Origin of the sequence: Psychrobacter sp. PAMC 21119 (assembly GCF_000247495.1) — a bacterium.
Lineage (GTDB): Bacteria > Pseudomonadota > Gammaproteobacteria > Pseudomonadales > Moraxellaceae > Psychrobacter > Psychrobacter glaciei.
The window spans coordinates 57,672-112,924 of record NZ_AHVZ01000039.1 but is presented as its reverse complement, the minus strand read 5'-3'; the positions used below and the strand labels follow the sequence as shown (position 1 = coordinate 112,924).

Here is a 55,253-nt window from a genome sequence, read left to right as displayed (position 1 = left end):
TACCCCTTATCGTATCGATCATATTCAGCCGATTTATTATGTCATTGATGATTTGGATACGTTATTCGATATCGTTAACAGCGACATCATGGGAATGGTCAAACAAGCCATGTCACTGGGATTGTTTGAGCCCGCTTATGCGGCAAAAAATGCTTAGGGCGTGTCTTCAATTCACTCGATAGTCATCTGAATGGGCTAAAAATGGCTAAATCTTGCCAAACATCGTCAAATAGCTGGTTAATATCCCGATATTATCTGCACTATTTTTCTTGTTTGACGGCAATTTATCTCATTTTTATCACCATTTTTGAAATGAAGACACGCCCTAGCCTAGCCACAATGACTGTGCCGCCTGTTATTGTCTTTATCTATAAATGTTGGTTAGAGTGAGTAGAGCAGCCTATGAATAATATCGATGTGAATGTTTCAAAGTGGTCAATCGCTAGCCGCTTATTTCACTGGATCAGTGCGGTTTTATTGCTGGTAACGTGGCTCATGATGCTGTTCTACCAAAATCTTAATGACAATCTCTATATTGGGCTACATAAGGCCTTTGGTATAAGCTTGTTATGTTGGATGATAGGGCGAGTTATCAATCGTGTGTTTACCAAAGTGCCACCAGCGTTACCGATGCCTAAGTGGCAGCTGTTGATGTCAAAGTTGTCGCACTTTGCGCTATATGCTTTGCTAATCGCGATGCCATTAGCTGGCCTACTGATGTCGGTCTATGGGGGTCGACGGGTAGATATATTTGGTTTATTTCAGATTCCTGTCTTTGTCACCCCAGACAGAGGTTTAGCGCGTTATTATAATGATTTACACGCTGATATTATCTGGCCCATGATTATTGCCTTTACGGTATTGCATATCGGTGCAGCTTTGTATCATCAGTTTGTCAAAAAAGACAATTTGATCGCACGTATAAAGTAACGACGAATCCAGGAAGTATACGTCCACAAAAAAGCCCTCAGTATTTTACTGAGGGCTTTTTTAGACTAGGGCTTAACTAGAGCGCTTGTTCCATATGCTTTTGAACAGATTACTTTTTATGCTCAGGCAAGTTGATATTCATCTCTAGCACATCTAAGCTGTCTTCAGAACGATGATTGATATTTACATCGTCAATTTGCACGCCATTGACGTACTTATTCACCACTTCTAGTATTTCACGTTTCATTTTTTCGATACGATCCGCTGTTAGGCGGTTGTTTAAGCGATTTTCACTCGCAACGATAACCTTGAGACGCTCAGTGGCTAAATTGGCACTGCCGACATTGCTGCTGTCATCAGTACCAAATAAATTGCTCCAAAATCCTTTTTTCTTACTCATCATTAACCCCCAAACCAGCGCTGTAATAAACTCTTTTTCTTTACGTCAATATGACGTAACGGCCGCTCTTCGCCTAAGAAACGGGCGACAATGTCATCATAACATTGACCAGCGATAGAATCGGTATAATGGATAACTGGCTCACCGTGGTTAGATGCCTCAAGCACTGAATGGCTTTCAGGGATAACGCCGAGTAACGGTACTTTTAAGATATCGTTAGAGATGGTATCGATGTCCATCATCTCATTCGCTGCCGCACGTTCGGCATTGTAGCGAGTGATAACTAAATGCTCACGGATAGAGCCTTGGTTCTCTTCGATCTTTTTGGTGCGGCTTTGTAAGATACCGATAATACGATCCGAGTCACGTACTGAAGAGATCTCAGGGTTGGTCACGATAATTGCTTCATCAGCATGATACATCGCTAACTGAGCACCGCGCTCGATACCAGCAGGAGAATCGCAAATGATATAGTCAAACTGCTTAGACAGTTCAGCCATTACTTCGGACACCCCTTCGTCTGTCAGCGCATCTTTGTCACGCGTCTGACTGGCAGGTAGGATATATAAGTTTTCAAGCTGTTTGTCTTTGACCAGTGCTTGTGACAAGCGCGCGTTACCGCTGATGACGTCTACAAAGTCATAAACAATTCGATTTTCACAGCCCATGATCAAGTCTAGGTTACGTAGACCCACATCAAAATCGATAACAACCGTCTTATAGCCACGCAACGCCAAACCAGCGGCAAAAGAGGCACTAGTGGTGGTTTTGCCCACACCGCCTTTACCTGAAGTGATTACAACAATCTTCGCCACAATGGCACACTCCTATGAATCAATGGGATATCTATTAAATAAAATAGCGCATTCTCTTATGCTTATTATTCACATGTAATATATGCGCTGCGAGCGTAAGCCTAGCATAAATAAACAAAAATTTATAGCAAGTCTGCACTAAAGCGAAAAACAACGATTATCTGCGTTAAGTGCTTCTGCCTATAGGTATTAGCACTGATAGATAGGTTACATAGTGGCAGAGTAAATTATTTGTCTTGAGACAGTTTTGTTAATCAAACTTACTGAAATATTAAGTAAGATATTTAACCGTTATTTTCTTAGCACTACAGCGAATGTCTTTGATGTTTATGTATAAAATTCGACAAATTAGCCGTCTAACTAGGCCTCATCCATCACGGTAAATACCAAACCTTGACCTTCTATAAAGCGTACTTGTACTGGTTTGTCGATTACGTGTTCCGGTAAATTGTCTCGTAGGCAGTAAGTGCCTGCGACTGACACCAATGACGGGTTAAAGACCTGACAAAAAATACGAGCATCTTTGTCGCCTGTTGCTCCTGCGACCAAACGACCTTGGGCGCGGCCATAGACATGCAAGCTGTTGTCGGTAATCGCTTCAGCACCACTGTTGACACTGTTGGTCAAAATCAAATCCCCACCGACGTGGTTAAGGCTCTGTCCTGAACGTAGCATTTGATCATAGATGAGGCTGGTGATATGTTCAGCGCTTACCAAGGTTTCTGCTGGAATATTGGCGATGGTCGTTTCGGTCGCTGTTTCAAGTGCGGGTTCAGACGCTGCAGCTACGTCATTCGTGCTGGTCGACTCTGTACTTTTGGCTTCTGATGCTTTACTGACCTGAGCAGTGGGTTTTTTACTGGGTAGAATACGCTCGATACGTTTGCCGTCGGCAGGAAATATCGCCAATCGCTGTTCACGTGCTTGTGTATCCAACACACCTGTCACGACACCGATAGGTTGCAATCCCCATGACCATAACAGCTCTACCAATGCAGACAGATCTTGTTCGACCTCGCTATCAATGAGGATAGGGATATTGCTGGATTTGTTGCTAAGCGTTTCAGCAAGCTGAGCCTCGATAGCGCTCAAGTCATCCGTACTGAACTGTAAGCGCGAAAAGGTGAGCATCTTGCCGTAAAAGGCGAGAGCAGGCGTAGCACTCGGGGTTGGGCTGCTGTTGTCGTTATTTAAAATCGTCATAAGATTGATCCTCAAAAAATATCGTATGGCTGCATGCGTACTATATTTATTATTATTTAGTGGTTATTTACTTAGGTGCTGGTTATTTATCAGCCATTTTTAGCAAAAATGTTATAAGTTAAGCATATCTTGGTGCTTCCATTGCTGCACTTTTATTTGTGCTTCAAATGCTGTCAAACTGTCTTCAATAATGCTAGAAATCAAAGTATCCAGCGCGGTGTTGTTGGTATCGATTTGTGCCACACCGCTGGCAATAGCGACCATCAATGCGTCGAGACGTTCTGCATCGAGTAGCCGCTCGTTTAAAGCAATGACCACATTTTCGCCAATATTGTGTCCCACATGCTGCAATTGCGACTCAATCAAGCCACCAGCGATGGGTATCATGCGCAAGTAGCGACGTAACTCTGGCGTATTGGCCAAACCTTCTTTGATCGCTTCGCCCATCGCACCAGCTATCATGTTATTGCCTCCTGGTGAGGCCGTCAGCGCTTGCAGTTTTGGCGCCAGCTCTGTGCGTAGTAGCGAAAGTAATGCTGTTTCAATCTCATGACGGTTGCGAGCAATCGTTGATTCGATCAATGATTTGTGCGTTTTGGTGTCGGTAAGCTGCACACGAAAATTATCGATTGCAGTCAAAATGACACGATCTGACAACTCTTCTAGTAGCAGATCAATATAGAATTTGATGCGGTCAATCCACGACTGCGGTAGTACTTGATAGCCAAGCTGATATAGTCGGCGGCCGATAACCACTACTCGAAATAACCGTAGCGCGCGTAGCTGCGGAAAACAGCCCAATACCTCATACCAGTGGACAAACGGAAAAAAGAACCAGCGATAATACACCTTTTCTTTAATGGCAATTGCCCAGCGTAATAATAGCTCGACGACTAAGAATATGGTGAAAAATCCACCCGCCGTACGCAACGGATCATGCAAAGTGCCTTGATACCAGTTAAGCGCATCACTCAGTGTCAGCCACCCTGCAACATTGCTACTAAAGTTACTCATCAAGATGGCATCTATGCTAATCAATAAGAGATCAATACTAATAGCAACAATCATCAAAATGTCATAAGTCAGCTTAAAGCGACTTGGTTTGGGACGATTTGACTGTGGTGACTGCTCGCTTGAGGGTTGCGTGCTCGGAGATTGACTGCTTGCTAAGTTTGATGACTCATTTGGCATTGCTGCGGTTAGTGGCGAGCTTTTAGTAGGAGAGGCGGGCACAGTCATACCTTTTAGTAAGAAATGGCATAAGAAATAATGTCGTCAGTAGACAGGGTCAGTGATGATATTACAACTGAATAAGCGAGCGTTTTAATGACTATTCACATTATCAATGAATGCCATCAAAAAACAACCCATCAACCATTATAATTTGGTATTTTATATCAATTGAGTAAAACCTGATATTAGGGCGTGTCCTCAATCTGAACAGTAAACTGTAAACGGGCTAAAAATGGCTAAATATTTGCCAAACTGCGTCAAGTAGTACAGATAATATCTCGATATTATCTGTACTACTTTCCTTGTTTAGCTGCCATTTATCTCATTTTTATCGCCATTTTCAAAACGAGGACACGTCCTAGCCAGCTTTTAGTATTTATATTGCAGCATAAAAAGTATAGCAACATTGTGATTTGCAGATTTACTGAGGAAAATAGTTTATCGTTCAGTCTATTTGCTCTGCGGGTTATCTGCAAAGTCAGCAAGCATGGTAGTAATAAGGCCATCTTTTTGACACCATATCTGTTCAACCCAATCGAACATTTTAGCTTTTATTGCCTCATCCTCTTCATAGCCACCATTTTTGATACCAGCAAACAGTTCGTCAGGTATCTTAATATACTGAACGTCAACGCCCAAGCGTCTGATATTGCCTTTCCATAGATCACCATAGGTTGGTACGCCATCCGGATAAACAATGGTCATATCCAAAATACCATCGATGTCATCCCCTAAGGCATTGATAGCCAGCGCCAAGCCACCCGCACGCGGTTTCAGTAAATGCGTATAAGGTGCATTTTGTTTGTCATGTTTTTCTTGGGTAAAGCGCGTGCCTTCTAAATAGTTTAATAAGGTGAACGGTTTGTCTTTTAATAACGCGCAGGCACGCTTGGCCTCTTCAATGTCTTTGCCCTTTAATGCAGGGTTTTTGGCAACCTTTTCTTTAGGATGGCGGCGCATCATTGGGAAGTCTAAAAAATAAAAGGCTTGACCAACGATTGGGATATAAATCAGCTCAAACTTGGTAAAAAATCGGGTGAGGGGCAGGCGCTGTTCACCAATGTATTGCACGATACTGGTATCGACCCATGACTGATGATTGCTAACCAGTAGGTATTTACCGGCCATATGGACGTCATCGGGTAAGTTGATACGCCAATCTTTACGTGGCAACATATTATCGATCAAGGCGTTGTTACTACTAATCCAGTGGGCAGCAATTTTTATCACGGTTTTATCCGCAATGGGTGCTCCAGTAATCATCTTGGTCGCGCCCATTAGCCATAGCGGGATACTATAACCAAAGCTATTGGCCGCGATGACACTGGCTGCTGTAGTCAGCGAAACCGCCTTGCCCAATTTTGGGGCGCGTTGATGTATTCTTTGAATAGTAGAGGTCAGGCGCATGTTTAATCCCTGTCTATCGATATTGTTGATATATAAATACTCCATTTCTGAAGTCGTTATTTCCAAAATTTTTGGCGTTTTATAGGGTTGAAATCGCGCTATATGTTTAGTGGTGTTATTAGCGCTGCTTCACGGTCGACTTTATTGCATGATTTTAACAGAAATTATTCATAGTGTACGACTGTAAACGTGACTTGCCATGTCTGGCCTAGCAGACATGGATAATACAAAGGAGAAGGGTGCGAACCCTCCTGCACTTCTCATACATAGTTGTGACAAAATATTACACATAAATAGATGGTAATTGCCATAATAATGATGAACGCAAGATAAGCACCTAAATAAGATTCGTAAATAATCTTTATAAAAAGCACAGCTTAGCAAAGCACAATTTTAATTTAATTCTTAAGAGGAAATATTATGCGTAACACATTAATGATTGCCGCAGTCGCATCTGGTTTAGCACTTAGTGGTTGTGCTACTGATCCAAACACTGGACAACAACGTTTGAACAAAACTGCTATCGGTACATTGGCAGGTGCTTTAGGTGGTGCAACCATCTCTAAAGCAACTGGTGGCGACAAAACTGGCCGCGATGCAGCTATTGGTGCCGCATTGGGCGCTGGTGTTGGTTATTACATGGAGCGTCAAGCTAAGCAGCTTGAGCAACAAATGGCTGGTACAGGCGTAACGGTTGAGCAAAACCCAACGACTGGTAACATTGACTTAGTTATGCCAGGCAGCATCACCTTCTCATTTGATGATGCTACCTTGAGCTCATCGTTCAAGCCAACACTTGATAAACTTGCTTCAACGATGAACCAGTACAACAAAACATCAGTTAACATTGCTGGTCATACCGATAGTAAAGGCTCAGCATCATATAACATGGGTCTATCACGTGATCGTGCTTACTCAGTGGCTAACTACCTAACTGCTCGTGGTGTTGCTTCTAACCGTGTCAACGTTGTTGCTTATGGCGAATCACGTCCAGTAGCTGACAACAACACTGATTATGGTCGTCAGCAAAACCGCCGTGTTGAGCTAACGATTAACTCGCCACAAAGCGTAAACTAATAAATGGTTTGATCACCATTAATTTTAGTCGCTTACAGTAAGAATAGTGCAAAAAAGGTCAGCAATACGCTGGCCTTTTTTTGGGCTTAGAATTTAATAAGCCAGCTTCTGATCAACGGTAAGACCCAATCCTTAAATTATATTTGATAATAGTTATCAATAACATTATAATTCGCAAATATTTGAATATTTCAGCAATAGTGATGACAGTGTTTAGCAGCTATGACCCTATACATCAGTCATTTACTGTACTTGCCTTTTTTTATAATGTATCTCATCGAGGATGTGTATGAATATGACCACAGTGACGAGCCGTAAAATTTTACCGACTACTTTAGCCGCTGCGCTTGCAGGGATACTGATGGTATCGGGTTGTACTAAGCAAGCCAATGACGCCACTGATGCACAAACAGAGGTACAAAATACAGACGCTGCCAATAATAAAACCACATCAGGCGCAGAGCAAGCCAATATCGACCGCTTGGCACTTAGCTATGTAAATATGGCTCATGCTGCCTATAAAGATTCATTAGATACCGCAAAGACCTTGCAGACAGCAGTGAATGCTTATGTAGATGCGCCAACTGAAGCGAACCTTGAGGCGGCAAAAGCTGCCTATAAAGCGGCGCGTCAGCCTTACTCACAGACTGAAGTGTTCCGTTTTGATGAAGCATTTGTGAGCGCTGATGACCAGCGTGAGATTGGTAGCGTCGATGGCTGGGAAGGACAGGTCAATGCATGGCCGCTCGATGAAGCGCTCATTGATTACGTCAGCGACGATTACGAAGGTGAATATAACAGTCAAGACAATATCATCAATAGTGATAGCATTGCCGTCGGTAGCATTAAGCAAGATACCAGCACGATTACACCGCAACTATTAGCAGACATGAATGAAATCGGTGGTAGTGAAGCCAACGTGACGACCGGCTATCATGCGATTGAGTTTATGCTATGGGGACAAGATACCAATGGCGTCGGTGAAGGTGCAGGCAACCGTCCGATCAGCGATTACAATACCACCGATGGCAAATGTACTAGTGGTGAAAGCGCCAATACCGATGCAAGCATTTGTGAGCGTCGTGGCGAATTCTTAAAGGCCGCTGCGCAGTTATTGGTTGATGATTTGACCGCGATGGAAGCCCAGTGGCAGCCTGACAGTGAGCATACCTTACGCAGCGATATGATAGCGCGTAAAGATAACAATGGCCTGCGCCAGATTATGTATCAGATGGGCAGCTTGGCATTTGGCGAGCTGGCCTCTCAGCGTATGCAGGTCGCTTTCGTCACAGGATCTACCGAAGACGAACACGAATGCTTTAGTGACTTGACCCATCTTAGCTACGCCAATAATGCTCGCGGTATTCAGAATGTCTTTAATGGCAGCTACAAAACCCTCGCGGATAAAACCGTTGGTGGCTATGGCGTGAAGAACTACCTGATTGATACGGGTCATCAGGATGTTGCTGATAAGCTGGCTGCTGACTTTAGTAAAGTAGAAAGTGATTTTAATATCATCGTTGAAAAAGGCGAAAAAGAAGGTATTAAGATTGATCAAATGATCGCGACCGTTGGCCAAGCAAGTAAACAAGGTATCTCTGCTGAAGAGCAAAATGCTCGTCGTGGTTGGATCGAGACTGCTATTACCAGCTTGCAGGAATTGACGACTGGTATCGAAAGCGCGGCAAAAGCGGCTGGTATTGATAATCTAGATGCTGATGCGGGTTCATAGTTTTAAGCTAGGCTGTTTATACGTTTACTAGGGCGTGTCTTCATTTCAAAAATGGTGATAAAAATGAGATAAATTGCCGTCAAACAAGAAAAATAGTGCAGATAATATCGGGATATTAACCAGCTATTTGACGATGTTTGGCAAGATTTAGCCATTTTTAGCCCATTCAGATGATTATCGAGTGAATTGAAGACACGCCCTAGCGTCAGTTGTATTCATTTATAATGCCTGATAAGTCGCTATAAGTGAATGAGAATTATTTTCATAAGAAAGTAATTTATGTATAATACACACGTTGTCAATCTCGGTTGGCAATGTGTTTTTTTATGCCCTATTAAAATAGCGCTACCAGCCAGCCTTTTTACAGTTGTACCCTGTTGACTGTAACGACATATTGTTATGGTGCGCGATTTTGATGGTTCTATACTAGCGCTAAGGCAATGCTTATGAACGCCATTTCTGCCACGAAAGACAAACTATCTATGTCTCTTCATACCTCTTTATTGTCTAAAAATACATCATTAAAGCTTGCGCTTAGTGCTCTCTGCATACTGTCACTTACAGCTTGTCAGCCCACTGACAGCTCATCCGCTAATAAGAATGACGTCAATGCTGACAAGCAGGATCAGGATAAAGCCTTGTCTGCTGAACGCAGTCAAAATATCGAAGCGCTGGCTGGGGTGCCCATGCAGCAGCTTGCCTCCTTTGACCCGCAAGAGATTAAACAAGGCGGTGATAGCGGTATTAGTATTACCAGTGCTGAGAGTTACTCAAAACCTTCATCAAATCTCACTGCCTTACGCAAAGGTTCTTTTTTCATTGGTAATGCGTTCTTTCAACAACCGTGGGTGATTGCCCCTGCTAGCACGGACAGCCGTGACGGTCTTGGCGCGTTATTCAATGTCGCCGCCTGCCAATCATGCCATGTCAAAGATGGTCGTGGTCACGCGCCGATGAGCAGCAAGGACGATGCTGATAGTTTATTAATACGTCTGTCTATGCCAGCGACAACGGATGAGCAGCGTCAGCAATTGCAGGATTCCCTGATCGAAAAAGTAGTGCATCCTATGTATGGCGGTCAGCTACAAGATCGCGGTATTCAGGGTGTACCAGCCGAAGCGCGAATTGCGGTACAGTGGACCGATATGCCAGTTACCTTTGCCGATGGTTATGTTGAAACCCTACGTGCGCCTAGCTTTAAGTTGACCAAACCCGGCTATGGGGCGTTTGATAATGAAATGATGGTATCACCGCGAGTGGCTTTACCAATGATTGGGCTTGGGCTCTTAGAACAAATACCTGACGATGATATTAAAAAACAAGCGGTCAATAACAATAGTACTAGCGACATCAGTGGCAAGTTTAACTGGGTGATGGACCCGCAAACTGGCAAGCATGCGCTTGGTCGTTTTGGTTGGAAAGCTGGTCAAACCAAGCTGATTACACAAAACCAAAGTGCCTTTAATGAGGATATGGGGCTGACCTCAAACATTCGTCCTCATGAGTCCTGCATGCCGAGCCAAACCGCTTGTATTAACGCGACTACTGGCGCTGATGAGCAAGGTAATGGTAAGCCGCTCGTCGAAGTGAATGATGAAATAGCCAAGTTTGTAGAATTTTATACGCGGAATTTAGCCGTGCCCCATCGTCGCAATGCCAACGATAAGCTGGTACTGGCTGGTAAAAAACATTTTTATGATATGGGTTGTCAAAGTTGCCATACGCCAAGATATCAGTTGCCAAAAACCGATGACGATCATCTTGAGCAGCATGGACAAGTCATTTATCCTTATACGGATTTGCTGCTGCATGATATGGGTGATGCGCTTGCCGATCGCACGATAGCGGGCAAACTACCAGCAAAAGATGCGCAAGTTGAGTTTTTGGCCAACTCATACGAGTGGCGTACTCCTGCATTGTGGGGAATTGGTCTGGCTCAAACCGTCGATCCACAAGCGACCTTTTTACATGATGGTCGCGCGCGCACGCTGATGGAAGCAGTGCTATGGCATGGCGGTGAAGCAGAAAGGCAACGCCAAAAAGTGTTGAAATTAGATAAGCAAGGACGCGCTGAATTAAACGCCTTCTTAAAATCATTATAAAAATGATATAAATTATTACTTATCCCATTACCGAGAAACTTATGAAAATAAATCCTGCATTAGCAATGGCGTTATCGGCACTGAGTGCTGGATTACTCATCAGTTGTGTCAAGCCTGCCGATGAGAATAAAACAGCAGAGGTGGATAGCCAAGCCGTCGCGCAAGATAGTGCCACTTCAAACAGTACGGCCGCCGATAGCGCGAATGACGAACAGATAGTCGCCATAGATATCAGCGCGGAGACCGAAAAGACCTATCTGACGCATGTGGCTGAAGACATTGTCATTCCAGCTTATGCGGATGCGGCGAAGCAAAGTGGTTTGTTACATGATTTGGCGCAGAAGCATTGTCAGCAAGCGCCTGTCAGCGGTGATGAGTTACAAGCGTTACGTGCTCAGTGGCTGGTACTGGCACAAGCATGGGCGAGTGCTGAGATGATCAACTTCGGTCCTGCGACTGCTAGTATGAGCAACTTGTACATCAATTATTACCCTGACGAGCGCGGTCTGGTGCACAGTGGTGTTGCAGAGCTAATCGCGGCCAATCCAAAACTAACCCCAGAGCAGCTCGCTAACGAGAGCGCTATTGTGCAAGGTGTACCAGGTCTGGAAGAGGCGCTATTTGCCAATGACAGCTTGAATGCTGCTCAATGTGCTTATGTGGTCAGCGCCAGCGCGGCACTAAGCACGCGATTAAAAGACATCGAAAGTAACTGGCAGCAGAACGCCACGACTTTACTGGCGATTGATAAAACGGCTGATAGCGATCAAGGTTTGAACCAGTGGTTTAACGCTTTATTGTCATTGATTGAGACGATGAAGACCAATGCTATTGATGAACCATTAGGTCTCACAGGCAAAGCCAAGGGACATCTGCCTGCTGCTACTGCTGGACAAAGCCGCGCTATTATCAATGCTAAGTTGGCTACCTTGAATAAAACGCTGACTGACCCGGTATTGACGGCCATTCTTGGTAGCAATGATGAGAATGCTATTGCGGCCAGTCTATCAAGCGAGCTGGCTGATACGACCACGCTATTGGCGCAGATGCCAGAGGATTTAGCGACTGCCGATAAAGCCAAGCAGCAAGAATTGTTTGATCATTTTACGACCATTACCCGTCTGCTGAAACGCCAATTGATTCCGACCCTCGGCATCCGTGTTGGCTTTAACAGCAACGATGGCGATTAAGTCATGCAAATCTCTGAAGCCAATACCGCTGCCATAGCCAAATCTCATAGCGCGTCATCTAAAGCAGCGCCTAAACCGGCAAACAAGCGCTCAAATCATGAGCAGCTGGTGACTTCGGCCTTGACTACGCTTGGTAGCGTATTGGGAACGGTGGCACTGATTGGTATACATCATCACTATCGCAAGCAGCATCAGCCTGAAGCAAAGTTGCAAGATTATGTGTCGGGTGTGCGTGCTCAGCTGCATACATTGCAAGCATCGCCCAAGCCACAGCTAACCCGTTTTCGCTACGCCTATCAGCAAGCATCTGCTGCGTGGCAACGGGCTTATCATGATGATATCGATGATAAAAATTATGATAGTAAAAATACCGTCACTGACCTGACGGCAATACATAGCACCATTATGTTGGCGCGTCCAGTATGCTGGGTCAGTGGCGTGGCATCCATGCCAAAAAACCTATCATTGATAAATAACGATGACAGTAATGATGACAATAATGATGAAACTGGTTTTGGGGTGGTCGGCATTGATGCAGACCGACAAATCGTTTGGCAAACGACCATGCCTGAGCGTGTCCATGATATCGTTGTCCAGCCAATCGTTAATATTCAAAACAATCAAAACAATCAAAACAGATTAAATGCTCATAACTGTCAACGCGATGTCGTGGTGTTGGGTCGCCGCCCCAGTGAAAGTTTTTGGGTATTAGACACAGCGACAGGACAGGTAAAGTTTGCTATAAAAGCGACTACTAATCGCCATTTTTATGGGCATGCTTGTTACAGTTTAGATGGCTCAAAGCTATACGTCACTGAGAATGATACGATAAGCTTGGCGGGTAAAATTGGTATCTACGATGCTCATGATAACTATAATAAAATAGCCGAATTTGACTCGCACGGTATTGGGCCACATGAGTTGATCATGCATCCAGATGGCGAGACACTGGTCATCGCTAACGGCGGTATCAAAACCGAACAAGCCTCTCGTGAAGAGCTGAATCTCGATACCATGCGTCCATCGTTGACTTATTTGAGTCGTCATGATGGGACGCTGCTTGAGCAAATTATCCCTGAACACAATCAGATGAGTGTGCGTCATTTGGCCATACATGACGATGGCACGGTGATGATTGGTATTCAATTCCAAGGTGAAAAACATACCAATGTGCCGTTAGTGCTGACCCATCATCGCGGTGATTCTGACTTTAAACCATTGGTTATGCCCAATAATCACTGGCAATGCTTCCATCAATACATTGCCAGTGTCGCGGTTGATAGTGAGCGCAATCTGTTATGTGTGACCACACCAATTGGCGGTTGTGCAGCGATTTATGATTTAAACACACGCATGCTGATTGATGCTGTGCGTTTGCCGGATTGTGCAGGCGCTTCGCTAATAGCTGGTCAGGTCACTGGTCAAACTAAAAATAATCATGGAGCGTCAGGCTTTATCGTCAGCGATGGGCACGGGAAGCTGACAAGATTGAGGGTGAATACCCTACCAGTAGAAACATCGGATGTAGCAGAATCAAATTCAAAGCATACTGCCGACATTATGGTGCAGGACAGTCAAATACATAATATGTCTTTTGACAATCATTTGCAGGCAGTTTTAGCATAAGCGGTGTAAGGGAGAAACCATAATGCCGCAACAGAGTACGTCTCTAGTGTTAGATACGGCCAAACACCAGCTGGCACAAGCGGGTATTGCGCTGCACGTGAGTAAAAAGCGCGTCAAAAATATCAATTTTCGCTTAAAGCCTTATGCGCTCATGGTCTCTGTACCGATGTCTATCAGCGCCAGCCAAATCGCTCAGTCTGTCGACAAGCGCGTATCATGGGCGCTAGACAACCATCCGCAAGTGTTAGCGCGTTATCATCACAAGCAAACCCCGAAACCCAAAGCGTCAACCTCGGATAGTTCCGTCCTCTTATGGGGCATCGAACAATCATTGAGGCTAAATCACGATGAAAAAATCGCTTATTATCGGCAACAACTTACTGAAGTAAATCCAGCACTATTTGCCAAGTGGCAACCGATAGTCGGTGCTACTGCTAATGAAGTTCGACTGAAAAAAATGCATACGCGCTGGGGCAGTTGCAATACTCGTGCGCGTCGAATTTGGTTATCCGTATATCTTCCTGCTTATCCGATTGAATGCACCGAATACGTCATTGTCCATGAGCTGTGTCATTTGCATCATGCCAATCACAGCAAGGCATTTTGGCAAACGGTAGCGGCAGCGATGCCAGATTATCAGCAGTGGCACGATATGCTAGCGGGCAAGTCGGGTCAGCTGGATTAAGCGCCTCACACAAATCCTATAAAGGCATTCGTTAACCCTAATATACCTGCTATGATAAGCGCTCACGTCGCAGTATACAGCGTATCATTCAAATAATAGAATGATAGGTATATTGTAGATGCATGGTATATACAGGGATGTCATATGGACAACGTCAATCAAGCCGAATTTTGGCAGCAGCGTTATGAGACTGGTAGCATACAGTGGGATATGGGACAGGTGTCACCACCGCTAAAAGCTTACATCGATCAACTGCCTGCGTCTGCTAAAGATCAGGCTATTCTAGTGCCAGGGGCAGGAAATGCCTATGAGGTTGGCTATCTACACGAGCAGGGTTTTACCAATGTCACATTGGTTGATTTTGCGCCTGCACCGATTGATGCATTTGCAGAGCGCTATCCTGATTTCCCAGCGGCGCACCTGATTTGTGCAGATTTTTTTAATTTATCACCTGAGCAGCATCAATTTGATTGGGTGCTTGAGCAGACGTTTTTTTGTGCGATAAATCCGTCACGTCGTGATGAATATGTCGAGCAGATGGCAGCCTTATTAAAGCCGCAAGGCAAACTGGTTGGCCTGCTTTTCAATGTGGATTTTGGCCGTGATGAACCACCTTTTGGTGGCACAAAAGATGAATATCAGCAGCGTTTTGAGCAGTATTTTGATATAGAGATGATGGAAGCCAGCTATAACTCGCATTCTGCACGTCAAGGCAGTGAGTTATTCATCAAGCTGCAAGCGAAGTAAGCTCACGCTTGATATTATCTCGCGCTTGCCATTCTAATCGTTCAAAGTAATAATCGGTCAGATACAGTTTTGGATGCGCCAACAATCCTTTTAACACCGCTGTCCGTCCGATACAGTAATCGGTAACTGGCACATGTGCATACTCTTTACGTACCGCAGATGCGTACGGTTCATATTCAGACCATGCAGCACCCAAAACGCTCAAATCCATATCTAACAGATAAGCCGCATCGCTGCGTTTATTATCATCGGTTAACTCATCAAGTTGATGGGTAGCTGTCATCATGATAAGTGCATAGATATATTGGCATTGTTCCGCGCTCAAATATTTCTGTAACGCTTCCACCGCATAGTCTGCACTTTTAAGCTCATTATCTGCCCATGTTGGCTCGTATATCACATCGTGATAATACAGCGCTAAAGCGATGATATGCGGCTCATAAAGGTTGTGCTTAGCTTGCTCAAACTGCGCAAACAACTGCTTAAGGTGGTGCAGGGTGTGATAAGCGCGATGGGCTTCGTTATAACGGGTAGTGACAGCTTGCCAAAGCGCCTCTACCTCTACTCGATCAATACTATTAGCGATGGCAGACAAGTGCATGGCGAAATGCTGACCAAGGTCGGACGTTACGTGCGAAACATCGTTCATATATATTCTACAATGCCTAGTTTATGATTGTTCTAACGGTCAAATCAGTCCTTATGAGCTGCATCTTCAAAGGCTTGTTTAAACACCTTGCCCAATAGATTTACATCGTCGACACGGGCATAATTCAAGCGGGTGACAAAGGCGATATGGCGATGTGGGCCTGTTTCTGCCAATGGCACCGCGACCGCATTTTGGTTTTGCAGATGCAATTGATCCAGCGCCATCTCAGGTACTAAAGTTGTGCCCATATTAGCGAGTGCCATCTGAATGAGCGTGTTTAAGCTAGCGTCAGAAAAGCTCGATTTCATTTGCGCCCGATCAAAATGACAAACCGATAGCGTCTGATCGGTCAGGCAATGTCCTTCACCCAGCAGCATGAGATTGGCAGTAGCGAGATCCTCAGAATCAATGGTGTCAAGCTTGGCATGGACATCGCCTTTTGGGAATACTGCGAAGAAGTCTTCACTCCAAAACTCAAAACTGTGCAATCCGTCTACGGCATAGGGTAGTGCAATGATGGCCGTGTCAATATGACCGTAACGCACTTGCTCAAGCAAGCGTTCGGTTTGTTGCTCGACGATGGTCATGCGAAATTCTGGATAATTGGCTCGCAGTGCAGGCAGTACCTTTGGTAGTAGATAAGGAGCAATCGTTGGAATGATACCTACGGTCATCGGGTAGGCAAGCGGCGTTTGATGACTGTGCGCACGGGTGGTCAAGTCGCTCACTTCAGAAAACACACGCTGCGCCCGCGTCAGGATATCTTGCCCAATAGGGGTGATAAGCACTTGTTTGTTATTACGCTCAAAAATCTGTGTGTCTAGTTGCTTTTCTAATTCTGCGATACCTAAGCTCAGCGCAGACTGCGAAATATTACAATCTTCTGCTGCCCGTTTGAAATGGCGGTGTTTAGCGACTGCTAAAGCAAATTCAAGTTGACGTAAGGTAATCATAAGACCTCTTTTTTGGTTGTTTTTCACGCAAATGACGATACTTATGCATCTTAGTCATTATCGAGATTTACCGATAGCACACTGATGACATGAAGTAGATAGAATAGTTTAACAAGTTTAATAAAACAAAACATCAGATTAAAAACTTTTAACTGGATTAACCATAGAATTCGCGTATAGTTTGTCAGGTAGCCCAGATAGTTCAAGGCTTAACAGAAACAATCAAATAAATAAGCACCATTAAATTAATCACACTTAATCAAAAAAGGAGCCAATCATGGCGTCTATTATCAATCAAGAAATCCCAGAATTTTCAGCAGATGCATATGTAAACGGTGAGTTCAAAACCATCACTTCAGAAGATGTAAAAGGTAACTGGGCAATTTTTCTATTTTACCCAGCTGACTTTACTTTTGTTTGCCCAACTGAGCTTGAAGACATGGCAAACCATTACGAAGAGCTACAAGGTTTGGGCGTAGAAGTATACTCAGTATCGACTGACACTCATTTCACGCATAAAGCATGGCATGATTCTTCAGACGCAATTGGTAAAGTAAACTATCCAATGATCGGCGATCCTACTGGTAAAATCACTCGTGGTTTTAACGTGATGATCGAAGAAGCAGGTCTAGCTGAGCGCGGTACATTCTTAATCGATCCAGACGGTTTGATTCAGGTTGCTGAGATTCATGCTGGCGGTATTGGCCGTAGCGCAAAAGACATGCTGCGTAAAGTAAAAGCGGCACAATATGTCCGTGAAAACGATGGTGAAGTTTGTCCAGCAGCTTGGGAACAAGGCGGCGATACATTGAAGCCAAGTCTTGACCTAGTCGGTAAAATTTAGGTTAGTAAAACCTAAGTAGTTATCCAACTATTTAGCGATAGGTAGCGCTGTTTTTATTATTTTCTAATTTGAACCAGTGCTATAAATAAAGACCCCATCAGCCTACGTTGATGGGGTCTTTTTATATCTTAAGCTAAAGTTTTATTAGTGTTATTTATCGGTTATAAATGAGCGATTACGCTTGAGATTGCATTTTATTCTTATCTATAGTTTTGTAAATCTCATCTTTGAGCTGTAGCTTGCGCCGCTTCATTTGTTCAATTTCTTCATCGCGGCTGGCGTGTTTGACCACGTCATTCTCAAGCTTATTGATTTGTCTGTCCAGCGTAGTATGTTCATCAAAGATACTCGCAAAGTGCGCATCTTTTTGCTTGAGCTCATCGATGATGTCGCTGTGATCTTGCCATTTATCAGTCATGGTCATGTTGTCATCCTTGTTATTTAGCGTGTGCTTAGCATAAGCAGTGACGCGTTGTGGTTAAGACAGATTATGATTGTGAGACTTGTTGATTATAAAATTAAGATTTATAAAACTAAATGTAAGAAATTCTTAGCAGTAATTTTGGGGTGTATCCTCGATTTGAACGAAAGTGCTCAGATAGGATAAAAATTAGGACACGCCCCTAATAAATGAAGCGTTAAGCGTGAGATTGCGTTTTGTTTTTATCAATTATCTTATAAATTTCATCTTTAAGGTGTAGTTTTCGACGCTTCATCTGTTCTATTTCATCATCACAGCTGCTATGTTTTATCAAATCCTTTTCGAGATAATTGATCTTCTCATCCAGCTGAGTATGCTCAGCAAAAATACTCGCAAAATGGCTGTCTTTTTGCTTAAGTTCAGCGATAATTTCTTTGTTATCTAGCCTTGTATCAGTCTTTCTCATCTGTTCATCCTTGTTATGAGGCGCAAGCTAACGGTCAGCATCAGCGCATTGTCGTTAAGATTTATGATTGTGAGACTTGATTATTACTCAACCAAACCGCTATTACGCTCAATAGTGATAAGGCTTAATACAAGCAGAAATAGCCTTTGATAAGCACGCATAAAAGCCAGTCTTCCGCTAGGAAACAGGAATTATTCCTATTGCTCTTATTCGATTGTAGCGAAAAAATCATCTTGATACTATGATAATAATCCTCTTATAAGTTTAAATTTAATTATAAATTCCAATTAATGATTGGTTTTATAAAACATAAGGTTTGGGTTTCTCAGCTTGCTCAAATCTATGAAACCTATGATAATAGGGACATCAAAAGGCAAAAGCCTTATCCAAATAACACTTTAAACGATATTACTTACTACAGATTTTCCATCTTTAAACGTGCAACCGCTTAGTTGCCGTTACATATTAAATAATAATGAGGAACAAACATGATAGATCAAAGTTTATTAGATGCCATCAAGAGCTATAGCGAAAACATGACTCGTCCAATTACCTTTGTCTTAGGCAATGGTACGCATGAAAAGCGGGCAGAGTTGATTGACTTTTTGACCAAAATCGCTGGTACGACTGACAAAATCAATTTTGATGCAGAAGCGATTGATGAGAGCTTGCCTAGTGCGATTAGTTTTAAAGTCGTCAGCCATGCTGATGACGCGTTGACTGACACTGGTATCGTCTTTAGCGGTATTCCTGGTGGTCATGAGTTTACGTCATTAATTTTGGCAATCTTGCAAGCGGGTGGTCATACGCTAAAACTAGACGAAGGTATTCAAAAGTTAGTCAAACGTTTTAATAAGCCCTTACAGTTCCAGACCTATGTGTCATTGTCTTGCCACAGTTGCCCAGAAGTCGTGCAAGCGTTGAACCAATTTGCGCTATTAAACGATGACATCAGCAATGAAATGATTGATGGTGCATTATTCCAAGAGCAAGTAGAAGCGAATAACATCCAAGGAGTTCCAGCGGTATTTTTAAACGGTAAGCCGTTTGCTAATGGACTAATTGATACGGCTAAGTTGATCGGAAAATTGCAAGAGCAGTTCCCTGACTTATTGTCAGAAGTGGAAGACGACGCTGAGCAATTAGAACAACAGGATGTCACTATCATTGGTGCTGGTCCTGCTGGGGTCGCTGCTGCCATTTATACCGCGCGTAAAGGTCTAAAAGTGACCATGGTCGCTGATCGTATCGGCGGACAGGTCAAAGATACGCAAGATATCGAAAACTTGATTTCTGTACCATTGACGACAGGTACACATCTATCAGCAGACTTCGTCAAACATTTAGGCGAATACAACATCACGCTAAAAGAGCACGTCAGCGTTAAAAAAATCGGCGAGACTGTCGATGAAAACTATAGTATTCATCTAAATACGGGTGAGACTTTTGAGACGCGCAGTATTATCTTGGCGACGGGTGCTCAATGGCGCAAGCTTGGTGTACCAGGTGAAGAAGAAAATATTGGTAAAGGTGTGGCTTTCTGTGCCCACTGTGACGGCCCGTTCTTTAAAGGTAAAGAAATCTCTGTCATCGGTGGCGGTAACTCTGGTGTCGAAGCGGCGTTAGACCTTGCCGGTATCGTGAAGCATGTAACCGTGCTTGAGTTCGCTGATGAGCTAAAAGCGGATCAGGTATTGATCAACAAAGCCAAAGAGAGATCAAACATCGAGTTCATCACTGGGGCGGCGACCAAAGAGATTAAGGCCACTGATGGTAAAGTCAGCTCCATCGTCTTTGAAGATCGCAAAACAGGTGAAACTCATGAGCGTGATTTGTCCGGTGTCTTTGTACAGATTGGCTTAGTACCTAATACTGGATTTATCAAAGGCTTCGTTGATTTAAACCGCTTTGGTGAAATTGAGATTGATGAGCGCTGCCGTACGGATCGCAAAGGTATCTTTGCTTGTGGTGACGTCACGACTGTGCCATTTAAGCAGATTAACATCGCGATGGGTGAGGGTTCAAAAGCCGCATTGTCAGCGTTTGAATACTTGGTTATGCAGTAAGTTTGAAGTTAGTTTGAATTTGAAAAGCCACCTCTTTTGAGGTGGTTTTTTTGTGCTATCGTATAAATACGTTTATATAGAACAAATCCTAATATTTAGAAAATGATCATTTAAGTAAAACAATAAAGCGATTTTTCTCAGAAAATATCAGCATTTACGTTACAAATTTGACATTTGTATTACAAAATCGTGTTGTTGATGCAATAATGAGCTCAATACAACCTATCATATTATCATGAACTATAAGGAAAATAGGCATGGAATATATTGAAGCTTTTTTTGCCTTAGTCGGGGATCTAACGTGGGGCTGGGCACTTATCCCTATGTTAGTTATTTTTGGTTTATTATTTACCATCGTGGGTAGATTTGCCCAGTTTAGATATTTTAAACGTATGTTCCGTGTATTTAAAACGGATGAGGTAGGAGACGACGGAATTTCTGCCCGTCAGGCGTTGCTCGTTTCTATCGGTGGACGTGTTGGCGGCGGTAACATTGCTGGCGTTGCTGTTGCAATCTCTTTAGGGGGTCCGGGAGCGGTATTCTGGATGTGGGTTGTGGCCCTTATCGGTATGATGACCAGTATTGTTGAGTGTAGTTTGGCTCAGCTTTACAAGCGTAGAGATACTGATGGTAACTTTCGCGGCGGCCCTGCAACCTATATCCTGCATGGTTTAGGTAAAGATTATCGTTGGCTCGCCGTCATTTATGCGATCTCGCTACTACTGTCTTTTTCTATCGGGTTTGTGGCGTTCCAAGGCAATACGGTAGCAGGTTCTGCGCTTGAAAGTTTCGGCATTGATCGTTGGATATCAGGTGCGGTACTGGTGGTTGCGGGCGGGTTTATCGTCTTTGGCGGTATCCAGCGCATTGCAAAGGTCGCCGACGTTGTCATTCCTGTGATGGCATTAATCTACATTGGTATGGCGCTGATTGTCATCGTGCTCAATATCACCGAATTGCCTGCATTGATGGCGATGATTGTTAAAAATGCGTTTGGTATTGAATCTGTCGTGGGCGGTGGTATTGGTGTGGCGATTGAGCAAGGCATGAAGCGCGGCTTATTCTCGAATGAGGCTGGTCTGGGTTCTGCACCTAATATCGCTGCTACTGCTTATGCCACGCATCCAGTCAGCCAAGGTATCTCACAGTCACTGTCAGTGTTTATTGATACGATCGTCGTGTGTAGTGCTACGGCATTCATGATTTTGCTGAGCGGTGTTTATCAACCAGGTGCTGAAGTCGATGGTATTGTACTGGCACAGCAAGCACTCACCGCTCAGCTTGGGGATTGGGCGCAGTATATCCTGACCATATCGATATTGTTATTTGCCTTAAGCTCTATCATGTATAACTATTATATGGGTGAAAATGCCATTAACTTTTTGGTCAAAAAGAATATCAAAATGGCGACTCTGATTTTGCGAATTGTTGTGATTGCGGTATTATTCTTGGGCGCAGTGGCTCCTGCAGCAACCGCAGTGTTCTTCTTTGCGGACCCGTTGATGGGCGTGCTAGCACTAGCAAACTTATTGGCCTTGATTATGTTATTTCCACGAGCCAAGCGTCTACTTGACGACTTTGCTGGTCAATTAAAAGCAGGGGTTAAAGAGCCGTTATTCGATGCACAAGAGTATGAAAAGTTGGACCTCGATCTGAGCGCATGGGGTAAAAAAGCGGTAAAAGAAGCGTTAGACCAAAAACAGTAGTATGCATACGCTTGATTCTTTATAAGAAAACCACTCTAGCTAAGCTAAAGTGGTTTTTTTATGCAAGATACTATTTATTTGCCAACACGCCAACTACCGAGAGTATCTCACCTGCTTCATCTTCTTTGATTACGCGTGTCTCTTTTAAAGCTGAATCGATCCAAGCTTGTATATGAGGATTGTTCAACATCGTCTCACAGTACTGTTTAGTCGTCGGCTTTAATTCTATGCTGGAGGCATCAGCATAGGTTTGCAAGCGTAGCACTACTGGCGCAAAAAAAGCATCGGCAGCCGTGAATTGCCCAAAAAGGTAGCTGTCTTTTGAGCGATTTTTTAAACAATCCGCAAAAATCTCTTCTATACGAGCAATATCAGTTAAGCAGGCATTGCTTGGTTGTATCTTAGCAGTCGCTCTGATATTCATCGGCATCTCATTACGAATACCCGTTAGACCAGAATGCATCTCAGCGACGATGCTTTGGCAGTAGGCGCTATTTATTCTGTTGCTAGTAATGCGGTTAGTCTCAGACTTACTCAGTCCTGTCCAAACATCTATGTCGGTAAAATAATCATTGATATGCATGGCAATCGCTAAGGTATCCCAAACCGTAACCTTGTCATCATTTTCACCATAAACCAAAACGGGCACTTTGCCTGTTGGCGCATGCTCATCGAGAATGGCTGTTGCTGAGGGATGAAACAATTCGATAAGCTGCTCATTGAAGTCAACACCGAAAGCTTTGAGTAATAGCCAAGCTCGCAATGACCACGATGAATAGTTTTTATTGCCGATGATGAGAAGTGGTTTTTGCATCATAAAGTCCTATTAAGGTATATTGGTAGAATTTCATTATGTCTTCAATATTAAAAATTAACCAGTCTATAGTTTAGTAATATGCAAAAAAATGCCCATCCAAATTTTGGACGGGCATTTTTTTAAGTAGTGGCACGTTTGTTTAGGTCAATATCAATCGTCTAACAAGTCCATGCGCTTAGCGGCTTCATAAATACCCGTTGAGCGGTTACCCGTACGGCAAAATATTAACACTGGCTGCTCGGCTTGATTAAAGAAGTCAGCAAATTCCTCGACGTGGTTTTGATTGAGCTCACTACCAGCAAATGAGACTTCTTTATAAGCAAGTCCTGCTTCTTTAGCAGCTGCTTCGATATCAGCGCTGGTAGGTTGTCCAGGCTCTTCGCCATCAGGACGATTATTGATAATGGTTTTGAAGCCGTTTTCGGCAAGCATAGGGACTTGATCAGGGGTAATTTGTCCCGTAATACTGATTTCGTGGCTCATAAGAGCTCCTTTTATTGTTTATATGAAAGAGTGAGATATTTGTTATGGAAATACAGCATCTAAGCCTAGGCTTATTGCAGTCATTTCTAAAGAGAAGGTGTGTAAGCGTTATAGCCGTTTTATAGCAGCCCTTGCATCAACGCGCTTTGATAAAGGAGTTTGGCGCGAGCACCAGTACCACAAAACATCAATATGGGTTTGGGCATTGAGTGATAAAAGACGGCAAACTGTTCTACGGTCAGCATACTTAGGCGCTCATCATCAAAGGGTAGGTGATGATACGTCAGATTTGCCTGCTTCGTTGCAGTCGCCAAGTCACAGCTATTAGGCTGTGTCTCGATCTCAGCATCTGGGCGTATATTGAGCACTGAGCGATAGCCCAGCTCAGCAATCTTGACACATTGGCTTGGGTATATTTGCTTATAAATCGTTAAATCATCGGTCATAAAAAGGGTCATTTACGTTTATTAAAAAATGTTAAAAACACTAAAGCGTCGATTTGACGTCTAAATGTTGTCTTATTTCAGTTCGGCTTGATTTAGCTTGTTTAGATTGAGTGCAGCCATACAACAAGCTAGCATACTATACTCTCTATCATAACGATATTTTGTTGCAGACATCAATAGTGATTGTATGGTTGACGAAAATATTAGGGCGTATTTATATTTGCTTTAGGTCATTAACGGCATCCATAGTACTGAGGTACACCTGTCCTGATAGCTCAGCAACCAGCGGAGTGTGCTCGATGACATCCATGACTGGGCCTTTAATAAAGCTAAAGTGTAAATGCTTGTTTTGCAGAGCCAGCTCTTGATTTAAGGTGCTGAGCATTTCCTGCGCGGTCAGATCAATGTGATTGACCGCGGCCATAATGAGAATCAGCTCATGCGCTTCGGGATATTGTTGTAAGGCATTTAAGATGCGCCGATGTACCGATTCGCTATTACCAAAAAACAGACTCTCATCGATACGTAACATCAATAAATTATGAAAAGTGACGACATCGTGACGATTGATATTGCGAAAGTGTCCTGTCCCAGCCAATTGTCCGACGATAGCGACGTGTGGTTGACTCGATTGCCAGATGAGACTGGCAAATGACACCATGAGACCGATGACCAGTCCGGTATTTAGCCCAAATATTAGTACCCCTACAAACGCTGCGATAAAGCTTGCGCCGTCTAAGCGATCCCGTTGCCAAGCGGACTTTAAGGTCGCAATATCGATCAAGCCAATGATGGATGCCATGATGGTTGCGCCAAGTAAGGCGTAAGGCAACGGCGCAAGTGCACTATTAAAGGCGATTAGTGCGGCAATCATCACCAGCACCGTCATCAGGCTGGCGAGTGGAGTTTTGGCACCTGAGTCGACGTTGATTGCCGTCCGTGAAAACCCGCCTGCCACGGCAAAGCTCTGAAACAATCCACCAGAAAGATTGGCGAGTCCAAGCCCTGTCAGCTCACGATTGGCATCAAACTTCTCACCGCGCAGTCGCGCATAGGTGCTGGCGACGGAACTGCTGGAGACAAAGATGATAAGCGCCATCAATCCTGCGGTTGGTAACAGTTTGAGCGCTTCTTGGATGTCTGGTATATGGGGCAGTGTGAAACGTGGTAACCCTTGCGGAATATTACCGATAGTCGCCACGCCACGCGCGTCCCAATGCAGTGCCATACTGAGTAAAATGGCAATGCCGAGCAAAATAAGGGGAAACAAGCGTTCTGCCCATTTGGCAGATGAGGATGACAGCCACGTTCGCCACACCCATTTGCTACTGTAGCGATTTGCGACCAAGAGCGCAAAAGCGATCACGCCAATCAACAAGGTCAACGGATGTAGCTGGCGCGCATGTAACTGCATGGTCGATAAATAACCGATTAGGCTGCTGCCCGCGATCGGGATATCCGTTAAGTATTTGAGCTGACTGACAAAAATGAGAACCGCCGCACCGCTCACAAATCCTGCCGATACGCCGCGACTGATAAACTGCATGATCCAGCCAAGCTTGAGCCGTCCTGCGATCCAAAGCAGTGACCCCACCATCAGTGCCAACAGACTTGCCATTAGGGCATACTGCTCAGTTCCTTGCTCAGCGTAAGGCAACAAACTACTGGCAGTCATAATAGCGGTGATGGCCACCGGTCCGACCGCTTGTACATTGCTAGAACCAAGCCAAGCATAGACGATGACAGGCACAATCGCAGCGTACAGACCATAGACGGGCGGCAAGCCTGCAAGTACAGCGTAGCCTAGGCTTTGCGGTATCACCAGTACGCCCACCACCAGCCCAGCGATGACGTCAGTTGGCAAGGCAGCCAGCTGATACTGGCGCAGCCAAGTGGGAATGAGGCGAGCAGCGATAGAGGTCATATCAATACGTCATCACAATAAATAAAGTTAAAAACAGCTAAAAACTCAATAACCAGTTAGGCATCTGTTTTGGCACAAAAGCGTTGATAAAGTAGCTCTAAGACTGCTAAGGCATCGTCACTGGCGATGCTATAGTAAATTTGCTTACCGTCGCGCCGTGTCGCGACCAGCTCATCCTTGCGCAATATGCCTAACTGCTGCGATAAGCTTGGCTGTCCAACACCGACCAAGCCCTCAAGCTCACCAACGCAATACTCACCTTGAGTCAATTGACAGAGAAGGAGTAAGCGATCAGGATGCGAGAGTGACTTTAGTAATTGGCTGGCTTGTAGCGATGCTTGTTGCATCTGTTTGGCCAGATCTAGCGGTACAGAGTCTGCGTTATTGACTGACATAGGGTCGGCCTTACTGTCAGTAGAGGTAGCCAATGCTGAGGTAGAAGTTGTCAGAGTGAGCTCCTTATATAAAACCAGGATAAAGGTCGCGTGGTTTTTATAAAAGTGATGAGTGATTACCGTTAATTATCAATGATATCGCAGCTTACATCAAGTTATATTTATTTACATTATATAATTTGATAAATTGTATAGTGATTGCTATATTGGTATTAACGTTAAGAAAGCATGTTAAAAAGGCATGCTAAAAATTTGACCGCTGATGTTGTCGGCGGCGTTGATATTAACTGCAATAATTTATAAACATTCAATATGCATCAGGGCGTGTCTTCATTTCAAAAATGGTGATAAAAATGAGATAAATTGCCGTCAAACAAGAAAAAGAGTGCAGATAATATCGGGATATTAACCAGCTATTTGACGATGTTTGGCAAGATTTAGCCATTTTTAGCCCATTCAGATGACTATCGAGTGAATTGAAGACACGCCCTAGTTTTTGAATTAAATATTGTGTATGACGATCCATTATACTTAAAGAATGGTTCGAAGGTTAAAACAATCCTATAAAAGCAAAGAGGCAGCTATGCAAGTTCATTCTTTTTTAGATAGCGATACAGAAACTTATACTCACGTTATCGCTGATACCGAACAGAAACTGTGCGCCATTGTCGATCCCGTACTGAACTTTGATGCCAAGTCAGGCAGAACGAGTACCAGTAGTGTGGATGAAGTGATTGAGTTCGTACGTGAGCAAGGCTGGGCGCTTAAATATATTATCGAGACGCATGCACATGCAGACCATCTATCTGCTGCTATTCATGTAAAAGAAAGTCTTGGTGGACAATTAGTAATTGGTCAGCATATTACCGAAGTACAAAAAATCTTTAAGCAAATCTTTAACTTTGACACCAGTTTTCGTACCGATGCCAGTCAGTTTGATATTTTGACCGACGAGGGTGAAACACTAGCGCTTGGCGGTATCACCATTACAGCCATGTATGTGCCCGGTCACACACGTGCTGATATGGCTTATCTGGCGACTGACGATGAAAAGACAGTGGTATTCGTTGGAGATACCTTGTTCGCGCCTGATGTCGGTACAGCACGCTGCGACTTTCCCGGCGGCGATGCCAAAACGCTCTATCAGTCTATTCAAAAGCTGTTGGCGCTTCCTGAAGATACAGTCATGTATCTGTGCCATGATTATCCAGGTGAAGGCCGTAAGCACTGTCCAACGGCGACTGTGGCTGCACAAAAACTAGAAAACATCCATGTTAAAGACAGTATAAATGAAGCCGAGTTTGTGCAGATGCGTGAGCGCCGCGATGCGACTTTGGGTATGCCACGGCTTATCATTCCTGCCGTGCAAATTAATATTGATGCAGGACATTTCCCCGAGCCAGAAGACAATGGTACTCGTTATTTGAAAGTGCCGATTAATGTCCTTGGTGAATAAACTATAGTGAGTGAAAAGTAATATTGATATAAGCAATACCGTCGCGTTTTTAGAATATTTTGACTATAAAATATTTTGACTATAAATAGTGCAATAAGTGATAACTGCCATCTTATGCCTTACTATGCAAGTATCGTATGATTTATATCTATAAACATGATTATCAGATAGATTATTTACTGTATAGAAGATTGGTATAGTCAGGTCAATATAAAAAAGAGACAGCGTGACTGGTATAAATTTTTCGTAGCCTCTGTCTGCGTAGGCACAGCAAGCAAGAAAAGTTTGTGCCAGTCACGCATCATAATGTCATGTACCCATTTTATTTAGTATCAACTATATCAATATCTGCAAGCGCTAAATATGGCAATAACTGGAGAGACTAATGAACCCTTATGAGCGCTATGCATTGCCCAAGCTGATAGATGTTGCTTGTAGTACAGGTAACGTGATGAAAGCACGTTCTAAAATTGTTCCTCAGGCGTTAGGCGAGGTATTAGAAATTGGGATTGGCAGTGGTCTTAATTTGCAATTTTATGATGCCAAAAAGGTTTCTTCTGTTATTGGTATCGACCCAGCGGCTCAGATGCAGACATTAGCACGCAAGCGCGCCGCTGACATTAGTATTCCAGTTGAAGTGATAGCCGTTGATGTCCAAGGCATTCATGCGGATACGGACCAATTTGATACGATTGTGATGACCTTTACCCTATGTAGTATTGATGAGCCAATAGCTGCACTTCGAGAAATGGCGCGCGTGTTAAAACCTAGCGGTCGCTTGTTGTTTTGTGAGCATGGCTTAGCGCCAGATTTTTCTGTTGAGCGATGGCAGCATCGACTGACGCCTTTTTGGAAACCGATGGCGGGTGGTTGTCATCTAGATCGTGACATTCCAGCGCTGATTAGAGAAGGTGGTTTTGTCATTGACGAGCTGAGCGAAGAGTATTTGCCCGGCCCAAGACCGATGAGCTATGTATATAGTGGCGTGGCACAGCAAGTGGCGTAGAGAATCAATATAATTGACTGTGCTAAAATTACTCGTAAAACCAATTCAAATAGCTTTTAGTTAAAAATACCTAAGTCGAATTTTCGAGACCATAAAATAATTAAAATAGGAATCATATGATGAGTGAGCAAAGTTTTCATCTGGTCTGCCCACACTGCCAAGCAACCAACCGTGTACCTGCTGCACGGCTAAGCGCTGCACCGAAATGCGGTAAATGTAGTCAGCCATTATTGACAGCAAGTCCGTGTGAGCTGAACGCGCAAACAGCCAATAAAGTTATTCAAAAAAACGAGGTACTGACCATCGTTGATTTTTGGGCGAGCTGGTGTCAGCCTTGTATTATGATGGCACCAGAGTTCAAAGTCGCTGCTGGTCAGCTGCCGCAAGTGGTCTTTGCCAAAGTGCAAACGGATAAATATGAGCAGGCGGCCGCTCCCTATAATATTCGCAGTTTACCAACGATGGTGGCCTTCAAAAATGGCAAAGAGGTCGCGCGTCAGTCAGGTGCGCTACCTAGCAATCAAATCGTCCAATGGGTGCAAAGCTTACGCTGATCGCTCAATTGATTATGTTTGTTAGGTAGGATAAAAGTCGTTAAAAAAGCCAATATGCAGATCGCGTATTGGCTTTTTCATTGTGTGGTCGCGCTATCTTAATCATTTAGACAGCTTTTGCTTAATGTTACTCACCATAAATCTTAACACCATTGGCAAAGCTACAACGTTGAATACGCGCCGATTGGACAATCGCATCACGCTCGCCATAAAGCCGTGATAACTTGGCATCGCGGGCTTTGGTATTGTTACTTTTGCCAACACCAAAGCTGATATTCGGTGAGATGCCCCAGCGGCCTGCAGAAACCCCAACACCCACACCCGAAGCGGACAAGGTTGATTGCTCATTACGAGTGGCGTCAACATAGCGATTGACACGGACGTACTCTTGGCTCAGTGCTTGGCAGTCATAGCTCTGATAAGTGCTTGGCGGCACATATTGCGGCGTGATATTGCCAGTAGAAGCGCAGCCTGAGAGACCCAACATGCCGGCTGATGCCAATAGTGTCGCTATAGTAAAAGTTTTCATAATGGCTCCATAGGGCTAAGTAAGGGTATGTGGCGTTGTCGCGATTTTAAATAAAATTATCGTGATTGCTTTGCTTATAGTCATCTGCTTGCAAACCTCTATTCTTAATAACGAGCATGCAAGGCATTGTATTTATTTAAGATAGCAAAAATACTGGAATTAAGATATTAAAAATACACGCCCTAGTAGCCATTCATGCCGCAATCTTTCTATCTAAGCTCAGTCAGATACAGAGTGGCGATTAAAACAAATTATCAGGTTTGCTAAAGGCCAGTAACACAATACCAATATAAGCCACGGCAGCGATAAGAATGCCAGTTTTGGTTTGACCGGGTGTCGCGTGAGTTTGAAAGGCTTTTATACTGGCACTAATAGCTGCCACGAGTAAGATTATTTTGGCGAATACCCATTGTACAGGCGCATTGGCATTCATCAGTTGCATCAGTATTATAGCCCCTGAGAGGATGAGCAGCGCATAGAGTATATGGGTGGCTATTTTGACCACGCGCGGCGCTCGTATATTGGCACTTAATGCGAGATAGCTTTGGTATAAAAATAGCACAATCACCAATACTGCCATAAGCATATGTAAATGTTTCATTGGATGTCATTTCCTTTAACGGGGCAATTTGCAAGTCTGTAAAAAGTCACGCGATGTACGGTTTTTAAATGGCTACCACACCGTGAGCAAAGTATTTTTATGATTGTCATTTAACTAAAACTTCGTTAGCTAAAGTACATCTAAGCTTTATTTTGTCCGGCACATAACGGGCTATCAGGGCTTTGACCTTGCCATTCGATTGGCGTAAAAGCATGAATCGCTAAGGCATGTACCTGACCACCCTGAGAGGTCAATAAAGCATTAACCAAGCCATATACCAGCTGATGACGCGCTACTAAGCGCTTGCCTTCAAAAGCGTCACTCACGATAGTCAGTTTAAAATGGCTTTCTTTACCATCGAAGTAACCAGAATGATTCATCGATTCATTAATCAATTCGATATGTTGTGGTTGTAATGCCTGTAGCTCATGTTGGAGCGCATCAGCAGTGGGTGAGTGGGTACTCATAAGAATCCTTTGTTTTGTGGTGCTTAGCAAGCTTTGAAGCAATATTTGAGACCGTGTTGTGACCATTATAACAGACGCTGACAACTGTACAGAAAGCTATTGGATAGACCATAGCACATGCGACAGTTTTAAGATAATACAGCCAGCTTCTGTGCCAAAAATACAAAAAAGCAGAGCGCAACCCATGGGTTATACTCTGCTTTTAGTAAGCGATAAAATGCTACTTAAGAGTGAATGGCCAGCAATACACGATTAGCGACGTGATTTTTGGTACAGCGGCATCACTTTAGGCATCAATGCTTGCAGTTGGCTAATGCGATTGCTACTGGTTGGGTGAGTACTTAAGAACTGTGGTGGCTCACCTTGGCTGGCGCGCTGCATTTTTTGCCATAAGCTGATAGCCGCTTGAGGATTGTAGCCTGCGCGTGCCATTAGCTCGAGACCGATTTGGTCGGCTTCAGCTTCTTGGGTGCGACTGTGTGGACGACTCAAACCTAAATCTCCAGCAACGTTCGCTAGATCAGCCTGACCTTGTGATAGACCAAAGATACTTGCTGCAACACCGATACCGGTCTGAGTGGCATACTCGCGTGAGAGACGCTCACGTGAGTGCTCACGCAGGGCATGAGACATCTCGTGCCCCATAATCGCGGCAATCTCATCATCCGTGAGGTTTAAGCGATCAATAATGCCCGAGTAAAACATAATTTTGCCACCCGGCATAACAAAGGCGTTCAGCTCGTTGGATCTAATGGTATGTACTTCCCATTTCCACTTAGCTGCATCAGGGCGATATACGCCTACTTGGCCGATAAGGCGGTTAGAGATATTTTTTAAACGATTGAGCTGAGCTTTATTGGTGTCGAGCACACCGCGTTTGCTTGCTTCTTGCAAGTTTTTATTATAGCTTTGCGCTGATAGCTGCTGTACTTGCTCGCTAGAAACCAAGAGTAGCTGTTGACGATCGACGCCGACCGCGCCACTGTTGGTGGTGCTGGTGCAGCCAGTTAAAGTAAGTGCCGACAATGACGCGGCCACCACGGTGGTGGTAAGCAATTTTCTCATGATAAACATCCTCGCTGTAAATGATAAAAAGTAAAGTTAAACAAAGTTAGTAGTAGTGGAGTAGGCCGGTAACAGCAGAGCGGATAGAAGGGCAGTTTATTATTGAAGTTTTACTACCGTCTACCAATCTACTTAATCACTAAAATTTTACCTGAATGGTAACAAGCCATAAGTATAATAATGTTAACAGCCTAAAACCAAGGCAGAAAAAGTAACAATACAGCGTATGATTGTAAGTGGAATCAATATTAACGAGAATAGCGTAACTTTTATTCCTCTATCGTCATAAAGCAGTACGACGTTGCACTACGAATAATGGTTAGTTAATGGTCATATTCAGAATTGATGAAATAGTCAGGAATAATAGAAGAGATTTCCCTATTATTTTATAAAATAGTTTTAAACGCTGCAATGACTGTATTGATTGCAATATCAATCATTTATGATAAATATGCTCTCGAATAAAAATTAAAAGTGGCAATGTTGGTGAAAAATATGAAAAAACCTGTTGACACACGCAGGATATTTGCTAGAATAGCCAGCCTATCGAGACGTAGTAGTTAACAAGTTGTTAGCGATATTACGAATTGATTTAAGCGGGAATAGCTCAGTGGTAGAGCATAACCTTGCCAAGGTTGGGGTCGAGAGTTCGAATCTCTTTTCCCGCTCCAAATATGGCTCGTTTAGAGCACTAAAGCCTCACTTCATTGTGGGGCTTTTTTTATGGGTGAAATTTGAGAGTGCCGTCATTGAGTACACCAAACCATAAGCATATCAAACTATCTTAAAAATAAGAGGCTGGGCAATCCATCATCGACTGGAAAGACGGTCATAAGCGTTTTACGGTCATAAGCGTTTTGGTGAGGTTGATTCTAAACTAAAATGCTTATTTGCCCGAGTTACCCGAGAACGGCCTAACAGCTTTAAAAATTTTATTGTGTAATAAAACTTTCATAATGTATTTAATTATTAAGTTTTTATTACAAAATAAGTGTGAGTTTAGCCCATTTTTTCTTATAATAAATCACATTGAAAAATTAAAATTTTTGAAGGGATTCATGAGCCATGTTTATTGAACCTCTATGCTCATTATATTAAACACGTACTAATAATTTGGAGCACTATCCTATGTCAAATACGTCGAATACGTCAGATCTACAAGCATTGCAGCAATTGGCTGAAAAACGTCGTTCTATTTATGCATTGAATGATCAGTTACCAGTTGCAAAGGAAGAGGTGGTTAAATTGGTTGAGCATGCTATTTTGCATACGCCATCATCATTTAACTCACAATCGACGCGCATCGTCGTGTTGTTTGGTGACGATCATCAAAAGCTCTGGGATATGACCGAAGAAGCATTACGTGGTATCGTTGGTGACGAAGAGAAGTTTACGCCAACCAAGCAAAAAATCGATGGCTTCAAAGCAGGCGCAGGTACGATTCTATTTTTTGAAGATCAAAAAGTAGTGAGAGCCTTACAAGAAGGAGCGCCATTATATGCTGACAAATTCCCTGTTTGGGCAGAGCACACCAATGCTATGCATCAGTATGTAATCTGGACAGGGCTTGCTAGCATTAATGTTGGCGCTAACTTACAGCATTACAATCCAGTGATTGACCATAAAGTTGCGAGCACTTGGAGTATTGATGCTGATTGGGATCTGACTGCACAAATGGTATTCGGTGGTATCGAGCAGCCAGCAGGTGATAAAGAGTTTATGCCTGTTGAAGAGCGCATGAAAGTATTTGGTTAAACCATTGCGTTTATCTATCATAGTCAGAGCACTTTTAAACCGCTACGGTGTTACCCATCCTAGATGTACTCAGTGTACGATCTGAGGTCGGTCGCCTTGTAGCGATTCTAAAATTCCTTGACTATATTTAGCGAGATAAACATAAAAAAGCGCCGTCCAGCAATGTTGTTGGACGGCGCTTTTTTATTTCAAAGTATAAGTCAGTCGTTGTATAAATAATTGAATGCGCTAAATGATGACACGCCCTAGTTACGTCGCATAAGACTGTTGGCGACCCAAGCTGGACCAATTAATAAAAACTGTAAGTCTTTAAGAAATGACGGTTTTTTGCCTTCGACTTTATGACCAATAAACTGGGCAATCCAAGCTACAACAAAAACAGCTGCCCAAACCTTGAAACTTAAAGGTAATAAGGTCATCACTGATAGACAAATGAGAATAAAAATCCCCATTGCCAAAAATAATGGCGTCGAGAGTTTCATATAGAATAAGAGTACTAAGGCACTAAGTACCAAAGTAAACCAGACCGACAGTGACATACCCATTCCTAATAAACTAACAAAAATAGTGGGGACGCACAGCCAATGGATTTTTTTGTTGATTAGGTTTTGATGACTGACCGAATACTCACTGAGCCATTGCTCAAGAGTACGCTTAGACATCTTTTGTTGACGATTGCGAGACATACTAACCTCCGTGTTAGTAAATGAATGACTGGTAGTAGCTCAATGCGTGAGTCTACTGACGACTACCAGTTGTAGCACTAATTTGTGCAATCTACCATATTATCTGGTAAACCGCACAGTCAAAATCGATTATGCCAACGATGCCAAATGGGTTCATTTTGAGCCAATATGTTTTATGCGGATAGTTGCTCGCTGCGATACCATTCATATAGGCCAACGAAAGAATTTACTTGGTAAACCATGGTCTGAATAGCAAAAATATAATTGCCCGACATGAGATTTACGATCAGCCAGACAAAGTTGACGATAATCCATAACCACCAGCTAAAAGAATAACGCAGAATCATCGCGGCTTGCGCAGTAATAGACAGTACAAAAGCAATAACGTTAATCCAAAAGAAGGAGATGAAACCTAAAAATAGACTGCTATCGTCTTCTATGACCGCGTAGCCGTAGTTGGCCAATAAGTCGTTGACGGTAGGGAAGAGTACCAAGCCGATAACAATAAATACGGCGGTAATTAACCAAACCGCTTTGCTAGCAGACTTCGGTATCATATCGCCATCAGGGTCAGTGTGCTTTGACCAATAAAAAATACCGTAGACATGGGTAAAAAAATTAAATAATGGTGCCAGCATCAAGCCGACTGCGCCGGAAGTGGCTTGTACCACGACTTCGCCAGCGGTAGCACCCATCCCAAAGCCATTGCCCATGACGTTTTTTCGGAATGACAGCGACACCACGCATATCAGACCGATAAATGAGACAGCCAAATAAAACCAATCAAGCGTGGTGTGGTCTGTGGTGAGCCAAAAACCTGCTGATAACGCAATAACGCCACAAATGAACCAAGTTATGATCCATTGCAGCGCCCATTTTCCAGTAATATTGTCTAATAGCTGAATACGCATAACTGTTTTTTCCTAAAATGAATATGGCTATCAAGAAGGTGCTGATAAAAGACACTGACAGCCGCAATATTATTATAAATTCATGAATTTTGGGTATGTTTTTTATTCTAAGAGTTTTTACCATAAACATACTGATCGATAAGCAGTAACGCTTGCTGGTAGCGTGCATCGTAATCAGGCTGATCAACCATATACGGCTTAATATCATGACGGGCAAAAATGTCGACGAGGCGCTGCTCAAAGCGTCCACGCGCCTCAGGCGTACCTAATGAGCGCATACCGTCATCCACCCATGGAGTATTATTGTCCAGCATAATCGTATGGTCTACGCGAAACTCATCAATACAAGCAGCGACAAAAGGATGCGTGCGACCCTCATATTCTTCACAGAATGCTTGAGTGGTCACAAAGTCAGTATCAATAATGGTGACAGGCGCGGTCGCTCTAGCTGCTGCTTCTCGTATCGCCTGAGCGTGATGAAGCGCAATGGGTGCATAATCACTGTATTGTAGCCCGATCTCGCTCCCACCCAAATCCGTACCGACATATAGCCGCCCCATTTCTAATGCAAAGCTAGCGCCATAGTAGTTGGCAAGCTTGTGCACCAGTGTCGTCTTGCCTGAGCTTTCACCACCAACGATGGCAACGGTCTTGGTATAGTCCCCACGTGCTTGTGGATGCAGCGCTGACCAGTGCGCTACGGGATCACGGGCGATGGCATAAGAATCAAACTCAGGCTGTAGCGGGGTAGTGACGACTGGCATCGATAACTGCTCATAAACATCACTCTGAGCCAATGGATGGTTTTCTGCGACAAACAATACTGCCTCTGCGGGCAAGTTGAGCGCTTCCGTCAAACGTTGTAATTTGGCATTACTGGCGGCAATATCGATTGTCACATCAACGAAGCCATCATGTAGAGGCAGCTCAATCTCATGAGTGGTATGAATACGAACAAAAGGCAAGTCTGCACAAGCCATCTGCAACCAACGCGCTTTGTCTTGTAAGGTGATACTAAAATCGGCATGCGGTGATGGGTGTGCCATGATGACGATATGCAAGGTCTTTGCTTGTCCTGCCGCTGCCAATATGCTGCGCATCTGCCCCAAATGGAGCGGCTCAAAATGCCCAATCATTAAACCCGTCTCGTACATAGCTATCCTTATCTGTATCCGCATTATGTTGAACCGACTATATAAAGGTTTGTCCAGACTTACAGGTAGGTTATTGTAAACAGCCGTTCTATGCTCAGAAAAATACCGTAAATCTACCAAATTTACTCTGTATAACTTAATATTTCCCTCGCTTTTATGGGCATGTTAACCATTTGTCATAATTTATTGGAATATCAAAAGGTTAGAGTCACTGTAGTAAAGCCGTAAGGTTGTAGAAATAAACTGCGCTCTGAAACATTTTGAAATATATATTTAAAATCAGGGGTTTACGAGGCCTTATGACAGGTTAGGGCAAGTTTAGGTAGCATAAACTCACAAAGTACGTCTACATACTCAACAGATTAACTTCTAAACATTGCTATAATTATTCATAAGTTGAGAACGCTAAGCATTTTTAAGAATAAGCATCTTCAATGGTAAATATTTTTAGTAGTAGGTGTTCTTAATAGTAAGTGTTTATATAAAATCAAAAGTAAGCAAAAGAAAAACTATATTAAAGAGGTATTTGATTTGGCTAAATTAGCAAAATTACATCGCTCACAGAATAATCGCATGATAGCAGGTGTGATGGGCGGCATCGCAGAGTATGTCGGCTGGTCACCTACTTGGGTAAGAGTGTTATTTGTAATTATTTCATCATTAAGTGCAGCAGTACCAGGCATATTAATCTATATCATTTTATGGATAATCATGCCCAAAGCAACAAATGAATCGTATCAGTAAACCAGTTCTAAGATCTAAAGCTATACTTTGCAAGTGAAAGTTTAACTAAAAAATAAAAAGCCTGATCAATCAGGATACCAAAGACATACTTTTCCTCCTGCCCAAATGTTCACGCATTTGGGTATTTTTTTGTCATTTATGCTTCCCTTTATGGTTTCGTCAATGAAGCTTCTAGTGCTCAATGAGCAAATATGCACCATTTTTAGGGTGTCTCTTTGATTGCTTGATAAATTTAGTTGATGTAAATATGGATAAAATAGTCATTTTTTAGTAAGGTGAGCAGACAAATAGAGTCGTTGCCGAGTAGGCTGTACGAGTGCTATCAACGTTTTGTTCAATAGACCCTAATACTAATTCCACAGTGGCTTTATTATGATGCCCCAAACTATGACAACTCAAACTATGACAACTGAAGCGAAAAACTCTCAACCGATGACTTTTCAGGATTTAATCCTAACCTTGCAGAACTATTGGGCTGACAAGGGCTGTGTGATATTGCAGCCTCATGATATGGAAGTTGGCGCAGGTACTTTCCATACGGCGACATTTTTGCGTTCGTTAGGTCCTGAGCGCTGGAATGCCGCTTATGTGCAGCCGTCACGTCGCCCAACCGACGGACGCTATGGCGATAACCCAAACCGCTTGCAGCATTATTATCAATTTCAAGTAGTATTAAAGCCGAATCCACCTAATATCCAAGAGCTATATTTAGACTCGCTAAGAGCTATTGGTATCGATCCGTTGGTGCATGATGTGCGTTTCGTTGAAGACAACTGGGAGTCACCAACGCTAGGTGCGTGGGGACTTGGTTGGGAGATTTGGCTAAACGGTATGGAAGTGACGCAGTTTACTTACTTCCAGCAAGTAGGCGGTCTCGAATGTTTCCCAGTCACTGGCGAGATTACTTATGGTCTTGAGCGTTTGGCGATGTATGTGCAAGGCGTCGACAGCGTTTATGATTTGGTCTGGGCAGATGGCGAGTTTGGCCGTGTCACTTATGGCGATGTCTTTCATCAAAATGAAGTTGAGCAGTCTACCTATAACTTTGAGCACGCCGATGTGCCAATGATGGGTCAGATGTTTGATTTTTATGAGCAGCAAGCGGATAAATTGGTTACCGAGGGTTTGCCACTACCAGCCTATGAGATGGTGTTAAAAGCCTCACATGCCTTTAACTTACTCGATGCTCGCGGTGCGATTTCCGTAACTGAGCGTCAGCGTTTTATCTTACGCGTGCGTACGCTTGCTCGTAAAGTTGCCATTGGTTATGTTGAAGCACGTGCCAAGCTTGGTTTCCCATTAGCAGATGAGGCACATCGTCAGGCAGCGCTCGATAAGTATTTGCCAAAAGAAGAAGCCGTTGAAAATACAGATGACAATCAAACTACTACTAATAATAAATAGGAGCATCCCATGAGTACTATTCTATTTGAACTGGGGTGTGAAGAATTACCTCCAAAAAGCCTAAAGCCACTACGTGACGCGCTACAAGCAAGTGTCACTGAACAATTGACTGAAGCAGGTATCAGCTTCGATGGTATCAAAGCCTTTGCCGCGCCGCGCCGTTTGGCGCTTCAAATTCAGGGTATTAGCGATAAGCAGCCAGATCGCAGCGAGCAAAAACGTGGTCCTGCGATTAAAGCAGCATTCGATGCAGAGGGCAATCCGACGCGCGCAGCGATGGGCTTTGCCAAAGGCTTGGGTACTGAGGCCAGTGAGCTGATAACGATTAACACCGATAAAGGTGATTATGTCGGTTATGAGCAAACTATTCAGGGTCAAGCAACGACTGAATTGCTGCCCGCTATTTTCCAAACAGCGCTTGATAACTTACCTGTTGCTAAGCGTATGCGCTCAGGCGCTAGCCGTAATGAATTCGTTCGTCCAGTACAATGGGCCGTATTAATGCAAGATAGTACTGTCATTGACACTACTATCCAAGGTCATCAGACAGGAACACAAACCCGTGGTCATCGCTTCCACAGCCCTGACTACCATAACATTGCTCATGCCAATGACTATGAAGAATTACTAAGTGGTTTAAAAGTGGTTGCTGATTTTGATAAGCGTCAAATGCTGATTAAAAATCAAGTCAAAGCATTGGCAGATGAAGTTAACTCTGATGCCATTGTGCCGCAAGCGTTGCTAGACGAAGTGACGGCATTGGTTGATTTTCCGATTGCCTTACGAGCAAGCTTTGAAGCGCGCTTCTTACAAGTGCCACAAGAAGCACTCATCTCTACTATGCAAGCGGATCAAAAGTATTTTTGCCTGACAGATAAAACTGGCAAGTTGCAGCCGTACTTTATTTTTATTACCAATATTGAATCAAAAGACCCGAATCAAATTATTGAAGGTAATGAGAAAGTCGTGCGTCCACGTTTGGCTGATGCAGAGTTTTTCTTCTTACAAGACCAAAAGCAGCCATTATTTGCACTAACAGAAAGCCTAAAAACTCGCGTCTTCCAAGACAAATTGGGTACGATTTGGGAAAAATCTGAGCGCATTGCCAAGCTTGCTGCATTTATCGCCGCCTTAATGCAACAACAAGGTAGTGAGATTAGTATCGATGAAACGGTACGTGCAGGTATTTTGTCCAAAGCAGATTTGGCAAGCTCATTGGTTGGCGAGTATCCTGAATTACAAGGTATCGCTGGTACTTATTATGCACGTTTGAATGATGAGCCAGAAGCCGTAGCGGCCAGTTTAGAAGAACAGTATTTGCCTAAGTTTAGCGGTGACGTTTTACCACAGACGCCGATTGGTATCTGCTTAGCGTTAGCAGATCGTTTAGATACGCTCGTCGGTATTTTTGCGATTGACCAAGCACCAACGGGTTCAAAAGATCCGTTTAGCTTACGTCGCTCAGCGATTGGGATTCTGCGTATTTTGATTGAGAAGCAGCTACCGATTAACTTGGTAGCGCTGGTTGAGCAAGCCATCAAAGGCTATAGCACGAGCGATGGTAGCAAGATTGCCAAAATGGGCGACACCTTTACTCAAGTCATGGCGTTCTTAAACTCGCGCTATCGTGCGATGTATACGGAGCAGGGCGTTAGCGTCGATACGATTCAGGCAGTGCAAGCGATTAACCCGCATATGCCGCTTGATTTTGATCAGCGTATTCGTGCCGTACAAGCATTTAGTGAATTGTCACAAGCTTCAATGTTGGCTGATTCAAACAAGCGTGTTGCCAATATTTTAGCCAAGTCAGAGGTAAGCGTCGCTGATAATGTCGATGAAGCGTTATTATCTGAACCTGCTGAGCAAAGTCTATATGCGAGTGTGCAGCAAGCACAAACAGCGGTGCAACCATTGCTTGAGCAGGCTGACTATACGCAAGTATTGCAAACGCTAGCCAGTTTAGACGAGCCGTTGACGCAATTCTTTGACAATGTCATGGTCAACAGTGAAGATACTGCACTAAAGAACAACCGCTTAGCGTTGCTTAAGCAAGTTCGCGCATTGTTCTTAACCGTGGCTGATATTAGTGAGCTGCAACTGTAATTTTACTGAAACCTGATTGTTGGTTTCGATGCAAAAAAACTGGCTGAACGTGGCCAGTTTTTTTGTTCTAGCACCGCAATCAGTGAGTACGATTATCTAATGAGCAATTCAGTGAAATCAGTAATTGAACGGTAAAGGTATTGTATTGTCACTATTATTGACGGTAAAATTTATACTATTAGGGTGTGTTGAATAATTATTAGCTGAGCCATCTTAATCATTTCTCACGTTTACCCCTCATTCAAGGAGCAATGCTGTGTTCGCTGCTATTATGATGATAATTATTATCTGGATTGTGATGTGGGGCTTTTACAAGTTTATGTACCCGCGCGCACCCAGAAGCATGATGCCAAAAGATGGCGATGTGACCACACCGCGTCACTGCAACTTCTGTGGTAACAGTTTGGCTGAATACCGCGGTGTTCTAGAGACCAAGCCGAGCTTGGTGGCAAGTAGCGATGGCAATGCTGAAGCTGAGATTAAAGGCAGTCAGGAGTTATTCTTTTGCAACTATGAACATCAAGCGGATTTTCATGCTGGAAGAACTTATAATCCTAATGCATAAGTAAGTAATTCGGCTGTGGATTAGATATAAAAAAGCGCTTGGCTCACCAGAGCTAAGCGCTTATTGCTTAGTAGCGTACTACTGGCTTATAAGATAGAGTGTGCATCCTTCATGATTTTATTGAGTAATGCTTCGGATTGCTTATCTCCTTGAACACGATCTTCATCACTTCTTTGATGCGCATGAATTTTCTCGTATAAATTCAGACAGCACAGTACCAATAAGCTCTCTTGGCTCAGGCTCGGCGCGTCGCGTTTTAGGTCGAGCGCATAGTTATTGATATAAGAGACGGCTGAATGTAGTTCTTCTTGCTCGTGTACTGGGCAATAGATGGGATAGGTGACCCCAGCAATTGCAATATCTACTTTTTTAATCTGCGGCTCAGGAGTGCTATTCGTTTTAGGTGCAGATTTAGCAGCGACGCTCTGTGAAGCCGAATTATTTGAGGCTGAAGCATTTGGCACGGCTTTTTGGGATTTAAGGCCGTTGATTGGCCGTTGGTTGTTTTGTGATTGATTGTTTGGCGCTTGCTTATCTAAAGGGATAGTCTGGTCATCAGTCATGATAAATCCTACAATATATGTCATTAAAGTGAGTGATATAAGAGCTTACACGTGTGAGTCTGTTGGCTTAGTCAATGCTGTATTTTTAATAATTAAGGTAATTGATAACTAAGGTACTTGGTAAACGTGGCTTTTATCGATAAGAATGCTATTTGAAGGCAATGATATTCGTCAATTATGTCCTCGTGCTGCTATTTATGAACCTTCTGCTTGGTCGATACGGGTTAAGCGTTTTAACACCACTTGCGTACGCTCAGCGGCCAGTTGATTCTTCTTTTGCAAGTCATTATTTTGCTGTTTGATATCGCTATACTGCTGCTTTAATTCATTATTATGCTGTAGCAGCTCGCTGTTTTCTTGTTGTAATTGGCTGATTTGCTTTTGCAGTTTATCTTGCTCTTCACCGATCATATGGTGCGCTTCTGCCAGATTTTGATAGCGGTCATCGAGGTCGTTCAGCTTCTTTTTGGCGCCATCGCGCTCTGTATAACTGCTATCGAGCTTGGCCTGAAGTGTGGTAAGTTCTTTTGGATCGGTAGCGGGGTGTTTTTTGAGGCTGCTAAGTTCAGCACTGACAAGCTGATACTGTTTTTTGATGTCGAGTATCATTTTTTCTAATATTCTAAGTTGATCATACATAGTCAGTTTTTATCCTTAACAAGTAAGCGTGAATGAATTTTGTTCTCTGCGTTTAATAATGCCATAGGTGACCGCATAATATCTATATCAACAAAGTAATTGTATGCCGCTTTGTTTCATAACTTCTATTAGCCGCCGCCTCGTTAATGATATCGCGCGGCGTCTGTTTCTATTTAATACTACTAATCAATCACTAGGACATCTATTATGAATGATAATATCTCTGGCTGGAATACATGGCTGACTGCATTTGATGATTGGACTGATGTGTCTATCAGTGAGGTACACGGCTTGATGACAGGGCTGATGACCGCCTGCGATGCACCTGATGAAAAGGTATGGGCGAAGGTGTTTGAAGAGCTGAGCTTCGCCGCTTTACCAGAGCCTGCATTGACTTTGTTGACAGAAGAGGCTGAAGATATAGTGTTCCAGCTCAAAGACAAAGACGATGCCTACTCTTATACGCCATTAGTCCCAGATGATGAACATGATTTATACGAGCGCGTGATGGCACTGAAACAGTGGGCAAATGGCTTTATGACCGGCTTTGGCATTACTGATTGCCGTCTGAGTAGCGAAGAAAACGAGATGCTATCGGATTTGGCTAAAATCGGTGGTATTCGATTAGAAGACGATGAAGACTTTGAAGGTGGCGAAGAGTCTTACCTGCATATCTATGAATTTGCGCGTATGGTACCAGTGAGCTTTGCCACTCGCCAGCGCAAGCCTGTCAAAGACATCGCCTTGATTTCTGGACTTGCCATTAATGCCAAAACCACCAAAGAGCTGCAAGCTGAAGGTAAGGTGTCAAAACCAATGCCGCCAGTTGTTGATATTATGAACCAACACAATCCCTCATAATACGAGTATCACGTATCATAATAAGGATGTTTTATGACTATACAGAATAGTAACGATGATGCCAGTCAAATATTGGCTGATGCTCATTATCCCACCCAAAGTATCGATTGGCTAACGCGCTTAATTGGCTTTGATACGGTCAGTCGTCATTCTAATTTAGCTTTGATTGAAGACGTAAAAGCTTACTGCGAGCAATTGGGTTTGAGCGTCGATTTGACCTTTAATGAAGCCAAAAATAAGGCCAATTTATTCGTCACTGTGCCAGCAGGGGCAAATGCTGACGACGTCAATCATGGTCTCGTGCTATCTGGTCATACCGATGTGGTGCCAGTCGACGGTCAAGACTGGACGTCTGAGCCTTTCACAGCAACCATTCGTGGTGACAAGCTTTATGGTCGCGGCGCTTGTGATATGAAAGGCTTTATCGCTTGTGCGCTGACGATGTTGCCACAAGCGGTAAAACTATCTAATGCAGGCCAGCTGCGTCGCCCATTGCATTTGGCATTATCATTCGATGAAGAGATTGGCTGTCTAGGCGCGCCACTGATATTGGCAGATTTAAAGGCGCGCGGTATAACCCCTGACTATTGTATCGTTGGTGAGCCAACTAATATGGCTATGGTGGTGGCACATAAAGGTATTGCGGTTTATCGTTGCCGTGTGCATGGTAAGTCAGCGCATTCTTCATTGATTGCACAAGGGGTCAATGCCATTAGCTATGCCAGCAGATTGGTGGGCTATGTCGATACGCTTGCCGAAGAGCTAAGTGCTCGTAACGGTGCTCTTGAAGATGGGGACGAGGTATTCACTGTGCCTTATTCAACGTTGTCAGTAGGTACCATCCATGGCGGTACGGCCACCAATATCGTGCCCAATCTGTGTGAATTTACCTTTGATTATCGTAATCTGCCGCATATGACGCAAGACGATGTACTGGAACCTATTCAAGCCAAGATTGCGGAATTAAATGCGCAAATGCAAGCCCGCGCGCCAGAGACTGGCATTGAGCTGATGCAAGAAGAAAGCGTACCGGCAATGACTGATAATGATAGTGCTGAACTACAATCATTGATCGCTGCATTGACAGGGGATGATGAGCGTCATAAAGTGGCTTACGCGACTGAAGGCGGTCAATTTACCAATGCAGGTATTCCAACAATCATCTGTGGACCTGGTAGTATTGAACAAGCTCATAAGGCGGATGAATACGTTGAACTTAACGAAATTGTACGTTGTGATGGGTTTTTGCAGAAGCTGTTAAATAGTTGTGCGGTTAATTGATAGATTAGACTGCCAAAATTTTTTGATATGAATGAGCATAAAATAAAACACACCGTCTATATGGCGGTGTTTATTTTTTGCCTCTTTTTCATGTTTTAAGTTTATTTCAAATAAAAGAGTAGGGGTTGGTTGATGTCTTGGCACCTGTTTGCGGTATTTTTTGCGAGTACGTTTTTTATCTCAGCGACCCCAGGTCCCAATATGCTGCTAGCATTCCAGTATGGTATGAACTACGGCGTGAAGCGCACATTGTGGACGCTGGCAGGTTTAAGCCTTGGATTGTTTGTGCTACTGCTTTCGACATTGCTTGGCCTCGATGTGATCAGTCGCCAGTCACCTTGGTTGCTGACGATCATCAAAGCCGTTGGCGCGGCATACTTGATTTATCTGGGTATTAGCTCATGGCGTGATGCTGGCAATGGTAGCTTGATGAGTGATGCTCGTGAAATGAGCGAAGAAGTCGCGGCTGACTATCCTTCTTCTGATAGTGAAGATACAGTTGGTACACCGCAGCCGCGCTCACTCTCCAGTGCTGCTGCTAAAGCTGCCCCAAGTAATATGACCTTATTCCGTACTGGCGTCTGGGTATCGTTGTCCAATCCAAAAGCCATTTTGTTCTTTGCGGCATTCTTCCCCAAGTTTATTAATTTTAGTGCGCCATTATGGCCGCAATATATCTTATTGACCATCGGCTTGTTTTTGAGCGAAACGATTTGGCAGATTATTTATACGTTGGGCGGCAAAAAACTGGCAAGCTGGCTCGATGTGGGTGATCGCTTGGCTTGGCTCAATCGTGGTTGTGGAGTGATATTTATAATAATTGCTGCTGCTTTATTGGCTGAAGTTATAAATAGTTTTATGGTTTAAAAGTCTTTGTCAGTTATTTGAAAGGCATGGTGCTTGTATACTACAGCTCCTTATTAAAAATTGATAATTAGAAAGATTTTATATAAAGAATGTCTCTGACAAAACTAAAATTGCAATACAGTTTTTTACGCTTCTAAAGGTTCAAATAACTAATCTATAGGGATTCACACCAAGAAAGTATCTATCTTAAGTCGATGGGTTATGTTTTATCGGTACTGTCTACATGAGCTTGAAAAAACAACTCAGTCTAAGGCTAATACTCTATGTATAATCGTAAAATAAAATTAGCATTGAGTAGTATATCGATAAATGTCCAGTTATTATGGGTTGTTTTTTTGACTTAGATTAATAAATGGAGAAAGTCATGAGTGATAGTCTTGATGCTAACCAATCTATCGGTTTTAAGACACCGATAGACTTTGAGATACCAGAAGAGTTAAAGGGTAAAAACCTTTGCAAAATACGCACAGTAACTACATTTATAAATTTGAATGCGGACATGACAACATGGCATGCTGCGCTAGAAGAGGCTATCAAGCACTGTGAAAAAATAGTTGCAGGTTTAGGCAATGAAGGCTATAGCGTGCAATCCATTCGTATAGTGACCAATCCATTCGGCCAGTATTTGGATATTTCAAACGTTTCAACTGCTGCCACTGGATTGGCTGCCATCACTGATATTTTAGCGACGCTCAGTAAAAGTAAAAATGGTCTGCGAGTTCGCTTTGCCATAGGAGAAGCTAAGACAGCGCATGAGATTAGCCTTTTGCCTGAGCTTATCGCTCAATATGGAGATTTGTGCAACGCTTGTGTGAATATAACGGCTAATGAGATCGGTGTTTTAGATAATGCATTGATTGAAAAATGTGCTCTAGCGATACAAAGTATTGCTGAACTCACACCTAGAGGGGAAGGTAATTTTAACTTTACGGTAAATTTCAACTGTGATGAATTTATTCCTTATTTTCCAGCGAGCTATCATAGCGGTAAGACTGATAAAGGCTTTGTTGTTGGTCTTGAAACGCCTGATTTATTGGTAAAAACCTTACAACACATTCGTGAGAAATCTGTCTTCAACTCTGCTACTTATCAACAACGTCAACGCCTTGTCTTTGATGCTTTGAGCTTATCGTTACAGCATCATATCGATAATATAGATAGTTGCGTGAAGCAACTTAATTCAGCATCAGGCTGGACTTATCTAGGGATGGATACCTCACCTGCACCTTCTAAAGACTGTCACTCGATGGTTGACGTCTACAAGCTGCTTGGCGTTCCTTATTTTGGCGCCTCGGGCACGGTTGAGATATCAGCTTTATTAACGAAAGTTTTTAAATCTATTACAGATATTGATATCATTGGGTTTTCAGGATTGATGTTGGCGGTCACTGAGGACAAGGGATTGGCGCAAGCCACCATAGATAATGAGTTTGACATACCTCTGCTATTAACCAATAGCGCAGTCTGCGGAATAGGGCTTGATACTGTCCCTATTCCGGGGGACACATCTACGGACAAGCTATGTGCTTTGATGCGAGATACTGGCACTATGGCTTATCGGTTAAATAAACCTTTGACAGTTAGAGTCTTCCCCGTCCCAGGGCTTGTGGCTGGTGATATAACCAAGTTTGAGAGTAGCGACTTGTGTAATTGTGCTGTATTAGCCGTGCATTGAATTTAAGAGCTAGTCCTTATGAGTTATAGTATATATCTATCTCGCTGAATTAGGAGGTTACGTTTTACCGGTATTCTCTATATGAGCTTGAAAAACTAAACTCACCTACAAAGCCATATAGAAAAAGCCGTTCGCTATTATAGTGAACGGCTTTTTTATTCAAGCTTATAACTTAACCATTGTTGCCTTAACCGCTATGCCAATACTTCGATTAGTTCACCTTTCACCATGTGCGGGCTGACGAAATCAGTAATACGTACGCTCACGAGTTTACCCAACATCTCATCCATTGTATCAACGTCATATGGGAACATAACCGTACGGGTGTTATCCGCAGTGCCGATTAAGCAATCAGGATGGCGATTGGCAACTTGTTCAACCAAGACGCGAGTCGTAGTACCAACCATTTCATGCGTTTTAGCCAGCGTTGAATCAATGATGACTTTTTGGAATTCAGCTAAGCGTTCTTTTTTAGTTTTGAAGCTTACATCATCTGGCAACTCAGCGGCTGGCGTGCCTGGGCGCTTAGAGTAAATAAAGCTGTAAGAGTGATCGAAGTTTAATTCCTTTGCCAAGTTCAACGTATCTTGGAAGTCTTGTTCGGTCTCACCAGGGAAGCCAATGATAAAGTCGCTAGATAAGTGAATATCAGGACGAATGGCTTTAAGCTTATTAATCTGATTGATATACACATCGATCGTATGGTTGCGCTTCATTGCCGCCAAGATAGCGTTTGAGCCACTCTGAACAGGTAGATGTAAGTGCGATACTAGCTCTGGCAATTGTGCATAGGCGTCAATGATGTCATCAGTGAACTCAAGCGGATGGCTAGTCGTATAGCGAATACGCTCGACACCATCGACATGCGAGACATAATGCAACAGCTCAGCGAAACGGCAAATGCTGCCATCGTCTTTTTCGCCACGATAGCCGTTGACGTTTTGGCCGAGTAGGTTTATTTCACGTACCCCTTGTTCGGCAAGGCTATCAATCTCAGCCAATACGTCATCGAGTGGACGTGACAATTCTTCACCGCGGGTATAAGGTACGACGCAAAATGAGCAATACTTTGAGCAACCTTCCATGATAGAGACAAACGCTTTAAAGCCTTCTACTCTTGGCTCAGGCAAAAAATCAAACTTTTCAATACTCGGGAATGACACATCAATCGTACCAATACGGTTTTTAGGAGCGATGTCACGCTGCTCGTTTGACTGATCATATAGCTCCGGCAGGCGATGCAAAGTTTGCGGTCCAAACACCATGTCGACGTAAGGCGCACGCTTTTGAATGTTATCGCCTTCTTGCGAAGCCACACAACCACCGACACCAATGACGAGGTCAGGGCGTTTTTCTTTTAGTTTACGCCAGCGACCCAATTCTGAAAATACTTTTTCTTGTGCTTTTTCACGAATGGAGCAAGTGTTCATTAGTAGTACATCGGCTTCATCGATGTCATGAGTCACTTCCATACCATGAGAATCGCCTAGCACGTCTAGCATTTTGCCAGAGTCATAGACATTCATCTGACAGCCTTGGGTGGTGACAAAGACCTTTTTGGTCACTGCTTTTTCGACGGGCGCTTGGGCTGAACTTGGCTCTTTGAGTGCAGTGACAGCAGGCGCAGTAGCAGTTGTCTCAGCAACAGCAGCGTCATTGATGCGGGGATTGAATACAGTAACACTCATAAGGATAAGTCCATGATTGACCAAAAATATAGCGGGGTAGCCGATTAACAGGTGGCATATTTTATCACAACCCTCTGCCAATGTGAAAAATTAGCACAGGCTATTGGTCATCAATATGATAAACAATTCATAGCAGTATCAATTATTTACTAGAATTAGCAGCGCTTTTGACAAAAACTGCGACTAGACACCATTTCTATGTTACACCGTACTGTCCTATTTATTAACAAAAGGTAAAGGAGATAGTTGAAAGTACAATGAATATAGTATGATGAGTACTATAACCTTGGCGATACTTAGCGAATCGCTATTCCCTTATTTGTAGAGATATCATAAAGAGAGTCAGTATGACAAAGTTGCGTGTTGCTCATAGCATCAAGGATGAAAAGTCTACCAGTAAAAAGCACGCGTCCAAGCGGCTCACAGCCGGTACGCTACGGATGAGCGCGCTGAGTGTAGCGGCAGCAGTGAGTGCGCTAGGCATATCGCAAGTCGCTTGTGCAGAGCTGACATGGGGTGATAACGAGAGCTATCAGCCAGAAAGTAATTATCAACAAGACAGCAGTGTTGACTCATTTACAGCCGCTGCTATCGCAGCAGATCGCGGTGATGTCAGTGCGCTTTATAATTACGAACAAATGATGAGCGGCGGTTTGTTTGCGATGTATCCCATTTATTGGCGGATGAATCTAGACCTTAACTCACAAAGTTCAGCGGCTGTAGCGCAGTTTGTACGTCAGTATCCTGATACTGTCATGGCTGAGAAGTTGGTTGCGGATTTTGCTGAGACCAAAGCGGGGTCAAACGACTATGCCTCAGTCAGACAAGTGGCGAACTTGATTACCAATGCCGATGCCAGCGAGCGCTGTGCCGTTGCGCTTGGGTTTAATAATGGCGGTGATACCATACGCGCCATGGCCGCCAAGTCTGATGTATGGCTGACCACCCAAAAACAGCCTGCCTTGTGTGATCAGCTAGCGATGGAGATGAATAATAACGCGCTGATTAGTAATCAAGATCGTGCTGCTCGTCTGAAACGTATGCTTCGTAAAGGCAAAACTGGCGATATTATGGCGTTGTCATCACGCTTAGGCACGCCCATTGCTTATTCTGCTTTGAGTGAGATTCAGCTAAATCCTTCATCATTCTTTACCAGTTTTGGTCGTGAGCCTGCCAGTCAGACCAATCAGTATCTCTATCTGTATGCGATAGGCCGTATCGCTGACAAGTCTTATCGTGAGGCAGCATTGCAGTTAGATTTTGATATCAAACAAGACAATCAGCGCTCAGTCAAACTATTGAATGATGAAACCCGTCGCTATGCTTATCGTACCATTGGGGTACAGCGTATGAATCATAATACTGACGATGGTTTTAACGCTGAAGCAGTTGATTGGTTCCGCAACAGTTTAGATGACGATTTTAACTTCGAGGAAGCTGAAGACTATGCCATGGCAGCGATTCGCTTTGGTCGTTGGGACGATGTGGTCGAAGCCATCTCAAAAATGGATGGTGAAACTCAAAAAGGCAATCAGTGGCAGTATTGGCTGGCTCGTGCTTATGAGCAATCAGGCAATAGCAGTAAGAGTAATACCGCTAAGAAAATGTATCAAAACCTAGCAAAAAGTAACGATTACTATGGTCTGATGGCAAAAGACAGAATCGGTCAGCGTTTTGACGCCAGTCGCTTAGGCGGTAGCAACTTACCTAATGTTAGTACTGCCGATCGTGCCCGCGTCATGCAAGATGGAAACTTTGCTCGTGCCTTTGCTTTATATAACGCTGATGCCAGCCGCGCTTATGCCAACCGTGAGTGGAACTGGGCAGTCAAGCAAGCGCGTGACAATCGTGATGACAATCTAATCATCGCCGCTGCTAGCTTGGCACATGACATGGGCTGGCTCGATCGGGCGATTTATGCCGTTGACAATACGGACAGAGTCGACAGCTTGGCATTGTCGCATCCGATGCCGCACCAAGATGCCGTCGTTCGCTACAGCCAATCGGCGGGGATTGATCCGGCATGGGCTTATGGCATCATGCGTCAAGAGAGTCGATTTGTAGCCTCAGCGCGCTCAGGTGTTGGTGCTAGTGGGTTGATGCAAGTGATGCCTGACACAGCAAAATATATCGCCCGTAATTTAGGTGAGACTTATAGCGCTAGCCGTGCCAACAGTGGTGATACCAATATCCGTTATGGTACTTGGTATATGGGGGATATTTTGGGCAAACTAAATTATCAGCCAGTATTGGCAACGGCGGGCTATAATGCTGGCCCTAATAATGCCAAGCGCTGGCAGCCGGTCTATGGTTCGTTAGCCGCTGATCAATACGTGGAGTCAATCGCTTTTCCTGAAACGCGCAATTATGTGAAACACGTAATGGAGAACGCTACGATTTATAGTAGCTTATTGGGTCGTAGTCAGCCGATTAGTCAACGTATGGGTACGGTGCCAGCTGCATTTTAGGTTATTCATTTAGTAAAAAAGAAACCATTGACGATAGACTGTTAATGGTTTTTTTTATATCTATTTTTCGGCATTCATTTTTATTTGAATCAATGGGTTATTATTCTGCTATATAGAGGTTTGTATTCTCTCTGATTTCTGTCTTGTTTTTAATACTTAAGCGATGTTTACGTTTCTGCTATAGATTAAAAAACGCATTTTGCTACCATTGCTTTAATTGTTGTCTGTATTTTTTTTGGTTTATTTTAAGCTTGGTTCAATGAATATTTATACTTTGAGCACCTTTATTTAAGCTTGCCCACTCTTTTATCGTTGCTAGATACCTAACTACTTATGATCAAAAAATATTTCAATTTGCCTATGTTATTGCAAGCCAATCGTCAGCTGTCGAATCAGACGCGGGTGGACACTCTGTCGGAATCAGTCACGATAAAGTTATCTACGAAGCTAAATGATAGTGCGATACGTAAAAAGGATGCGATAGGCAAAGAATATAAGGATAAAGGGTATACGGTGATGTGCGGGGTCGCCTTGCTATTGTTACAGAGTGTGATGATCATACCAGCGCAAGCGGCCAATGCCGTCAAGAGTGGTCAACGTGTGTTAATGATTGAGATGACGCCTGCATTATGTAGCTTGCAACCAACACGAGTACGTATGCGCCAATGTCTAGAAGGGTATTCATTAACGGTATCAGGTTTGGACATGGGCTATGGCGAGCGCTGTGGGCGCGGTGTCGAGCCGCGCCTGACCCCATTACAACTAAAAGTTGTTAACCGTATCATGCCAGACACGACAGTGCGTAGCCAAGTATGGCAACATTATGGTGCTTGTAGCCCATTGAGTGCCAGTAGTTATTTTCGCCAAATAACCAATTATGCCGGCGCCCTAAAACTGCCTAACGAGCTCAATACTGGCAACAGTTATACTGTCTCAAAATCACGCTTTATTGGACAAATGACTCGCCTTAATAGTGGCATGCCTGCTGCTAGCATTGATTTAATTTGCCAAGCGGGCAGTCGACGCCAAACGATATTAACCGATGTCCACGTTTGCTACGAAGGCAGTGAATTTGGTAGCTGCAGTGAAGTGGTAGATAATTGCGGCAAAAAGTTTATTATCTCAGGCGGTAAGTAACGTCCTTTTCGGCGAACGATGGATGAATATTGCTCATTTATAAATATCATCTTGATTAAGTAACGTCTGCTAAAGCTATTTTTTTATCACTTCCTCTTCATTCTCCATCCTTTATCTATAAAGGCTTGACCGATACCAATATCCTCTCGTATAAAATGTAACAATATAGTGATGGATAGCGTTCGCGCTTTCTCTAGACGGTTAACGGGGGGAAGTGCTACACTATCTCTCGGTTTAAGACTGCTAGTGTTCAGTGAGCAAGTCGATATCTATAATGATAATCATCAATTAGGGAGTATTCAATGTCAATGAAACAGCCTTTACGTGTTGCCGTTACTGGCGCCGCTGGTAACATCAGCTATGCGATGCTATTCCGTATTGCATCTGGTGAGATGCTAGGTAAAGATCAGCCAGTTATTTTGCAGTTGCTTGAAATCACTCCAGCACTTGACGCCCTGAAGGGTGTGGTTATGGAACTAGAAGACTGTGCATTCCCATTATTAGCCGGTATCGTTCAAACTGATGATGCAAACGTTGCATTCAAAGATATCGATTATGCTTTGCTCGTTGGCGCTCGTCCGCGTGGCCCAGGTATGGAGCGCAAAGATTTGCTAGAAGCCAACGCTGCGATTTTCTCAGCCCAAGGCAAAGCATTGAATGACGTAGCAAGCCGTGACGTTAAAGTATTGGTGGTCGGTAACCCTGCCAACACTAACGCACTTATCGCTCAGCGTAATGCACCAGATCTTGACCCACGTAACTTTACAGCGATGACTCGTTTGGATCACAACCGTGCCATGGCGCAGTTGGCTGGTAAAACTGACAGCACTGTCAATGACGTGAAAAAAATGATCATCTGGGGCAACCACTCATCAACTCAGTATCCAGATCTAACGGCTTGTACTGTTAATGGTAAGCCAGCATTAGACTTGGTTGATCGTGCTTGGTACGAAGGCACTTATATCCCAGAAGTACAACAACGTGGTGCAGCGATTATTAAAGCTCGCGGTGCATCATCTGCTGCTTCTGCTGCCAATGCCGCTATCGCGCACATGCGTACGTGGGCACTAGGTACTGATGAAAACGATTGGGTATCTATGGGTGTTTACTCAAACGGCGAGTATGGTATTGCTGAAGGCTTAATCTACTCATTCCCATGCACGTGTACTAACGGCGACTGGTCTATCGTAGACGGCGTTGATGTGTCATCTGATTTCTCAAAAGAGAAAATGGCAGCGACTGAGCAAGAGCTTAGCGAAGAGCGTGATGCGGTAGCTCATTTACTACCATAATCAAATAGCTTGCTAAAACTTTAGTGCTACTTGCAATCGTATTATGTATAAAAAGCCTTCTTGTTTGAAGGCTTTTTTACGTTTAAATATCTGTTATTTTTAACCGCTCTTATCAATTGTATTAATGCTTGAGGCTCAACCATTAATACAATTGATAACGTTAGATAAACGTTGGTTAACAGTTATTAGAATAAAGCTTGCTACAATAAAGTGGTTATCCTAAATAAAAATAAAATTGCGCCATATAAGGAGAAAAGTATGTTGGGTGAACCTGAATATAATATGAATGAGTTATTTGCTCAATTGGGACTTGATAGCTCAGATGAAGCGATTGATAACTTTGTTGAAAAACACCAATTGGCAAAAGAAGAAAAGCTAGTAGAGGCAAAAGTTTGGACAGACAATCAACGTGTTTTTTTACAAGAAGAATGGGAAAAAGATGCGGAATGGGTAGAAGTCATCGATGATTTAAACGTGCGTATGCATCCAGACGCGTAAAAAATAATCTACAAGATAGATTAATCTAAAAGACAAACAAGAAGCATAGAAAAGCAAAACCCACGACATTGTATTTAGAATGTCGTGGGTTTTTGCTTTTCTATATCTTGAATGCAATCCGTATGATCTAAGTTCGAGACTTTCCTACATTCTAGTTAGGCTGCTCGGATCGCCATTCAAGCAACGCTTTTACATCATTGTGAATACCAACTTTTAGCGCCTCTAAGCCATCATAATGTCGTTCACCATGCAAATAATGTAAAAAATGAACCTGTAAATTTAGTCCATATAAATCAGCCTGCAATTCTGGGAAATGTACTTCTAAACGCCAGTCACTGCCTTTATCAACAGAAGGTCTAATACCAATGCTAGCCGTGCCAAACAAGCTGTGTGGACGCAAACCTGTTACGCCTGATTTTCCGTTAATCGCTTGCGCGGTCAAACCATTAGCGATGACTTTGCCATGGTCATCTAAACTCACCACATCGACGGCAAAGATACCATGCAAAGCAGGTTTTAAGCGCTGCAAATCGATATTGGCGGTAGGGAAGTCCATGGTGCGGCCTATCTGATCGCCACCAACAACTATGCCTGTAATCGAGTAATCACGACCAAGCAGCGTGTTAGCAGCGTCAATATCACCAGCCAATAACAAGTCACGAACGCGAGTGGAGCTAATACGGGAAGCCTTACCACTGTCATCTATAACGGTATGCAGATTGGTCACATCCAAGCCATAATCCCGCAAAAACTGACTGTCGCCAGTACGGTCATGACCAAAGCGAAAGTCGTCACCCAGTACCAATGCTTTTACGTTCAAACGCTTAGCCAATATATCTGCAAATGCCTGTGCTGATAGCGAACGAAAATCAGTATCGAAGCTCGCTACAATCAAAGTCTCGACCCCATGCTCTGCTAGCAGCGCTTGCTTTTCGGCTAGATTGGTAAGGCGTGCGGGGGCAGTAGT

The 55,253-nt window shown here is 43.5% G+C and carries 52 protein-coding genes and 1 tRNA gene (1 of these 53 only partly in view); 28 read left to right on the top strand and 25 right to left on the bottom strand.

Features of this window, described 5'->3' with window-relative positions:
* Window positions 1-402: 402 nt before the first annotated feature.
* Entirely contained in the window at window positions 403-930 is a 528-nt protein-coding gene (locus RH96_RS12845) for a cytochrome b (protein WP_010201591.1), read from the top strand.
* Window positions 931-1,039: 109 nt separating this feature from the next.
* Here RH96_RS12845 and minE read toward each other — a convergent pair whose 3' ends face one another.
* The 5 genes from minE to RH96_RS12820 all read right to left on the bottom strand — a co-directional run bounded on the left by minE (window position 1,040) and on the right by RH96_RS12820 (window position 5,988).
* Window positions 1,040-1,330: a cell division topological specificity factor MinE gene (minE, locus tag RH96_RS12840; RefSeq protein WP_010201590.1), complete on the bottom strand. Its 291-nt coding sequence runs from the start codon at window positions 1,328-1,330 to the stop codon at window positions 1,040-1,042.
* Between the two features lie 2 nt (window positions 1,331-1,332).
* A complete protein-coding gene (minD, locus tag RH96_RS12835; RefSeq protein WP_010201589.1) occupies window positions 1,333-2,145 on the bottom strand; it encodes a septum site-determining protein MinD in 813 nt (270 codons plus the stop codon).
* A gap of 360 nt (window positions 2,146-2,505) precedes the next feature.
* Window positions 2,506-3,348 (bottom strand): septum site-determining protein MinC, encoded by an 843-nt coding sequence (minC, locus tag RH96_RS12830; RefSeq protein WP_010201588.1) that lies wholly within the window; start codon window positions 3,346-3,348, stop codon window positions 2,506-2,508.
* Between the two features lie 111 nt (window positions 3,349-3,459).
* Complete coding sequence (locus RH96_RS12825) at window positions 3,460-4,581, bottom strand: hypothetical protein (RefSeq protein ID WP_010201587.1); 1,122 nt, start codon at window positions 4,579-4,581, stop codon at window positions 3,460-3,462.
* A 450-nt stretch (window positions 4,582-5,031) separates the two neighbouring features.
* The gene (locus RH96_RS12820) at window positions 5,032-5,988 is read right to left on the bottom strand and encodes an acyltransferase (protein ID WP_037033666.1); all 957 of its coding nucleotides are present in this window, start codon (window positions 5,986-5,988) and stop codon (window positions 5,032-5,034) included.
* Between the two features lie 420 nt (window positions 5,989-6,408).
* Between RH96_RS12820 and RH96_RS12815 the strand changes: the two genes are divergently transcribed.
* The 7 genes from RH96_RS12815 (at window position 6,409) to RH96_RS12785 (ending at window position 15,147) form a co-directional block, all read left to right on the top strand.
* Window positions 6,409-7,065, top strand: coding sequence for an OmpA family protein (locus RH96_RS12815; RefSeq protein WP_010201583.1), 657 nt, complete (start codon window positions 6,409-6,411; stop codon window positions 7,063-7,065).
* Window positions 7,066-7,354: 289 nt separating this feature from the next.
* Window positions 7,355-8,797, top strand: coding sequence for an imelysin family protein (locus tag RH96_RS12810; RefSeq protein ID WP_010201582.1), 1,443 nt, complete (start codon window positions 7,355-7,357; stop codon window positions 8,795-8,797).
* 446 nt (window positions 8,798-9,243) lie between these two features.
* Window positions 9,244-10,899: a di-heme oxidoredictase family protein gene (locus RH96_RS12805; protein ID WP_010201581.1), complete on the top strand. Its 1,656-nt coding sequence runs from the start codon at window positions 9,244-9,246 to the stop codon at window positions 10,897-10,899.
* A gap of 41 nt (window positions 10,900-10,940) precedes the next feature.
* A complete protein-coding gene (locus RH96_RS12800) occupies window positions 10,941-12,089 on the top strand; it encodes an imelysin family protein (RefSeq protein ID WP_010201580.1) in 1,149 nt (382 codons plus the stop codon).
* 3 nt (window positions 12,090-12,092) lie between these two features.
* Window positions 12,093-13,715 carry a DUF1513 domain-containing protein gene (locus tag RH96_RS12795; RefSeq protein WP_010201578.1) on the top strand — a complete coding sequence of 541 codons (1,623 nt, stop codon included), beginning with the start codon at window positions 12,093-12,095 and terminating at the stop codon, window positions 13,713-13,715.
* A gap of 22 nt (window positions 13,716-13,737) precedes the next feature.
* Window positions 13,738-14,400 (top strand): M48 family metallopeptidase, encoded by a 663-nt coding sequence (locus tag RH96_RS12790; RefSeq protein ID WP_010201576.1) that lies wholly within the window; start codon window positions 13,738-13,740, stop codon window positions 14,398-14,400.
* 144 nt (window positions 14,401-14,544) lie between these two features.
* Complete coding sequence (locus tag RH96_RS12785) at window positions 14,545-15,147, top strand: methyltransferase domain-containing protein (protein WP_010201568.1); 603 nt, start codon at window positions 14,545-14,547, stop codon at window positions 15,145-15,147.
* On the opposite strand, the gene RH96_RS12780 is transcribed toward RH96_RS12785, so the two are convergent.
* Both RH96_RS12780 and RH96_RS12775 read right to left on the bottom strand, forming a co-directional pair.
* Window positions 15,128-15,796: a hypothetical protein gene (locus RH96_RS12780; protein ID WP_010201566.1), complete on the bottom strand. Its 669-nt coding sequence runs from the start codon at window positions 15,794-15,796 to the stop codon at window positions 15,128-15,130. The genes RH96_RS12785 and RH96_RS12780 overlap by 20 nt on opposite strands.
* A 44-nt stretch (window positions 15,797-15,840) precedes the next feature.
* Complete coding sequence (locus RH96_RS12775) at window positions 15,841-16,749, bottom strand: hydrogen peroxide-inducible genes activator (RefSeq protein ID WP_010201564.1); 909 nt, start codon at window positions 16,747-16,749, stop codon at window positions 15,841-15,843.
* 277 nt (window positions 16,750-17,026) lie between these two features.
* Here RH96_RS12775 and ahpC point away from each other — a divergent pair, with 277 nt between their 5' ends.
* The gene (gene ahpC, locus RH96_RS12770) at window positions 17,027-17,593 is read left to right on the top strand and encodes an alkyl hydroperoxide reductase subunit C (RefSeq protein ID WP_010201562.1); all 567 of its coding nucleotides are present in this window, start codon (window positions 17,027-17,029) and stop codon (window positions 17,591-17,593) included.
* A 175-nt stretch (window positions 17,594-17,768) separates the two neighbouring features.
* Here ahpC and RH96_RS12765 read toward each other — a convergent pair whose 3' ends face one another.
* Together RH96_RS12765 and RH96_RS12760 are read right to left on the bottom strand one after the other, a co-directional pair.
* A complete protein-coding gene (locus tag RH96_RS12765) occupies window positions 17,769-18,017 on the bottom strand; it encodes a YdcH family protein (protein ID WP_010201560.1) in 249 nt (82 codons plus the stop codon).
* Between the two features lie 214 nt (window positions 18,018-18,231).
* Window positions 18,232-18,480: a YdcH family protein gene (locus RH96_RS12760; protein WP_010201558.1), complete on the bottom strand. Its 249-nt coding sequence runs from the start codon at window positions 18,478-18,480 to the stop codon at window positions 18,232-18,234.
* A gap of 488 nt (window positions 18,481-18,968) precedes the next feature.
* Here RH96_RS12760 and ahpF point away from each other — a divergent pair, with 488 nt between their 5' ends.
* Window positions 18,969-20,546, top strand: a complete 1,578-nt coding sequence (ahpF, locus tag RH96_RS12755; RefSeq protein WP_010201557.1) for an alkyl hydroperoxide reductase subunit F — start codon at window positions 18,969-18,971, stop codon at window positions 20,544-20,546.
* A 257-nt stretch (window positions 20,547-20,803) separates the two neighbouring features.
* Complete coding sequence (locus tag RH96_RS12750; RefSeq protein WP_010201556.1) at window positions 20,804-22,252, top strand: alanine/glycine:cation symporter family protein; 1,449 nt, start codon at window positions 20,804-20,806, stop codon at window positions 22,250-22,252.
* A 70-nt stretch (window positions 22,253-22,322) separates the two neighbouring features.
* On the opposite strand, the gene RH96_RS12745 is transcribed toward RH96_RS12750, so the two are convergent.
* From RH96_RS12745 to RH96_RS12725, 5 genes are all read right to left on the bottom strand, one after another.
* The gene (locus RH96_RS12745) at window positions 22,323-23,066 is read right to left on the bottom strand and encodes a glutathione S-transferase family protein (RefSeq protein WP_010201554.1); all 744 of its coding nucleotides are present in this window, start codon (window positions 23,064-23,066) and stop codon (window positions 22,323-22,325) included.
* Window positions 23,067-23,219: 153 nt separating this feature from the next.
* Window positions 23,220-23,552, bottom strand: a complete 333-nt coding sequence (locus tag RH96_RS12740) for a TIGR01244 family sulfur transferase (RefSeq protein WP_010201553.1) — start codon at window positions 23,550-23,552, stop codon at window positions 23,220-23,222.
* 119 nt (window positions 23,553-23,671) lie between these two features.
* The gene (locus tag RH96_RS12735) at window positions 23,672-23,998 is read right to left on the bottom strand and encodes a beta-lactamase hydrolase domain-containing protein (protein ID WP_010201552.1); all 327 of its coding nucleotides are present in this window, start codon (window positions 23,996-23,998) and stop codon (window positions 23,672-23,674) included.
* A 214-nt stretch (window positions 23,999-24,212) separates the two neighbouring features.
* Entirely contained in the window at window positions 24,213-25,922 is a 1,710-nt protein-coding gene (locus tag RH96_RS12730; protein ID WP_010201551.1) for a SulP family inorganic anion transporter, read from the bottom strand.
* A 56-nt stretch (window positions 25,923-25,978) separates the two neighbouring features.
* Window positions 25,979-26,317: an ArsR/SmtB family transcription factor gene (locus tag RH96_RS12725; RefSeq protein ID WP_010201550.1), complete on the bottom strand. Its 339-nt coding sequence runs from the start codon at window positions 26,315-26,317 to the stop codon at window positions 25,979-25,981.
* 583 nt (window positions 26,318-26,900) lie between these two features.
* Here RH96_RS12725 and RH96_RS12720 point away from each other — a divergent pair.
* The 3 genes from RH96_RS12720 (at window position 26,901) to trxC (ending at window position 29,333) form a co-directional block, all read left to right on the top strand.
* Window positions 26,901-27,773, top strand: coding sequence for an MBL fold metallo-hydrolase (locus tag RH96_RS12720; protein WP_010201548.1), 873 nt, complete (start codon window positions 26,901-26,903; stop codon window positions 27,771-27,773).
* A 385-nt stretch (window positions 27,774-28,158) separates the two neighbouring features.
* Window positions 28,159-28,779 (top strand): class I SAM-dependent methyltransferase, encoded by a 621-nt coding sequence (locus RH96_RS12715; RefSeq protein WP_010201546.1) that lies wholly within the window; start codon window positions 28,159-28,161, stop codon window positions 28,777-28,779.
* A gap of 119 nt (window positions 28,780-28,898) precedes the next feature.
* Window positions 28,899-29,333 carry a thioredoxin TrxC gene (trxC, locus tag RH96_RS12710; protein ID WP_010201540.1) on the top strand — a complete coding sequence of 145 codons (435 nt, stop codon included), beginning with the start codon at window positions 28,899-28,901 and terminating at the stop codon, window positions 29,331-29,333.
* A gap of 127 nt (window positions 29,334-29,460) precedes the next feature.
* On the opposite strand, the gene RH96_RS12705 is transcribed toward trxC, so the two are convergent.
* The 4 genes from RH96_RS12705 to RH96_RS12690 all read right to left on the bottom strand — a co-directional run bounded on the left by RH96_RS12705 (window position 29,461) and on the right by RH96_RS12690 (window position 31,995).
* Entirely contained in the window at window positions 29,461-29,862 is a 402-nt protein-coding gene (locus tag RH96_RS12705) for a hypothetical protein (protein WP_010201538.1), read from the bottom strand.
* A 241-nt stretch (window positions 29,863-30,103) separates the two neighbouring features.
* Window positions 30,104-30,463, bottom strand: a complete 360-nt coding sequence (locus RH96_RS12700; protein WP_010201534.1) for a SirB2 family protein — start codon at window positions 30,461-30,463, stop codon at window positions 30,104-30,106.
* A 140-nt stretch (window positions 30,464-30,603) separates the two neighbouring features.
* Window positions 30,604-30,930 carry a BolA family protein gene (locus RH96_RS12695; RefSeq protein ID WP_010201533.1) on the bottom strand — a complete coding sequence of 109 codons (327 nt, stop codon included), beginning with the start codon at window positions 30,928-30,930 and terminating at the stop codon, window positions 30,604-30,606.
* 252 nt (window positions 30,931-31,182) lie between these two features.
* Window positions 31,183-31,995 carry a M48 family metallopeptidase gene (locus RH96_RS12690; RefSeq protein WP_010201531.1) on the bottom strand — a complete coding sequence of 271 codons (813 nt, stop codon included), beginning with the start codon at window positions 31,993-31,995 and terminating at the stop codon, window positions 31,183-31,185.
* A 596-nt stretch (window positions 31,996-32,591) separates the two neighbouring features.
* On the opposite strand from RH96_RS12690, the gene RH96_RS12685 reads away from it, so the two are divergent.
* Together RH96_RS12685 and RH96_RS12680 are read left to right on the top strand one after the other, a co-directional pair.
* Window positions 32,592-32,666 (top strand) — tRNA-Gly (locus RH96_RS12685).
* A 457-nt stretch (window positions 32,667-33,123) separates the two neighbouring features.
* The gene (locus RH96_RS12680; RefSeq protein ID WP_010201524.1) at window positions 33,124-33,750 is read left to right on the top strand and encodes a nitroreductase family protein; all 627 of its coding nucleotides are present in this window, start codon (window positions 33,124-33,126) and stop codon (window positions 33,748-33,750) included.
* A 245-nt stretch (window positions 33,751-33,995) separates the two neighbouring features.
* On the opposite strand, the gene RH96_RS12675 is transcribed toward RH96_RS12680, so the two are convergent.
* The 3 genes from RH96_RS12675 to nadR all read right to left on the bottom strand — a co-directional run bounded on the left by RH96_RS12675 (window position 33,996) and on the right by nadR (window position 36,525).
* Window positions 33,996-34,436 (bottom strand): DUF962 domain-containing protein, encoded by a 441-nt coding sequence (locus RH96_RS12675; RefSeq protein WP_010201522.1) that lies wholly within the window; start codon window positions 34,434-34,436, stop codon window positions 33,996-33,998.
* Between the two features lie 173 nt (window positions 34,437-34,609).
* The gene (pnuC, locus tag RH96_RS12670; RefSeq protein WP_010201521.1) at window positions 34,610-35,347 is read right to left on the bottom strand and encodes a nicotinamide riboside transporter PnuC; all 738 of its coding nucleotides are present in this window, start codon (window positions 35,345-35,347) and stop codon (window positions 34,610-34,612) included.
* Between the two features lie 107 nt (window positions 35,348-35,454).
* Window positions 35,455-36,525: a multifunctional transcriptional regulator/nicotinamide-nucleotide adenylyltransferase/ribosylnicotinamide kinase NadR gene (nadR, locus tag RH96_RS12665; protein WP_081501604.1), complete on the bottom strand. Its 1,071-nt coding sequence runs from the start codon at window positions 36,523-36,525 to the stop codon at window positions 35,455-35,457.
* A gap of 507 nt (window positions 36,526-37,032) precedes the next feature.
* Here nadR and RH96_RS12660 point away from each other — a divergent pair.
* The 4 genes from RH96_RS12660 to RH96_RS12645 all read left to right on the top strand — a co-directional run bounded on the left by RH96_RS12660 (window position 37,033) and on the right by RH96_RS12645 (window position 41,317).
* Window positions 37,033-37,245 carry a PspC domain-containing protein gene (locus RH96_RS12660; RefSeq protein WP_010201518.1) on the top strand — a complete coding sequence of 71 codons (213 nt, stop codon included), beginning with the start codon at window positions 37,033-37,035 and terminating at the stop codon, window positions 37,243-37,245.
* A 432-nt stretch (window positions 37,246-37,677) separates the two neighbouring features.
* Window positions 37,678-38,649 (top strand): glycine--tRNA ligase subunit alpha, encoded by a 972-nt coding sequence (gene glyQ / locus RH96_RS12655; RefSeq protein WP_141629766.1) that lies wholly within the window; start codon window positions 37,678-37,680, stop codon window positions 38,647-38,649.
* 9 nt (window positions 38,650-38,658) lie between these two features.
* Window positions 38,659-40,752 (top strand): glycine--tRNA ligase subunit beta, encoded by a 2,094-nt coding sequence (gene glyS / locus RH96_RS12650; RefSeq protein ID WP_010201514.1) that lies wholly within the window; start codon window positions 38,659-38,661, stop codon window positions 40,750-40,752.
* Between the two features lie 256 nt (window positions 40,753-41,008).
* A complete protein-coding gene (locus RH96_RS12645) occupies window positions 41,009-41,317 on the top strand; it encodes a hypothetical protein (protein WP_010201513.1) in 309 nt (102 codons plus the stop codon).
* 86 nt (window positions 41,318-41,403) lie between these two features.
* Here the strand turns inward: RH96_RS12645 and RH96_RS12640 are convergent, their stop codons facing one another.
* Entirely contained in the window at window positions 41,404-41,880 is a 477-nt protein-coding gene (locus RH96_RS12640) for a cell division protein ZapA (RefSeq protein WP_010201511.1), read from the bottom strand.
* A gap of 195 nt (window positions 41,881-42,075) precedes the next feature.
* Entirely contained in the window at window positions 42,076-42,519 is a 444-nt protein-coding gene (locus tag RH96_RS12635; RefSeq protein WP_010201509.1) for a hypothetical protein, read from the bottom strand.
* A 207-nt stretch (window positions 42,520-42,726) separates the two neighbouring features.
* On the opposite strand from RH96_RS12635, the gene RH96_RS12630 reads away from it, so the two are divergent.
* The 4 genes from RH96_RS12630 (at window position 42,727) to RH96_RS12615 (ending at window position 47,203) form a co-directional block, all read left to right on the top strand.
* Entirely contained in the window at window positions 42,727-43,380 is a 654-nt protein-coding gene (locus RH96_RS12630) for a UPF0149 family protein (RefSeq protein WP_010201508.1), read from the top strand.
* Window positions 43,381-43,413: 33 nt separating this feature from the next.
* The gene (gene argE, locus RH96_RS12625) at window positions 43,414-44,661 is read left to right on the top strand and encodes an acetylornithine deacetylase (protein ID WP_010201506.1); all 1,248 of its coding nucleotides are present in this window, start codon (window positions 43,414-43,416) and stop codon (window positions 44,659-44,661) included.
* A 132-nt stretch (window positions 44,662-44,793) separates the two neighbouring features.
* Window positions 44,794-45,528, top strand: a complete 735-nt coding sequence (locus RH96_RS12620) for a LysE family translocator (RefSeq protein WP_010201504.1) — start codon at window positions 44,794-44,796, stop codon at window positions 45,526-45,528.
* Window positions 45,529-45,892: 364 nt separating this feature from the next.
* Entirely contained in the window at window positions 45,893-47,203 is a 1,311-nt protein-coding gene (locus tag RH96_RS12615) for a DUF711 family protein (protein WP_010201503.1), read from the top strand.
* A 194-nt stretch (window positions 47,204-47,397) separates the two neighbouring features.
* Here the strand turns inward: RH96_RS12615 and miaB are convergent, their stop codons facing one another.
* A complete protein-coding gene (gene miaB, locus RH96_RS12610; protein ID WP_010201502.1) occupies window positions 47,398-48,891 on the bottom strand; it encodes a tRNA (N6-isopentenyl adenosine(37)-C2)-methylthiotransferase MiaB in 1,494 nt (497 codons plus the stop codon).
* 347 nt (window positions 48,892-49,238) lie between these two features.
* On the opposite strand from miaB, the gene RH96_RS12605 reads away from it, so the two are divergent.
* The 4 genes from RH96_RS12605 (at window position 49,239) to RH96_RS12590 (ending at window position 54,286) form a co-directional block, all read left to right on the top strand.
* Complete coding sequence (locus RH96_RS12605; protein ID WP_010201501.1) at window positions 49,239-51,359, top strand: lytic transglycosylase domain-containing protein; 2,121 nt, start codon at window positions 49,239-49,241, stop codon at window positions 51,357-51,359.
* A 333-nt stretch (window positions 51,360-51,692) separates the two neighbouring features.
* Window positions 51,693-52,496 (top strand): ribonuclease T2, encoded by an 804-nt coding sequence (locus tag RH96_RS12600; RefSeq protein ID WP_010201499.1) that lies wholly within the window; start codon window positions 51,693-51,695, stop codon window positions 52,494-52,496.
* A gap of 308 nt (window positions 52,497-52,804) precedes the next feature.
* Entirely contained in the window at window positions 52,805-53,788 is a 984-nt protein-coding gene (locus RH96_RS12595; RefSeq protein ID WP_010201497.1) for a malate dehydrogenase, read from the top strand.
* Window positions 53,789-54,046: 258 nt separating this feature from the next.
* Complete coding sequence (locus tag RH96_RS12590) at window positions 54,047-54,286, top strand: DUF2789 domain-containing protein (protein WP_010201495.1); 240 nt, start codon at window positions 54,047-54,049, stop codon at window positions 54,284-54,286.
* Window positions 54,287-54,437: 151 nt separating this feature from the next.
* On the opposite strand, the gene ribF is transcribed toward RH96_RS12590, so the two are convergent.
* Window positions 54,438-55,253 carry the 3' portion of a riboflavin biosynthesis protein RibF gene (ribF, locus tag RH96_RS12585; protein ID WP_010201494.1) on the bottom strand. 225 nt of this gene lie beyond the right edge of the window, so 816 of the gene's 1,041 nt are visible here — the last part of the coding sequence; its start codon lies off the right edge, out of view; it ends in the stop codon at window positions 54,438-54,440.

Coding starts and splice junctions, on each gene's coding strand:
- RH96_RS12845 (WP_010201591.1), top strand. CDS start 403: ATGAATAATATCGATGTGAATGTTTCAAAGTGGTCAATCGCTAGCCGC.
- minE (WP_010201590.1), bottom strand. CDS start 1,330: ATGAGTAAGAAAAAAGGATTTTGGAGCAATTTATTTGGTACTGATGAC.
- minC (WP_010201588.1), bottom strand. CDS start 3,348: ATGACGATTTTAAATAACGACAACAGCAGCCCAACCCCGAGTGCTACG.
- RH96_RS12820 (WP_037033666.1), bottom strand. CDS start 5,988: ATGCGCCTGACCTCTACTATTCAAAGAATACATCAACGCGCCCCAAAA.
- RH96_RS12815 (WP_010201583.1), top strand. CDS start 6,409: ATGCGTAACACATTAATGATTGCCGCAGTCGCATCTGGTTTAGCACTT.
- RH96_RS12810 (WP_010201582.1), top strand. CDS start 7,355: ATGAATATGACCACAGTGACGAGCCGTAAAATTTTACCGACTACTTTA.
- RH96_RS12805 (WP_010201581.1), top strand. CDS start 9,244: ATGAACGCCATTTCTGCCACGAAAGACAAACTATCTATGTCTCTTCAT.
- RH96_RS12800 (WP_010201580.1), top strand. CDS start 10,941: ATGAAAATAAATCCTGCATTAGCAATGGCGTTATCGGCACTGAGTGCT.
- RH96_RS12795 (WP_010201578.1), top strand. CDS start 12,093: ATGCAAATCTCTGAAGCCAATACCGCTGCCATAGCCAAATCTCATAGC.
- RH96_RS12790 (WP_010201576.1), top strand. CDS start 13,738: ATGCCGCAACAGAGTACGTCTCTAGTGTTAGATACGGCCAAACACCAG.
- RH96_RS12785 (WP_010201568.1), top strand. CDS start 14,545: ATGGACAACGTCAATCAAGCCGAATTTTGGCAGCAGCGTTATGAGACT.
- RH96_RS12780 (WP_010201566.1), bottom strand. CDS start 15,796: ATGAACGATGTTTCGCACGTAACGTCCGACCTTGGTCAGCATTTCGCC.
- RH96_RS12775 (WP_010201564.1), bottom strand. CDS start 16,749: ATGATTACCTTACGTCAACTTGAATTTGCTTTAGCAGTCGCTAAACAC.
- ahpC (WP_010201562.1), top strand. CDS start 17,027: ATGGCGTCTATTATCAATCAAGAAATCCCAGAATTTTCAGCAGATGCA.
- RH96_RS12765 (WP_010201560.1), bottom strand. CDS start 18,017: ATGACCATGACTGATAAATGGCAAGATCACAGCGACATCATCGATGAG.
- RH96_RS12760 (WP_010201558.1), bottom strand. CDS start 18,480: ATGAGAAAGACTGATACAAGGCTAGATAACAAAGAAATTATCGCTGAA.
- ahpF (WP_010201557.1), top strand. CDS start 18,969: ATGATAGATCAAAGTTTATTAGATGCCATCAAGAGCTATAGCGAAAAC.
- RH96_RS12750 (WP_010201556.1), top strand. CDS start 20,804: ATGGAATATATTGAAGCTTTTTTTGCCTTAGTCGGGGATCTAACGTGG.
- RH96_RS12745 (WP_010201554.1), bottom strand. CDS start 23,066: ATGCAAAAACCACTTCTCATCATCGGCAATAAAAACTATTCATCGTGG.
- RH96_RS12740 (WP_010201553.1), bottom strand. CDS start 23,552: ATGAGCCACGAAATCAGTATTACGGGACAAATTACCCCTGATCAAGTC.
- RH96_RS12735 (WP_010201552.1), bottom strand. CDS start 23,998: ATGACCGATGATTTAACGATTTATAAGCAAATATACCCAAGCCAATGT.
- RH96_RS12730 (WP_010201551.1), bottom strand. CDS start 25,922: ATGACCTCTATCGCTGCTCGCCTCATTCCCACTTGGCTGCGCCAGTAT.
- RH96_RS12725 (WP_010201550.1), bottom strand. CDS start 26,317: ATGTCAGTCAATAACGCAGACTCTGTACCGCTAGATCTGGCCAAACAG.
- RH96_RS12720 (WP_010201548.1), top strand. CDS start 26,901: ATGCAAGTTCATTCTTTTTTAGATAGCGATACAGAAACTTATACTCAC.
- RH96_RS12715 (WP_010201546.1), top strand. CDS start 28,159: ATGAACCCTTATGAGCGCTATGCATTGCCCAAGCTGATAGATGTTGCT.
- trxC (WP_010201540.1), top strand. CDS start 28,899: ATGAGTGAGCAAAGTTTTCATCTGGTCTGCCCACACTGCCAAGCAACC.
- RH96_RS12705 (WP_010201538.1), bottom strand. CDS start 29,862: ATGAAAACTTTTACTATAGCGACACTATTGGCATCAGCCGGCATGTTG.
- RH96_RS12700 (WP_010201534.1), bottom strand. CDS start 30,463: ATGAAACATTTACATATGCTTATGGCAGTATTGGTGATTGTGCTATTT.
- RH96_RS12695 (WP_010201533.1), bottom strand. CDS start 30,930: ATGAGTACCCACTCACCCACTGCTGATGCGCTCCAACATGAGCTACAG.
- RH96_RS12690 (WP_010201531.1), bottom strand. CDS start 31,995: ATGAGAAAATTGCTTACCACCACCGTGGTGGCCGCGTCATTGTCGGCA.
- RH96_RS12680 (WP_010201524.1), top strand. CDS start 33,124: ATGTCAAATACGTCGAATACGTCAGATCTACAAGCATTGCAGCAATTG.
- RH96_RS12675 (WP_010201522.1), bottom strand. CDS start 34,436: ATGTCTCGCAATCGTCAACAAAAGATGTCTAAGCGTACTCTTGAGCAA.
- pnuC (WP_010201521.1), bottom strand. CDS start 35,347: ATGCGTATTCAGCTATTAGACAATATTACTGGAAAATGGGCGCTGCAA.
- nadR (WP_081501604.1), bottom strand. CDS start 36,525: ATGCGGATACAGATAAGGATAGCTATGTACGAGACGGGTTTAATGATT.
- glyQ (WP_141629766.1), top strand. CDS start 37,678: ATGACTTTTCAGGATTTAATCCTAACCTTGCAGAACTATTGGGCTGAC.
- glyS (WP_010201514.1), top strand. CDS start 38,659: ATGAGTACTATTCTATTTGAACTGGGGTGTGAAGAATTACCTCCAAAA.
- RH96_RS12640 (WP_010201511.1), bottom strand. CDS start 41,880: ATGACTGATGACCAGACTATCCCTTTAGATAAGCAAGCGCCAAACAAT.
- RH96_RS12635 (WP_010201509.1), bottom strand. CDS start 42,519: ATGTATGATCAACTTAGAATATTAGAAAAAATGATACTCGACATCAAA.
- RH96_RS12630 (WP_010201508.1), top strand. CDS start 42,727: ATGAATGATAATATCTCTGGCTGGAATACATGGCTGACTGCATTTGAT.
- argE (WP_010201506.1), top strand. CDS start 43,414: ATGACTATACAGAATAGTAACGATGATGCCAGTCAAATATTGGCTGAT.
- RH96_RS12620 (WP_010201504.1), top strand. CDS start 44,794: ATGTCTTGGCACCTGTTTGCGGTATTTTTTGCGAGTACGTTTTTTATC.
- RH96_RS12615 (WP_010201503.1), top strand. CDS start 45,893: ATGAGTGATAGTCTTGATGCTAACCAATCTATCGGTTTTAAGACACCG.
- miaB (WP_010201502.1), bottom strand. CDS start 48,891: ATGAGTGTTACTGTATTCAATCCCCGCATCAATGACGCTGCTGTTGCT.
- RH96_RS12605 (WP_010201501.1), top strand. CDS start 49,239: ATGACAAAGTTGCGTGTTGCTCATAGCATCAAGGATGAAAAGTCTACC.
- RH96_RS12600 (WP_010201499.1), top strand. CDS start 51,693: ATGATCAAAAAATATTTCAATTTGCCTATGTTATTGCAAGCCAATCGT.
- RH96_RS12595 (WP_010201497.1), top strand. CDS start 52,805: ATGAAACAGCCTTTACGTGTTGCCGTTACTGGCGCCGCTGGTAACATC.
- RH96_RS12590 (WP_010201495.1), top strand. CDS start 54,047: ATGTTGGGTGAACCTGAATATAATATGAATGAGTTATTTGCTCAATTG.